This window comes from Collinsella tanakaei (assembly GCF_016900375.1).
In the GTDB taxonomy this organism is placed as follows: Bacteria; Actinomycetota; Coriobacteriia; order Coriobacteriales; family Coriobacteriaceae; genus Collinsella.
This window is the reverse complement of sequence record NZ_JACJKB010000018.1, coordinates 1-40,828: the sequence shown is the minus strand read 5'-3', so window position 1 is coordinate 40,828 and position 40,828 is coordinate 1. Positions and strand designations below refer to the sequence as shown.

Sequence of the window (40,828 nt, the reverse complement as noted above, 5' to 3'; positions counted from 1 at the left end):
CGTCCGCGGCCGGTACCGAGGCGGAATACCGGCGGTATCGAACGGGAATATCGGCGTGGGCGCGAGGCGGTATCGATTCGCGCTGCACCCGGTACCGAGAAGGACGATTACTCAGTGACGTGCAGGAGGATGAGATCCCGGACGATTTTGACGATAGCAAGCCGTCTTCGGGCACCTATGCTGCAGGCGTAGTTGTTGCCAATGGCCTCACGCCTGTGTATGCCTCAAAAGACGGCGATACCATTCGGATAGGCGTCAAGGGCGACGCGAGCGCTCTTCGCGTGGGAGATTCGGTGGGATTCAAGCGCTCCGAGCCGCTTCCGCTCGGCACGATTATCAAGACAACGGATATTAGGCTGGCTGATCCAGACGAGATAGAGGACGCGGACTACATTATTACGGGCGATTTGCTGGCTATTGCCAACGCCTATGATGACCTTTGGATTAACGAGACCTTGACCCAGGAAGATCTCGTAAATGCTGTTAACAAGAAGGTTGAATGGGGCGATTCCGCGGAATTCGGGAGCTTCAAGGCGGAGGTGTCTGACAACGGTGCCGTTAAGCTGCTGTTTTCCCTCCGATTTGAAGATGATGCAACTTTTACCGGAGGCATTCTTGTCTCGGGATTTGACGCGCTTGTCCAATATGACGACGCGTGGGCGGGAACTGGTTTTCTTAGGCGTAAATACGAGTATTACAACCTTGACGCGGACGCTACGGTCACGCCGGTAATGCAGCTCTCGGTAGATGCTCTGCCAGATAAGATGCAGAAAATCAAGATCGCTTCGATTCCCATTCCGTTTACGTCTCTGCCGCTCGGATGCGGATTGTTCTTCAACGTGTACGCGACGATCGATATAACCGGTGAGGTCAGTTACAGCACTTCGTTTTCCGTGGACATCCATGCCGAAAAGAACTATCTCGAAGATAGCCCTCGGATAACGGGAGGTATTGAGCAGCGCAATGAGTTCAATCTCGAAGCGATGATAGAGGGCAAAATCGGCGTGCAAGACGTGGTTGCCCTGCAGATCCTCGGTCAGCCGATCGTGGACGCGGGTCTTGAGGGCGGCTTAGGTTCACGAGTAAAAACAGAAGTGCGTCCCAAGCTCACCTGTTTGTACCTAGACTTTTGGCTGTACTGCGACGTGTTCGCTGAGGTGTTTGGCGAGTGGACGGATTCTCTGAAGATCGAACACGAGTTAATGAACGAAAGGAACAGCCCAATCAAGCTTTCCAATCACTGGGAACGCACCGACCAAGGATCGGCGTGGGTGAAAGACTGCACTTGGGATGAATCTGAGCAAATGCCCGGTATCGAGTGGAGCAAATATGTCGGCAAAACGTTTGGCACGATAAGGCATGGCGATGTGACATATGACATTGAGATTACTCGAGGGGCTGACGGACTGACTTGCTGGCTGGCCAAACACAGGGATACGGTCCTTCCTTCCGTCTTGGACTTCTTCATCGATCTTGAGGACGGTGTTGCGCAGTACTCTGCAGAGGATCAGAGAAGTAAGAACGACTATCAGATTACGTTCTCTGAATTGGAGAACGGGCTTGCCGTTCGAGTTGAGTGTTTGAGTGGGACGGACTATTTCGGTGAGGGAGAGTACGAGTTCAAGATATTGACGGGAGGCGTCGATTTCGGGGATCACGATTTCGTCATCTCGGAAAATGAAGAAATATCCTCACTGTATGGCACCAACCTGTATGATGCGATTGACCATTTTGACGATATGAGCAACAGTCATGCAACCGCCGGCGTAGAGTACGCAAACGAACAAGTGATCATCAGCTCTCTTAAAGACGACCTGGCTGTCGATTTCATTGAGGTGAGGGCCTGGGGTTACTGTCTTTACGGCATTGCGCCTGATATGGGAATATCGGCCGCGAGGAAGCGCGCGCTGGATGCCGGCGGCGTTCTAATCAGTTCGTCTTCGACTCATGAGGCATATCGGCTGCCAAGTTCCATTGTGCTGTTCTTTTACATCAACGATGCCGATCAGGTCGAATCAGTCGGCATGGCGGACTGGAACCTGTAGCGTTGCAAGTTTGGGGGCAGGTCCCAAGCTGTTACACCGGGCTGCCCGTTCCGAGAATATATATTCTCGGAACGGGCAGCGAGCGCATCCTGCGGAAATACCGAACAAGGTGTCGAGAATATACATATTGTCGGATCGGCCCACTCGGTTATGACAGTTGAGACATGCTCCAGTGTCGTAAATCCGCAGGTTGCCCGGTCATCTTCTCGTGGCGTTTGTGGTCATCTTGATCCTGGTGGTCTAATGACACTTTTCGGTGGGTGAGCCCCTAAAACGGGAACAACCGCCCCTGCCAAGGCGGTTGTTCTGTGTGGGTTCACCCACCACTACACCAAATTGCAGGAGGGCTTGAAACCTTCTGCTCGTACTGAGTATACCCAAGCGCAGCCCTGCGTGGCGCGGGTTTTTTTCAGGGCGAAGGGCGCCCGCGCCGGTCTTCGGTCAACGCCATCTGGCGATGACTTGCCGAATTTGCCGGGCGCCCCGAGCTGGGTGAAATCGGCCGGGTCTACCGCTCAGCCCTCCTCAAGTGAAAGTTCGGGGACAGGCCCCAATCTTTCACGCAAGGCCCCGCTGACATCGCCCCGTGCGTGGGACTTTTCTATGACAGCGAGCCCCGTCCCAACTGTCATCATTGAGTCTTGTGGCCGGAGACTGGACAATCTGACCAGATATGTATCTTTTCGAGCCGACTCAGAGGGCGGATTGGGAGTCGGGGCAGGTGGGCGAGGGTTCACGCTCGCAGACCAGTGAAAAGTGCAGCATCTTATATTGCATATCGGCATCCCGTCGAGGTGCGAGTAGTACATATCTGGGGCAATTGTCCACTTGGGCGAAAGTTAGTTCAGATATGCGTTACCCATCTTGCTTGTGGGTAGTGAAAATCGGGGCAAAAGCCGCCCTATAGGCGTCTGCAGCCGCGAAAATGCGTCAAATATGTGACCGTTATGACTGTTTGAGAAGCAAAACGGTCATAACGGCACAACCAAGCAGCTAAGTAGGTAACGCATATCTGAACTTACTTTCCGCCAGTCGCAGAAATGAGCTGTGTCCACGGACAAAGTGCCCTTCCATCATGGCTGAGCGGAAAGAAAGCGGCGCTTGTCCGGCGGAAAGCCAAGCGTGCGCCGCTCGGACGAGCAGAAGCTATAGAGCCGTGGACCTGGGGCTGCCTTCAAACGTGCGGGCGCGCTCTATCGAGCTGCCGAGCCAGCAAAAAGCCCCGTGCAGCTGTGCGCGGGGCTCGGATGAAAGTTTGGGACCTGTCCCCAAACTTGCACTATTTCAACAGGTCGGAGACACGGCCGAGCATCGTTTCGAACGACACGCCGCGGTCCTGGAACTGCGGCTGCTTCGACGAGACAATCATCGCATCGTGCACGAAGTCGCCCGCGAACACGACGGACTCGCGCAGCGTGCGGCCAGCCATGACGGCGGCCAGCAGGCACGAGCAGTACAGGTCGCCGGTGCCGTGCAGCATGTAGGGCAGCAGCTCGTTTTTGACCTCAAAGAACGCGCCGCCATCGGTGCCCACAAAGTTGCGGATCTGGCCGTCCCCGCGCTGGATGCCCTTGAGCACCACGGTATGCGTCCCCTTGGCGAGCAGGGCGTCAACCAGGCGGTGTGCCTCGTCATCCGCGATGTTCTCGCCCGCCCATGCGTCACCGATAGGCTCGCCCAGGATGATGGCGGCCTCGGTCAGGTTGGGGGTCAGGATGTCGGCACCCTCGGCGAGCTCGGCCATAGCCTCGCAGAGCTCGGGCGTGTAGGTGGGGTAGACCTTGCCGTGGTCGGCCATCACCGGGTCGACGACGCGCAGCGCCTTCGGATACATCTCGTATAGATCGCGAATGCGGTCGACCTGCTCGGGCGCGCCCAAGAAGCCGGAGTACACGGCGTCGATATCCACGCCGATGTTCTTCCAAGCAGCCAGGTAGTCGCTGAGCATCTCAGTCGTATCGTGCATGTACCAGCCGGGGAACGCCGTGTGCGAGCTGAACAGCGAGGTGGGCACGGGGCATACGTCGCAGCCTGCAGCGGAGAGCACGGGGATGGCGACGCCGAGTGAGCACTTGCCGTAGCCGCACATATCGTGCACGGCGGCGACACGCGGGATGTAGGCCCCCTCGCGCTGGTAAAGGGGCATTTCTGGGCTGGTGATTCCGTTAGACATGGTTATTCCTCTTTCTTCCGCGGACTTATGGACCAGCGTACGCACCCCACCTTAGCGCTTTGGCACCAAGGCAAGTCCAACAATCTTCTTGTTCACATTTCCGGTGTCGGGGCGGTTTCGCCCGGCGATGCTATCGGGCGGCGGCGCTTCCGTTGCTCGCGTGCTCCCACCAGGCGGCGTCGTGCCAAGCGCCCTCGAGCTGCACGGAGCAGTCGTTCTCGCGGCACCAGGTGGCTACGCGCCCGGCAATGCGCGCGGCGTCGTCGCCTTGCGCGCGAGCGTACGCGCGGGCAAGCCAGTCGCCGGCGTTCAGCCAGCTGCCGTCCACCAGATAGGACGTGTGCCCGCCCAGGCAGAGATCTGCCAGGCGCAGCGCGAGCTCCCGGGCGCTGGCGCTGTCGTCGCAGGCCCGGTAGGCCATAGCGAGCCACGCGCCCTCGTTGAGCCAAGTCTCTCTGAATCAGATGCTCGCCCCGTTGCTGCAGCACCACGCGGCCGCGCGCCGCGCCAGCCGGTAGCGCTCGGCGCGGTCGGACGCCGGCGTGTAGGAGTACGCGGATGCGACCCAGTCGCCCTCGGTCGCGAGCTGTCCAAAGTAGGAGAACGGAGCCTCATGGTCATGGCACCAGGCGGCAAGCTCGAGCGCGGCGTCGCGTCGCGCGGCGTCATCGCGGGCGTGAAAGAACGCGGCGGCAAGTTCCTCGGCAGGCATGGTGCTCCAATCGCAGCAGGTTGCGCTGCCCCTATCGTCGGTCATGCGCCGCACGCCCTGTTGCGCAACAATCGGCGGAGGGCAGCATCCCGCCGCCGGCCTACGCCCCGTTGCGCCCGCTCCCTTCCGTATAAATCCATCGAATATTCCCGCCAAAATGAATAATTGTGTTTCAACTCAATTACGATGCGAGAATAAGCGTACAATGCCACAGGACTTATCCATCCTTTAAAGCGGTCCCGAGAGACCGAAAAGGAGCGTTTATGGAACTCAGAACCACTGTTGGCATCGAAACTCGAAAGGCTGCGCCGAGCGAGCTTGCGCAGCGCATCATCTCGCAGACAAGCAAGGGCTACCGCGGTCCCGCTATCCTCATGCTTGAGGACGGGACCGTTTTTTATGGCCGCGCGTGCGGCGCCCAGGGCACGGCGACCGGCGAGGTCTGCTTCAACACGTCGCTCGAGGGCTACTACGAGGTCTTCACCGACCCGAGCTACGCCGGCCAGATCGTGACCATGACCTACCCCCAGATCGGCAACTACGGCATCGACCCCGCCGACGTCCAGAGCGCCTTCCCAGGCAGCTCCGAACGGGGGGCGAACACCCCGGCGCTGCGCGGCGTCGTCGTGCACGACATGTGCGCCGCCCCGTCCAACTGGCGCAGCCAGGTCTCGGTGCCCGACTATCTGGAGCAGATGGGCATCGTGGGCATCGAGGGCGTCGACACGCGTGCCCTCGTGCGCCATCTGCGCGATCACGGCGCCCAGAAGGGCATCATCTCCACCGAGGTCTTCGGCATCGCCGAGCTCGTCGAGCTGCTCGATGCGGCGCCCTCGCTCGTGGGCCAGAACCTCGTGCGCACGGTGAGCTGCGCCGAGGCGCATCCCTACACCGCCGCCGACCTGCCGGCCGCCCACGACTTCGCCTCCTCCGCGCCCGCCGAGCCGCGCTACCGCGTGACGGTGTACGACTGCGGCATTAAGCGCGGCATCCTCGAGGGTCTCGTGCGCGTGGGCTGCGAGCTCACGGTCGTGCCGTGGGATACCCCGGCCGAGGAGGTCCTGGCGGGCAACCCCGACGGCGTCTTTCTGTCCAACGGCCCGGGCGACCCGGATGCCGTGGAGGAGACCTACTCCCAGGTGCGCGAGCTCATCGGCCGCGTGCCGCTGTTCGGCATCTGCCTGGGGCACCAGATGATCAGCCTCGCCTGCGGCGCCCAGATGGAAAAGCTCAAGTTCGGCCATCGCGGCGGCAATCAGCCCGTCATGAACCTCATTAGCCGCCGCGTGGAGATCACCGCGCAAAACCACGGCTTCGGGCTTGTGTTCCCGAGCCTGGGCGCGCTCGTGCCCGAGCTCTCCGGCGGCTTGGCCGAGCATCCCGCCAACGGCGACCTGCGCTTCTGGGTTGAGCGCGGCGTGGCGCCCGTGGTGGAAAACGAGCGCTTCGGCCGCATCCGCCTGACGCATGTGAACCTCAACGACGGCACGGCCGAGGGCATCCAGCTGCTTGACCGCCCCGCTTTCTGCGTGCAGTACCATCCCGAGGCCGCGCCCGGTCCGACCGACGCCCACTACCTGTTCACGGCGTTCGCGCGCCTCATGGACGGCGACCCCGACTACCTGAACATCGATATCGCGAAAGACCGCCTGGCCGGCTGGACCTTCGCTGCCGAATAACGACCACGGAGACGGGCTTCCGTAGTGCCCGAGATTGCCTTGAACGAGGAGGGAGCACGCCTGGTGCGCGGCGACCGACGAGTGAAGGGCAAGGTCGGACACTACGGGAGGCCGCAGGGATAGAGAAGAGTTTCCATGCCTAAACGTACTGATATCAAACGCATCCTCGTCATCGGCTCCGGCCCGATCGTGATAGGCCAGGCCTGCGAGTTCGACTACTCCGGCGCCCAGGCCTGCAAGGTGCTCAAGGAGGAGGGCTACGAGGTCGTCCTCGTCAACTCCAACCCCGCCACCATCATGACCGACCCGGGGCTTGCTGACCGCACCTACGTCGAGCCCATCACGGCCGAGTTCGTCGAGAAGGTCATCGCCCGCGAGCACCCCGACGCGCTGCTGCCCACGCTGGGCGGCCAGACCGGCCTGAACGCCGCCGTCGAGCTCGCCAAGAACGGCGCCCTCGACAAGTACGGCGTCGAGATGATCGGCTGCGACCTCGCCGCCATCGAGCGCGGCGAGGACCGCAAGCTGTTCAACGAGGCCATGGCCGAGATCGGCCTCGAGGTCGCCCGCTCCGGCTACGCCTACTCCGTCCAGGACGCGCTCGACATCGTCGCGCGCGTGGGCTACCCCTGCGTGCTGCGCCCGAGCTTCACGCTCGGCGGCGCGGGCGGCGGCATCGCCCACACCGAGGAGGAGCTCATCGAGATCGTCTCCCAGGGCCTCGAGCTCTCGCCCGCCCACGAGGTCCTCGTCGAGGAGTCCATCGAGGGCTGGAAGGAATACGAGATGGAGGTCATGCGCGACCGCGCCGGCAACGGCATCATCGTGTGCTCCATCGAGAACCTCGACCCCATGGGCGTGCACACCGGCGACTCCATCACCGTCGCGCCGGCGCAGACGCTCTCCGACCTCGAGTACCAGCGCATGCGCACCGCGTCGCTCGCCATCCTGGAGAAGGTCGGCGTCGAGACCGGCGGCTCCAACGTGCAGTTCGCCGTCAACCCCAAGAACGGCCGCCTCATCGTCATCGAGATGAACCCGCGCGTGTCCCGCTCCTCGGCCCTCGCGTCCAAGGCCACGGGCTTCCCCATCGCCAAGGCCGCCGCGCGCCTGGCCGTGGGTTACACGCTCGACGAGATCGTGAACGACATCACGCGCGCTACGCCGGCGTGCTTCGAGCCCTCCATCGACTACTGCGTGGTCAAGGTGCCGCGCTTCGCGTTCGAGAAGTTCAAGGGCACCGACACCACGCTGTCCACGCGCATGAAGGCCGTGGGCGAGATCATGGCCATCGGCCGCACCTTCGAGGAGAGCTTCGGCAAGGCGATGCGCTCGCTCGAGGACGGTCGCGTGGGCCTGTTTTCCGCCAAGGACGGCCTGGACGCCATCGATGACGACGAGCTGCTCGAGGGCGTCCGCACGCCCACCGAGAGCCGCATCCACTACGTGGTCGAGGCGCTGCGCCGCGGCTGGAGCGTGGAGCGCCTGCACGAGGCATGCGGCATCGACCCGTGGTTCCTCACCCGCCTGGCCGACATGGCCGCCGTGCGCGAGGCGGCGCGCGGCATGCGCGTGGAGGACATCGACGCCGACGCGATGCGCCTGCTCAAGCAGTACGGCGCGAGCGACGCCGAGATCGCCCTGCTCACGAACAGCGACGAGCGCTTCGTACGCGCCTACCGCAAGGGCCTGGGCGTCGTGCCGTCCATGAAGACGGTCGACACCTGCGCCGCCGAGTTCCAGAGCGCCACGGAGTACCACTACAAGACCTACGAGGCGCCGCTGCGCGCGGGTCTGGACGCCCGCCGCTCCGTGGCCGCCGACGAGGTCACGCCGACCACAAAGCCCAAGGCGATGATTCTGGGAGCCGGCCCCAACCGCATCGGCCAGGGCATCGAGTTCGACTACTGCTGCGTGCACGCGAGCTACGCGCTCGCCGGCCGCGGGTTCGAGACCATCATGGTCAACTGCAACCCCGAGACCGTGTCGACCGACTACGACACGAGCGACCGCCTGTATTTCGAGCCGCTCACCTACGAGGACGTCATGGACATCGTGGATGTCGAGCGCCCCGACGGCGTCGTGGTGACCCTCGGCGGCCAGACGCCGCTCAAGCTGGCCCGCATGCTGGCCGATTCCGGCGTGCACATCATGGGCACCCAGCCCGACGCCATCGACTGGGCCGAGGACCGCGAGCGCTTCAGCGCCCTGCTCGACAACCTGGGCATCATGTACCCGCCGGCGGGCATGGCGACCTCCTTCGAGGAGGCTGAGGCCGTGGCGGCGCGCATCGGCTACCCGCTGCTGGTGCGCCCCTCCTACGTGCTGGGCGGCCGCGGCATGATGATCGCCTACGATGCCGATCACCTGCGCGAGTACATGGCCGAGGCGGCGCGCGTGAGCCCCGACTATCCCGTGTACCTCGACCGCTTCCTGGAGGGCGCTATCGAGTCCGACGTCGACGCCCTGTGCGACGGCGAGGAGGTCTACATCGGCGGCATCCTCGAGCACATCGAGGAGGCGGGCATCCACTCCGGTGACTCCGCCACCTGCATCCCGCCGTTCAGCTTCTCCGAGAGCCTGGTCGAGAAGCTGCGCGACACCACGCGCCGCATCGCGCTGGCGCTCGGCGTGCAGGGCCTCGTCAACGTGCAGTACGCCATCCGCGGCGAGACCGTCTACGTGATCGAGGCCAACCCGCGCGCGAGCCGCACGGTGCCGTTCATCTCCAAGGCCACCGGCGTGCCGCTGGCAAAGGCCGCTGCCTGCATCATGGCGGGCGAGAAGATCTCCGAGCTGGGGCTTCCCGCCGACGACCGCCATCTCGACTGGTTCTGCATGAAGGAAGCCGTCATGCCGTGGGGCCGCTTCCCCGGCGCCGATGTGGTGCTCGGCCCCGAGATGAAGTCGACCGGCGAGGTCATGGGCATCGCCAAGAGCTACCCGGAGGCCTATGCCAAGTCGCAGCTCGCCATCAGCTACGAGCTGCCGCGCCCCGGCAGCGGCAAGGTGTTCATCTCGGTGAACGACCGCGACAAGCGCCACATCCTGTCGCTGGCGCGTATCCTGCGCCACCTGGGCTTCACCGTGTGCTCCACCGAGGGCACGGCGCGCGTGCTCGCGGGCGGCAACGTGCCCTGCGAGGTCGTGGAGAAGATCAGCGGGCCGCATCCCAACGTGGGCGACATGATCGCCAACGGCGAGATCGCCTTCATCATCAACACGCCCTACGGCCCGGGTTCGCGCGGCGACGGCTACATCGTGCGCACTGAGGCCGTGCGCCGTGGTGTCACCTGCCTGACCGCGCTTTCGGCCGCGAACGCCTTCATCGCCGCCGTCGAGGCCCTGCAGCAGGCAAACGCCGCCGGCGAGGGCTCCGGCATGGAGGTCATCGCCCTGCAGGATCTCCCCCAGTACGAGGTCTAGCCCTCTCTCGCCGCCTTTCTTGGCCTCATTGGGGACGTAGCCGGCGGAGGCCAAATGTGGCCTCCGCCGGCTACGTCCCCAATGAGGCCAGGGCGGCGTTCGTGGGTACACTGGGGTTGTGTGTCCGGCTCGGAAAGGTCTTGCCCATGCATATGGTGATGCTTGCCGCCACCGCGGCGACGCAGGAAGCGTCGGGAAGCAACCCCCTCATGTTCATGCTGATCATCGCCTTGGCCACGCTGCTCGGCGGCGGCATCTACGCCATGCGCGCACGTCGCGAGGGCCGAGGCGGCGGTGGCCGCAGCGCAAGCGCGTCCGCACAGGCCCAGCGTCCCGCCCGCAAAAAACGCCCACACAAGAAGCGCTAGTCCCCCGATGTCCGCATTCAGGACGGAGATGTTTGTGGACATCGATGTCCACAAACATCTCCGTCCTGAAAAGGGACATACTGAAACCGTTCATCGTCGTCCAAGAAGGCTAGGAGGCCGCATATGGCAGATACCGAGAAGACCCCGCTCGTGGGCATCATCATGGGTTCCAAGTCCGACCTGCCCACCATGGAGGGCTGCACCGCCGAGCTCGAGCGCCTGGGCGTTCCCTACGAGCTCGTCATCGCCAGCGCGCACCGCACGCCCGACAAGGTGCATGAGTGGGCCGGCAGCGCTGCCGAGCGCGGCATCAAGGTCATCATCGCCGCCGCCGGCAAGGCTGCGCACCTCGGTGGCGTCGTCGCGGCCTTCACTCCGCTGCCCGTGATCGGCGTCCCCATGAAGACGAGCGACCTGGGCGGCCTCGACTCCCTGCTGTCCATGGTGCAGATGCCCTCCGGCGTGCCCGTGGCCTGCGTCGCCATCAACGGCGCCAAGAACGCCGCCATCTACGCCACGCAGATCCTCGGCGCCACCATGCCGGAGTACCGCACCGTGGTCGAGGATCTCAAGCGCGAGATGGCCGAGGCGTAACGGTAGGATTCAACGTCGGAAGACCCGCTTTGGCGGCGTTTTCCACAGCATGGTCGGGACCGCTGGCGATGCCGGGCACACGCGCCCGGGCCGGCGGTCCCGCTGCATACAGGGCGCGGGGCCGCCCCGCGCACCTGTTCCGCTTGCGACGAAAGGCGAAAAACGCATGGCAGCAAACGGCAAACACACCTCTGAGGGCAAGCAGCCCGCCTCCGCGTTCTCCGGCGAGCTCGGCTCGATTCCCGCGGAGCGCATGCGGATGGTCCCGAGCGGATCTCATTTCTCGGCCCAAAAGCATGCGGATGATCCCGTTTCGTCTCGCCCGGCGGGAAAGCGGTTCGCCGCTCCTGCCGCCAGCGGCCAGGCGAGGGCGGGTCACTTTCGGCCGGCCGATACGCTCAGTGCGCCCGACACGACCGAGGTGGGGGAGCGCCCCGCCGGCAAGCGCTTCGCGACGACACCGAAGCCCCAGACAGTGCCCGGCATCTCGGCGGACTCTGCCGATGCGACGGAACGCACCCCGGCGCCCGCGCCTGTAACGCCTGCCGCTCCGTCCGTGCCCACCGCTGCCAGCGTGCCCACGCCCGCCGTGCCGGCCCCGGCCGCGCAGCGAATCGCCGCCGACCGGATTCCCGCCATCGGTGCGGCCTCGGCTCCCGCTTCCGCGCAGTCGGCCGTTCCTTCCATCAATGCCGTTCCGTCGCCAGCCGCCTCGACATCCACGCTGGCGCCATCCGGCCCGGCGGTGCCCGCCCCGGTCCCGACCCCCGCGCAGCCGATCGTCGTCGCTTCGGCCGCAGTGCCCTCGCGCCAGCAGCCGACCGTCGCCGCCCCGGCCGCAGCACCCGTGCCCCAGCAGCCGATCGCCCCCGCCCCAAGCTCCTACGGCACCATCCCCCGCGGCACGCCGGCCCCCAGCCAGGGTGCCGCCCCGCGCATCCCGCGCGCCGGCGAGGCTCCCGTAGAGCCCTCGCCCTACGACGCGAAGCCGCGCCGCCGCGGCTCGGTGCTCTCCACCGTCCTCATCGTGATCGGCGTCATCCTGCTGATCGTCGCCGCGGTCCTGCTTGGCCGCGCGCTGCTCGGCTACCAACAGGCGCAGGGCACCTACACGGAGCTGCAGGAGGAGTACGCGGTCTCGTCTGATGAGGGCGACGGCGTGCCCAACGTCGACTTCGACGCGCTTGCCGCCATCAACCCCGACATCGTCGGCTGGATCTACATTCCCGGCACGGTGGTCAACTATCCGGTCGTCCACACCGACGACAACACGACCTACCTGGACCGCCTTTTCGATCTGTCGGGCAACGGCTCGGGCACGATCTTCATGGACATGGACAACACCGCACCCGGCATGCTCGACCAGCAGACGACGCTGTACGGCCACCACATGTACGACGGCTCGATGCTCAAGATCATCGACAACACGACCAACCAGGCCGAGTTCGACAAGATCGAGACGGTGTACTACATCACGCGCACCACGACCTACGTGCTGAAACCCATCTTCACCGCGCGGGTCGAAGACACGTACACGGATGCACGCAAGCCCAACTTCACCGGCGCGGACGAATCGCTGCCGGCCTACCTCGCCGACCTGTACACCTACGCGAAGGCCGAGGCGCCCGATGCCGAGGAGCGCCTGTCATCGGCGACGCGGGTCATGAGCCTCGTCACCTGCGCGGGCGAGATCATCCCGCGCACGACGCGCGCCGTCATGGTGCTCGACATGGCCGAGGCGGTCGCCCGCTAACCGCGACGGGCTCCCCGCCCGCCGCATCGCGCCCGCCGCGCATGCCCAGCGCCCGACGCGGGTACAATGCCGCAGACCGAACGCATTCACCATACGATGGGAGATTTCCATGGCAGAGCAGATGCCCTCTATCGACGCATGGCTGGCAGAGGCCAAGGCCGACCCGAGCTTCCGCGCATGCGGCATGTACCTCGTGCACAACGGCACGGTGCGCGAGACGCCCAAGGCCGAGGTCCGCGGCATCGAGACCGACGGCGTGCAGCCCGGCAGCAAGGTTGGCGGCATGACGTTCTCCTATGACCGCGCGAAGGTCGACGCGGCCGTCGATGTCACCCGCCAGCTGCCCGGCATCGGCTACGTGCGCGTGTGGCTGAATGAGGGCGAGCTCGAGGTGGGCGACGACATCATGCTCGTGCTCATCGGCGGCGATATCCGCCCGCGCGTGATCGACGCCCTCCAGACGCTCGTCGGCACCATCAAGAACGAGTGCGTCTCCGAGGTCGAGCACCGGGCGTAAGGCGCAGCGCGTCATGTCGCGCTGGTAGAATAGACACGTAGCGAGGAAGGAGAGAACATGTGCTGCTCGATTGAGGAGATCCGTCGCGCTGTCCTCTCTGCGGTCGATGACTACCAGCAAGGACAGGCCGACAGCGGTCCGCATATCAAACGCGTTGCTCTTTTCGGCAGTTATGCGGAAGGGCGGGCGCACGACGATTCGGATGTCGATCTGTTAATCACGTTTTCAGACCCTGTGGTCAGCTTCTTCACCCTTGCCCGAGCGCTTGAAGCAATGGAGGGCCATTTCAACGTGCCGGTCGATATCGTTCAGGACCCACTTCCCGATGACTCGCTGTTGATGATCTCAAAAGAGGTGCCGTTGTATGAGGCAGCCTGACAAACATGTTCTCGAGCGCATCGTCGACGAGATTACATTTCTCTAGGGCCTGCTCAGTGACCGTTCGATGGAAGAGTTCCTTAAGGATGAGACGGTGAAGCGCGCCGCCGCGATGGCATCGATCAATATCGGCGAGCTCGCCAAGCATTTGTCTCAAGAGTTCTACGCGGCGTTCCCTGGCAGCGAGCTCAGGTATGCAGCCAAGACCCGGGATGTTTATGCCCACGGTTATTTCACCTTGCACTTCGAGACGGTGTACAAGACCGCTGTCGAGGATTATCCACGCGTGAAGGCGTGGATAATCGAACATCTGCAAGATTAGAGCGCTGTACGAGAGTGAATGGGCGCGCGGCGGGTCGATGGAACATCCGGCCCGCCGCGCCTCATGTATACGGGCGTGCAGCTACGACGTCGCCCCGCCGCCCATCGCCGTCTCCGTCGCGCTGCCCGAGTTCACGCGGCTCGTGTTCTCGGGATGGATAGTCATGCTCTGGAAGCGGTTGGCCATGAAGCTGTTGTCGAAGTGCGCGGCATAGAACTCCTCGACCGGTGAGCTCGGCGCGATGTTGCTCTCGCGCTCGAACCAGCAGTCCAGCGCCTGCAGCGTCATGACGCAGTTCACGAGCATCAGCACGGCGCACAGCGAGGTGAACGAGTAGCGTGCCTTCCAGGGAATCAGGTTGATAAGGCCGAGCAGGCGCGGCAGCAGCAGCTTGATCCAGATGAGACCCAGAAAGCCCCAGATACCCGCGAACATGGTGCAGGTGCGCCCGTGCGCGATGGCGGCGATAGGGTCGGGCACCAGACCGAACAGCGTGGCGCCGGAATAATCCCAGGCCACCGCGCCGAACGAGGTCTGCATGAACCAACTCACCGCGACCTCGAACACGCCGCCGATGACGGCGCTCACCACGAAGATGATGAGGGGGTTCTTGCGGTAGAACCGGTTGAGTGCCACGGTCATGAGCACGGCGCCCACACCGTAGATGGGCGAGAACGGGCCGAACAGCAGGCCCGCGCGGTCCTGGTACACGCCCGGGTCCACGACGACCATGTGCCAGATGACCTCGAGCACCAGGCCGATGACGCTGCACACCACGAAGACCCAGAACAGGTTGAAGAAGTTGAGCTTGATGTAGCCCTCGCCGGTTTCGTCGCGGCCGAGCATGCCCTCCTCGGCGGCCTCGCGCTCCTGCATGCTGCGCAGCCGCGCCTGCAGGTCGCGCTCCTGGCGCAGCGTCGGGTCGACGGTGACCGAGATGACGATCAGGATGACCATCTGGATCGCCGGCTGGATGAGGTTGGGTCCTATGCCGTCGAGCATGATGTTGACGATGGCCTGCGCAAGCGTGATGACGATCAGCGCCTCGGACCACAGCGCGGCATTGCGGCGCTGGTTTTTGAGCAGTGAGCGCCCGAAGCGGATGAGCAGCACCGACGCCACGAGCGACAGCACGACGCTGAAGCAGGTCACGACGACCGTGAGGGTGGGGTCGGCCGCGACGCTCAGGCTCTCCGGCGACCGCACGAGGACGATCGCCACGAGCGCGATGAGCACCACGATGAGCGGCAGGGTGATGATGCCGTCGATGAGGCAGAGGATGCCGTAGACCTTGAGTAGGCGCGGGATGTGCCGCTGCTCCTGCGGGGTAGGGGTTTTGGGGTCGAGGCCGTTGCCGCGCGGCTCGGTTGCAGCGCGGCGCGGGGCCGCGGTCATTGCATTCACGGGTGCTCCTCCCGGGTTGTTGCTTGAGGCCCTTCTCCCCACTTGCTGCTGTTCTAATCCGGCATGCGGCAAAAAGCGCCGAGTTCCCCGTAGGCGGCTCATGGGCGCAACGCGGGTGCGAAAGATAAAAACCTGTCGACAACGTGTGCCGTGCTCGCCGTCGCTCCCGAGCCGTGCAATAATGTGCGGGTTTCGCGCCGTGCGGGCGCGCGAGCGAGCGGAGGAAAGGACCAGGACGCTCATGTTGCGAGAGAACACGATGGCGGCTGCAGATCAGACCCGGGACGATACGCTGCACGAGGAGTGCGGCGTCTTCGGCGTGTGGGCACCCGAGCGCGATGTTGCGCGCCTTACGTACTTCGGCCTGAAGGCCCTGCAGCATCGCGGGCAGGAGTCGGCAGGCATCGCGGTGGGCGACGGCGGCACCGTCATGGTGCGCAAGGACCTCGGCCTCATCGACCAGGTGTTTTCCGATGCCGACCTCTCCACGCTCACCGGCCAGCTCGCCGTGGGCCACGTGCGCTACGGCACCGCGGGTGCCAAGAGCTGGGAGGCCGCCCAGCCGCACCTCTCCACCATCAACGACGTCATCATCGCGCTCGCGCACAACGGCACGCTCGTCAACACCGATGAGCTGCGCCGCCAGCTGATCGAGCTCGGCGTGCCCTTCCTGTCCAACTCCGATTCCGAGGTCGCGGCCAAGCTCATCGGCTACTTCACCCAGCGCACGCACCATCTGCGCGAGGGCATCCGCAAGACCATGGAGCTCGTGCGCGGCGGCTACGCTATGACCCTCATCAACGAGGAGGCGCTCTACGCCTTCCGCGATCCGTACGGCATCCGCCCGCTCGTGCTGGGGCGCCTGGTGGCAGAGGGCGAGACCGCCGATGAGGGCACTACCGCCGACGGCTGGGTCGTGGCGTCCGAGACCTGCGCGCTCGACATCGTGGGCGCCGCCTACGTGCGCGATATCCGCCCCGGCGAGATCCTGCGCATCTCGGCCGATGGCCTCGTGTCCGAGCAGGGCGTGCCCGCCGTCGCGGAGAGCGCCGAGTGCATCTTCGAGCAGGTCTACTTCGCGCGTCCCGACTCCATCATGGGCGGCAAGTCCGTCTACGCCTGCCGCTACGACATGGGACGTCAGCTTGCGCGCGAGAACCCGGTCGATGCCGACATGGTCATCGGTGTGCCCGATTCCGGTCTGCCGCCGGCGGAGGGCTACGCGCGCGAGAGCGGCATCCCCTTCGGCGAGGGCCTCATCAAGAACCGCTACGTTGCCCGCACGTTCATCCAGCCCACGCAGGAGCTGCGCGCCATGGGCGTGCGCATGAAGCTCAACCCGCTGCGCGACAACATCGCCGGCAAGCGCCTCGTGGTCATCGACGACTCCATCGTGCGCGGCACCACCATGGTGCAGCTCGTTAAGATGCTGCGCCAGGCGGGCGCCGCCGAGGTGCACGTGCGCATCAATTCGCCCGAGGTCGTGTGGCCCTGCTTCTACGGCATCGATACCGACGTGCAGGCCCAGCTCATCAGCGCCAACAAGACCGTGGACGAGATCTGCTCCTATATCGGCGCCGACTCGCTCGGCTTCCTGTCTGTCGAGGGCCTGCTTGCCTGCGTGCCGGCGATCGGCGAGCGCGCGGGCGAGGGCTGTCCCGCTCGCGGCTACTGCACAGCGTGCTTCACCGGCGTGTACCCGGTCGCCATCCCCGAGAGCTTCGGGCGCGACAAGTTCATGCCCGGCTACGACCCTTGCAACCTCACCGAGAGTCCCAAGCTGCCGCGCGATGTCGTGCGCGCCAAGGACCACGACCACAGCTGGGAGGCCGCGCACCCGGGCGCATAGGTACGGCGGCGGCTTTCCGGGTCTTTTATGCGGCCCGGCAGGGTCCCGAACAAGATATGAAGCCGGTTTTCGGTGCATCTTTTGAGGCCGCTCGAGTAGGGCGGCCTCTTCATGTTTCGTGCAGGTCTCTGAGCTGGGATTTTGTCGAGGCAGATCGCGGCATTTCGCTGTCCTACTCAGCCCTGCCCGAAAGATACACCGAAAACCGGCTTTATATCTTGTCGGCCCCGCGTTATGGGCGCTTCGGGCGGCCTGCGGGGCCCGGAGCGCCGCCCCCAGGACCGCCCTTTGTACGCCGAGCCTTGCATTTTCGGCAAGTTGGCAATTATGAAGCCCGTTTTCAGCGTTTCTTGCGCCTCCAGCTGAGTAGAGCCGTCCTTCAAGCCATTGGGCAAGCCTCTGAGCTGCGGTTTTGCAAAGACCAACTGTAGCGCTTCCCCACCTACTCAGGCTTCCTGAAAAGATTCGCTGAAAACGGCCTTCATATCTTGCCGGCTCGTTTCCATGCGGCTTTCTGGCGGGCATGTCGCCCGCTCCCGCTTGGCGCGCGGCCGCGCCGAGCGGGAGTCTTGGGTCCCCGGGCCACGTCGACGGGGTGCTCGCGATAAGTTAACCACCCTGAACAGCCGGTTTTCAGCATTTCTTACGCGGTCGGTCGAGTAGCCCGGCTTATTGCATGCCGTGCGAGTAATAAAAGCCCAGCTCAGAGACTTGCGCGTTTTCAGGAATCTCGTTGCTACTCGACGATACCCGCAGGAAATACTGAAAACCGGCTGTTCATATCGTCTAACTCCACTTCATACCGCTTTCGGGTGGGGTGCGGCCCCGTTGGTGTATTCCTTTCACTGTTCGCTGTTATGCCGGCAGGCCTGCCCTCATCGGCGCGGTCGACTGTTATCATCTTGGGCAGGTTGGACCTCCTTTCGAAAGGATGCGCATGAGCGAGAACACCAAGCACGTCACGTATGAGGACGCCGGCGTCGACACCGCCGAGGGCGGCCGCGCGGTCGACGCGATCAAGCAGATGGTGGCCGAGACGAACCGTCCCGAGGTCATCGGCGGTATCGGCGGCTTCGGCGGCCTGTTCTCCGCTGCAGCCCTCAAGGACATGGAGGATCCCATCCTCATCTCCGGCACCGACGGCGTGGGCACCAAGCTCGTGCTCGCCCAGATTCTCGACCGCCACGAGACCGTGGGCCAGGACCTCGTCGCCATGTGCGTGAACGACATCCTCGCCTCGGGCGCCGAGCCCCTGTTCTTCCTCGACTACATCGCCATCGGTCACATCGAGGCCGAGCACATGGCCAAGATCGTCAAGGGCGTCGCGGACGGCTGCAAGCTTTCCGGCTGCGCGCTCGTCGGCGGCGAGATGGCCGAGCACCCCGGCGTCATGCGCCCGGACGACTACGACCTGGCCGGCTTCGCCGTGGGCGTCGTCGATCGCCCGAAGATGCTCGACCCGGCAAACGTCCGCCCCGGCGACGTCATCCTGGGCCTGCCCTCGACCGGCGTGCACTCCAACGGCTACTCGCTCGTGCGTAAGGTCATCGGCGTCGACGGTATCATCCCCGGCACGCCTGAGGCCGCAGCTAAGAAGGCCGAGCTCGAGGGCATCGAGGTCGTCGACGGCCTGAACCTCGCCGATGCCCTGCTCGCACCCACGCGCATCTACGTGAAGCCCGTTCTCGACCTGCTGCGCTCCGGTGCCCCCGTGCACGCGCTCGCCCACATCACCGGCGGCGGCATCACCGAGAACCTCAACCGCGCGCTGGCCTCCGATGTCGACGCCGTGGTGACTCGCAACGGCTCCGAGATGGGTTGGGACGTTCCGCCCGTCATCACCTATATCGCCGAGCACGCCGAGCTTGCCCCCAACGAGGCCTGCAAGACCTTCAACATGGGCGTGGGCCTGTGCATCATCTGCGCCCCGGAGGACGAGGCCGCCATCACCGAGAAGCTCGTCGAGCTCGGCGAGAAGCCGTTCCGCGTGGGCACCTGCGTCGAGGGTTCCGGCAAGGTGGTGTACTCCGATGAGCAGTAGCGACGAGTACCGCAAGCTGGTTGAGGAGGCCGGGCTTCCGCCCGAGGCCCTGCCGAGCGATGCGTTTTTCAACGCCAACGTCGACGGCGAACTCGCCCGCGCTGCCGCTCAGGCCGCCGAGCGCGCCGAGGTCGCAGCCGAGCTGAATATCCCCAACAGCAACGAGATCCAGGCAGCTCGCGCCACTGCGCGCACTGCGGGAGAGAGCCTCGAGCCGCTGAAGATCGGCGTGCTCATCTCCGGCTCCGGCACCAACCTGCAGGCGCTCATCGACCGCATCGCCGACGGCTCGCTCAACGCCTCGATCGAGCTCGTCGTGTCGAGCCGCCCGTCTGCCAAGGGTTTGCAGCGTGCCGAGAAGGCGGGCATCCAGACGCTCACCCTCTCCAAGGAGATCTACGCCGACCCCATCGCGGCCGACGAGGTCATCGCGCACGAGCTCATGTCCCATGGCGTCGAGTACGTCATCATGGCCGGCTATATGCGCATGGTCCGCGACCCGCTGCTGGCGACGTTCCCCGACCGCATCGTGAACCTGCACCCGGCGCTGCTGCCGAGCTTCCCCGGCGCACATGCCATCGACGACGCCTACGAGCGCGGCGTCAAGGTCACGGGCGTGACGGTCCACTTTGCCAACGCCGCCTACGACGCGGGCCCCATCATCGCCCAGCGCGCGCTGCCGGTGGAGGAGGGCTGGGACGTCGACACGCTCGAGGCTCATATCCACGAGATCGAGCACGAGCTGTACCCGCAGGTAGTTCAGCTACTCGCCGACGGCCGCATCCAGGTGCGCGACAACCTCACCGTTGCCGTGGGCGACTAGCGCCGGCAAACAGCCCGGTAAAACCGAAGCATGCCCAACGGGCCCGGCCTCAAAGCCGGGTCCGTTTTCGTACCGTGTCGGATTCCGTGCAGAAACGATGCAATCCGTGCCAAGGTTTTCGCAGGGCCCCTGTGAAAAACGGGGCCTACACCCGCATCTCGACGGCGAGCACGCGAGCCGGCAGCCGTGTGCTATAGAATTCCTTGGGAATTGCCGAAGCGGAAGGGATGGAGCACGCCATGGCGGAAACCTGGACGGTCATACGGTGCCTGAATTGGACGATCGAGTATCTGGCGAGCAAGGGCGACGAAACGCCCCGCGTGTCGGCCGAGTGGCTGCTCTCGTCTGTGCTCGACGTGCCGCGCATCAACCTCTACACCGATCCCAACCGTCCGCTTGCGCCTGACGAGCTCGCGCGCATGCACGAGTCCGTCGTGCGCCGCGCCAAGGGCGAGCCGATTCAATACATCACGGGCGATACCGCGTTCAGATCGCTCACCATCCAGTGCGAACCCGGCGTGCTCATCCCCCGCCCCGAAACCGAGATGCTCGTCGAGGAGGTGCTTTCCTTCCTGGATGCGCGCGTGTTCGAGTGGACCTGCGAGGATCGCCGCCGCCATCGCATCGAGCTGCCGTGGAACGACGAGGTCGAGGCCAAGCGCCGTGCCGAGCAGGAGGCCGCGGCAGCTCGCGCCGCAGAGCAGCGCGAGACCGCCGGGGAAGACGACGGCGCTTCGAGCGAAACCGACGAAGAGTCCACGGCGGCTGCGCCCGAGGTCGTGGCTCAACCCGCCAACCAGCAGCCTGAAGCCGCCGCCCCGCGCCACGCGCGCGTACTCGAGGTCGGCTGCGGCACCGGATGCATCTCGCTGTCGCTGGCCTTCGAGCGCGCCGGCCTCGTGTCCTGCGTCGCTACCGACATCGAGCCGCGCGCGGTCGCCCTTGCCTGCAGGAACCGCGAGGCGCTCGGCATCGCGCCGGAGACGGTCGACATCCGCGAGGGCAACCTCGTGTCGCCGCTCGACCGCGCGACGGAGTGGGGGACCTTCGACGTGCTCGTCTCGAACCCGCCCTACATCCCAACCGCGGTGCTGCAGGTGATTCCGCGCGAGGTCACGGATTTCGAGCCTGCGCTCGCGCTCGACGGCGGGGCCGACGGCCTCGACATCTTCCGCAGGCTCGTCAACGCCGCGCCCTGCATGCTGCGTCCCGGCGGTCTGCTCGCCTGCGAGCTGCACGAGACGACGCTCGACGACGCCGCCCGCATCTGCTTGGACGCGGGCTTCGAGGAGGTTCGCATCGCGCGCGACCTGGCGGGAAGGACACGCTTCATCCTGGCGACCGTCCCGCAGCAGGTCTGTGAGGAGGCCCGAGCGCGCTTCGACGCGCGGGCGCGCCCGGCGGGGGAGCAGGATGCGCCTGCCCCGGCCACGGCAGAGAGCGAGCGCGTCGAATAATCTGCACGCCAAAACCCCGTCTCAAGAGGCGGGGTTTTCATGTACGGCCACCGCGTCGAAAAAGCTGAACGACGGCATCGCGCCGTGCGGCCCGACGTCTCAGGCCATACAACCAACACATAGGTCTCCCTTTGCCGAAAGAGCCAACCCGTTTATCCGCTAGGTTGAGATATGCATGCACGCCGCGTGCGACAATCACAAGGTAAAACGTTTCGCCGTGTTTCATCGTGGAAAGGATGATTCCTCTATGCAGCGCATCTATCGGGTTGCGGGCGGCACCGCGCAACCGCATCCCTTGGCCGTGTGCGACGCGGCCGCCGTTTTGCGTGCAGGGGGACTCGCCCTTGTTCCCACCGAGACGGTATACGGCGTCGGTGTCTGCGTGGCCGCGTATGCCGAGGTCGCAGGCAGAAACGCGCCTTCTGATCAGAGCGGCTACGGCCGCATTTTCACGCTCAAGCGGCGCGATGTGCGCCAGACGGTGCCCTGGCTCGTCGCCGGCGAGGAGGACCTCGACACCTACGGCGTGGATGTCCCGCCCGAGGCGCATGCCCTGGCGCGTGCGTGCTGGCCGGGCGCCCTTACCATCATCGTGAAGGCGTCTGATGCCGTGCCCGCCTTCATGCAGGCGGACGACGGCACCGTCGCGCTGCGCGCATCGGCGTCTCCGGTGATCCAAGCTCTCGTGCGGGCGTGCGGCTCGCCGCTCGCCGTGACGAGCGCGAACACGCACGGAGCCCCCGCTCCCGCCTCGTTCGACGAGGTCGAGCCGCGCATCCTGGCGGGTGTGGATGCCGCCATCGACGCGGGTCCGACCGCATGCAGCGGCGCCTCGACGATCGTCGATGCCGCCGACGGCACCTTCCGCATCGTCCGCGAGGGGCCGCTTTCCGCAGAGCGCATCGCACAGGTGCTCGCAAACGCTTCAACATTCGACCAAAAGGGGCTGTGACATGGCCTATTCACTGAACGATATCGGACTTGTCGACCGCGTCAGGAACCTTCCCGGCAGCAGCTACATCATGGCGCTCGATTCGGGCACCACGTCGGTGCGCGCCATTATCGTCGACGAGTACGACTGCATCGTCGCCCAGGCGTCCAAGCCCATCCACACGATGTACCCCCAGTCGGGTTGGGTCGAGCAGGATCCCATGGAGATCCTCGCCTCGCAGATAGCCGTGATGGCAGAGGTCCAGTTCAAAAGCGGTATCCACTCCGACCGCATCGCGGCCATCGGCATCTCCAACCAGCGCGAGACCTGCATCGTGTGGGATCGCGATAGCGGCCAGCCCATCTACAACGCCATCGGCTGGCAGTGCCGCCGCACCGCGCCCATCGTCGACGAGCTTATCGCCGAGGGCTACGAGGACATGGTCCGCGAGAAGACGGGTCTCAAGCTCGACCCGTATTTCTCCGGCACGAAGATCAAGTGGATCCTCGACAACGTGAGCGGCGCGCGCGAGGCCGCGGAGGCCGGCGAGCTCATGTTCGGCACGGTGGATACCTGGCTCATCTATAACCTGACGGGCGGGCTCGTGTACGCCACCGACATGACCAACGCGAGCCGCACGATGCTCTACAACATCAACACGCTCGAATGGGACGATGAGCTGCTCGAGATGCTCGATATCCCGCGCTCGATGCTTCCCGAGGTGCGCTGGAGCTCGGACGATTTCGGCTTCGTCTCAAGCGAGGTCATGACGCACACGCCGCCCATTGCGGGCGTGGCGGGCGATCAGCAGGCGTCGTTCTTCGGCCACTGCTGCTTCGAGCGCGGCGACACCAAGAACACGTACGGAACCGGCTGCTTCATGCTGATGAACACGGGCGACGAGATCGTCCGCTCGGACAACGGGCTCATCTCGACCATCGGCATCGCCGAGGGCGGGAAGGTCTCCTACGCGCTCGAGGGCTCCATCTTCCACGCCGGCTCGGTCATCCAGTGGCTGCGTGACAAGCTGGGAATCATCTCCGATGCCCGCGATACGGCCGCGATCGCCCGTGCGGCGGCGGCCGACGACGAGTGCTACCTCGTTCCGGCGTTCAGCGGCCTTGGCGCCCCGTGGTGGGACCCGAGCGCCCGCGGCATCATCACCGGCCTCACGGCGGCCTCCGACCGAGCGACGCTCGTGCGCGCGGCCTGCGAGTCGATGGCCTACCAGAGCTTCGACGTGCTGCGCTCCATGGAGGCCGACGCCGGCATGAAGCTCTCGGAGCTCTCGGTCGACGGCGCCGCCTCGCGCAACGACTTCATCATGCAATTCCAGGCAGATCTGCTGGGCATTCCCGTCGTGCAGACCGAGGCGGTCGAGACGACGGCGCTCGGTGCCGCCTACCTGGCGGGTCTGGCGGTCGGCTTCTGGGAGGATCGCAGCGAGCTTGCGGCCGATCACGCCCTGGGCGAGCGCTTCTGGCCGAAGGGCGACCCCGAGGATATCGCGCATCGCCTGTCGGGCTGGCACGACGCCGTGGCGCGCTCGCGAACCGTGATACAGTGAGACCGGGGGCACGGCCCCGATTCAGTTTGCGATAGAGAGGAACATGCCATGCGCGTCGCCATTGCGTCCGATCATGCGGGATTCGAGCAGAAGCAGCAGCTTGTCGATTATCTGGCCAGCGAGCTCAAGGTCGATACCATCGACTGCGGGCCGGACACCGACGACCGCGTGGATTATCCCGACTACGCCAAGAAGGTTGCCGATATGGTGGTCTCCGGCACCGCCGATTGCGGTGTGCTCGTGTGCGGCACGGGCATCGGCATGGCGCTTGCTGCCGACAAGGTCGCCGGCATCCGCGCGTCCTCGATCACCACGCCCGAGTTCGCCGACCTGTTCCGTCGCCACAACGACGGCAACGTCGTCTGCCTGTCCGGCCGCTTCGTCGACCTGCAGGTCAACAAGGACATCATCAAGGTCTTCCTGACCGCCGAGTTCGAGGGCGGCCGCCACGCCGAGCGCGTCGCGAAGGTCATGAAGCTCGACTAGACGTCGACCTGAAAACGCAAAGTCCGGTTGGGGCAGGCTCCTTTGCAGGAACCTGCCCCCTTTGCTTGGCGTGACAGTTAGGCTGGGCCCCGTCCTAACTGTCACGCACCCGTCCTAACGGTCATTTTTCCGGCCGGTGGGTACACTAGGGCAAGAAAGAATGCCAAACGCTGAAAGGTGGCGCTATGTCCGTTACGTACGATGCAAGCAGGGTCACGGTCGTCGACCATCCGCTGGTGCAGCACAAGCTGTCCATCCTGCGCGACAAGCAGACGGGGACCAAGCAGTTCCGCGACCTGGTGCGCGAGCTCGCGCGCCTCGAGACCTACGAGGCCACGCGCGACCTGCCGCTCGAGACCGTGCGCATCTCCACGCCCATCGGCGACACGGACGCGAAGCGCCTTGCCGGGCCCAAGCTCGCTGTCATCCCCATCCTGCGCGCGGGCCTGGGTATGGTGGAGGGCGCGCTCGACCTCGTGCCCGACGCGCGCATCGGCCATTTGGGCATGTATCGCGACGAGACGACCCACGAGCCCCACGAGTACTACGCGAAGCTCCCGTCCGACATCGCGGAGCGCATCTGCCTTGTGGTCGATCCTATGCTCGCGACGGGCGGATCGGCTGCCGCAGCCCTTCAGTACCTGCGTGCCCAGGGTGCGCGCGATGTGCGCTACCTGTCCATCGTCGCTGCCCCCGAGGGCCTGGCCTGCGTGCTCGCGGCCGATCCCGCCGTGCATATCTACACCTGCTCGGTCGACGAGGGCCTGAACGAGGACGCCTACATCGTTCCGGGCCTGGGCGACGCGGGCGACCGCATCTTCGGCACGTTGTAACTTGTGTGCGTTCTATAGAGTGACGCTTTCCGGTGCGGCCCTTTCGCGACGGGAAGCGACTACAATCGGAACTCCATCTGACCGTATCCGGCCGCCAGCGAGCCGGTCGATAAGGGACGCCGCATGCTGCAGCTGCCGTTCGACATAGCGCCGTTCGTCGGCGGAATCGCGCTCGCCGTGGTCGGCTTCGCGCCGCTCGTCGCCGTGATGCTTCTGGTGCGCCGCGGCCGCGTGCAGCCGGGCCTGCGGTGGGGCGCGCTCGCGGTCGCCGCATCATTCGGCCTGCTCACCGTTGCAGAAGGCATTGCCTGGCTGTTAATCTCGCAGTCTTTCCTTGCCCTCAGTATCGGTTTGGCGCTAGGATACGTGGTTATGCTGACCCTTATGGCGTTCACAGCGCTGAAGTGGCGCTGACCCGCAGCATTCAAGGAGGGCTAAGTCTTGGACGCTTTCGCACTGCTTCCCGACGAGATCAACCACCTCGTCTCGGAGTTCCATTCCATCCCCGTCATGGGCGACCTCATGATGGGCCTCACGCAGTATACGTTCTGGCTGATCGCCTCGGCGCTGCTGCTGCTCGTCCTCATGTTCGTGTTCGTGAAGCGTCTGTCGCTCGTTCCGCACGGCGTGTTCATGAACATGGTCGAGTGGGGCGTCTCGTTCGTGCAGGATGACGTGTGCAAGCAGATCATCGGCAAGAACTGGAAGAAGCACTTCCCGTTCCTCGCCACGCTGTTCTTCTTCATCCTTGCGAACAACGTCGTCGGCGTCATCCCGGGCATGAAGCCGGGCTCCGGCACCATCTCCACCACCGCCGCGCTCGCCGTCGTCGTCTTCATCTACTTCATCGCCTGCGGCGTCCGTACGCACGGTCCCATCGGCTACCTCAAGAGCCTGGCCCCCGAGGGCGTCATGTTCCCGCTGAACGTGCTCATCTGGATCATCGAGGTCATCTCGACTATCCTGCGCCCCATCACGCTGGCCATCCGTCTGTTCTGCAACATGTTCGCCGGCCACATCGTCATGGGCTCGTTCGCCATCATGGTCACGCTGTTCGCGCAGCCGCTGCTCGAGCAGGTCACCGCGTCCAATGTGCTTGCGGCCCTGCCCGGCGTGCTGTTCGCCTTCATCCTGCTGGTCATCTACGCCATCGAGATCTTCGTGGCGTTCGTCCAGGCCTACGTCTTCACCATCCTCACCGCGGTCTACATCCAGGAGGCCGAGGAGACGGAGGAGGAGTAGCGCCCGCGCACGCCGCGCGCATCTCAGTTCGGTACCGAGCGCACACGCGCTTGATATAAACGGTTGTTTTCAAATGCACGAAGGGTGCATGCAACTAAAGGAGGAATTGTGGGAGTTATCGGTTACGGCCTCGGTGTTATCGGTGCTGGTCTTGCAATCGGCCTTGCTGCCTACGGCTGCGCCACCGCCATGGCGCGCCAGCCCGAGATCCAGGGCCGCGCGTTTACCGTCTTCATCATGGGCGCCGCTTTCGCAGAGGCTCTGGCCCTGATCGGCTTCGTCGTTGCCCTGGTTGTCCAGTAAGACCGCCGTACAGGGAATGCAGCCAGTCCCAAGGGAGTAGAAGCCATGAAACTTGATCACATCCGTGTGTCTGCAGCCCTCGCTGCGGCCGCGTGCATGGTGCCCTCCGTGGCGTTTGCGGAAGAGGGCGGCGCCGGTGGCGCTGACATCCTCATCCCCAAGCCTGCAGAGTTCATCCCGGCGCTCGTGATCTTCCTCATCATTCTGGCGCTGCTGTGCAAGTTCGCGTGGCCGAGCGTTATGGCCATGTTCGAGCAGCGCGAGAAGACGATCGAGGACAGCATCAAGGAAGCCGAGGCCACGCGTGAGCATGCCGCCGAGACCCGCCGCCAGGCCGACTCGGTGATCGCCGACGCGCGCCGTCAGGCCTCCGACATCGTGCTTGCCGCCCGCTCCGACGCCGAGAAGGAGCGCGCCCGCATCGTCGCCGACGCCCACGCCGAGGCGGAGGACATCATCTCCAAGGCGCACGACCGCGCCGACGACGAGCTCCAGCGCGCCTACGCCGGTGCCACGGAGTCCATCGCCAAGGTGTCCGTCGCCGTGGCCTCCAAGATCGTGGGCGAGACCCTCGCCGACGATCCTGAGAAGCAGCGCGAGATCATCAAGAAGTACCTAGCGGAAGTGGGTAGCCTCCATGCCTAGTAGCGACCGCATCGAGAGCCGCAAGCTCGAGACGTACGCGCGCACGCTGCTCGAGGCATCCAAGGCCGAAGACCACGTCTACGAGAACATCGCGCCCCTCATCGCGCAGGCCGAGGCGTCGCCCGAGGTGGTCGCCGTCCTCGCCAAGATGTCCGAAGAGGGCGATCTCGACAAGCTTCCCGAGGTCCTCGATCTGTATCGCGGCATGGTCGACGAGCAGCAGGAGGTCGTGGGCGTCCACGTGACGACCGCCATCCCGCTCGACGACGAGCTGCGCGACATGATCAAACAGAAATGCGAGTCCGATCTGGAGTCGCCCGTGTTCCTTATCGAGCACGTCGACCCCACGATCATCGGCGGCATCATCCTGTCCGCCCGCGGCCAGCGCCGCGACGCCTCCGTGCGTACGCAGCTCGAGACCGCGCGCAAGGTGATGACGCAGAATACGAAGAAGAGGGAGGTATAGCGTCTATGTCCGAGGCAATCAACGCCCAGAACATCGAGCGCATCCTGGAACAGCGCCTCCTTGACCTCAACGCTACGGTCGACACCCAGGAGGTGTCCTTCGTGGCAGAGGTCGGCGACGGCATCGCGCATGTCGCCGGTCTCCAGCGCGCCATGGCGGGCGAGCTGCTCGAGTTCACGAGCAGCTCGACGGGCAAGACCGTCTACGGTCTGGCGCAGAACCTCGACCGCGACGAGGTCGGCGCCGTTCTGTTCGGCGACGTCGAGCTCATCAAGGAGGGCGACACCTGCCGTACGACCGGCCGCGTCATGGACATCCCCGTGGGCCGCGGCATGCTCGGTCGCGTGGTGAACCCGCTCGGCCAGCCCATCGACGGCAAGGGCCCCATCAACGCGACGCATCGCCGTCCCATCGAGTTCAAGGCCCCCGGCGTTATCGCGCGCAAGCCCGTGTGTGAGCCCGTCCAGACCGGCCTGCTCGCCATCGACGCGATGGTGCCCATCGGCCGCGGCCAGCGTGAGCTCATCATCGGCGACCGCAAGACCGGCAAGACCGCCATCGCCATCGACGCGATCATCAACCAGCGCGGTAAGGGCATGGTCTGCATCTACGTCGCCATCGGCCAGAAGGCCTCCACGGTTGCCGCGATCCGCGAGACCCTGGCGAGCCACGGTGCGCTCGACTATACGATCATCGTCTCCGCCACCGCGGCCGATTCCGCGCCCATGCAGTACATCGCCCCGATGGCCGGTGCCGCGATCGGCGAGTTCTTCATGTACAACGGCGAGGACGGCGAGCCCGCGTCGGCCACCAACCCCGGCGGTCACGTGCTCGTGGTCTACGACGACCTCTCCAAGCAGGCCGTCGCCTACCGTCAGATGTCGCTGACGCTGCGTCGTCCGCCCGGACGCGAGGCCTACCCTGGCGACATCTTCTACCTGCATTCGCGCCTGCTCGAGCGCGCCTGCAAGCTCTCCGACGAGAACGGCGGCGGCTCGCTGACCGCCCTGCCGCTCATCGAGACGCAGGATGGCGACGTGTCGGCCTACATCCCCACGAACGTGATCTCCATCACGGACGGCCAGATCTACCTGCAGGGCGATCTCTTCTTCCAGGGCCAGCGCCCCGCCGTCGACGTCGGCATCTCGGTGTCGCGCGTCGGTGGTGACGCCCAGACCAAGGCCATGAAGCAGGTCGCGGGCAACCTGCGCCTCGACCTCGCCGGCTACCAGGAGCTTCAGGGCTTCACCCAGTTCGGCAGCGACCTGGACGCCTCCACGCAAAAGCAGCTCACCCATGGTTCGCGCATGACCGAGCTGCTCAAGCAGCAGCGCTTCCATCCCATGACCGTGGCCGATCAGGTTACCGTCCTGTATGCCGGCAACAAGGGCTACCTCGACGATCTCGAGATTTCCGAGGTGCTCCCGTTCCGCAACGGCCTCATCACGTTCATGAACGGTGCCTACTCCAAGGTCTTGGAGCAGATCGGCGACGCCAAGATCGACGACGCTCTGGGCGCCAAGCTCGAGCAGGGCATCGTCGAGTACAAGAACCAGTTCGTGTCCGCACGCGCGCAGCAGGCCACCCCTGCTGCCGGCGAGACGGCGTAAAGGAGCGACCAGCCCTATGGCCAACCTCCGCGAAATCAAGAAGCGCATCGACTCGGTGTCCAGCACCGAGCAGATCACGCGCACCATGGAGATGGTCTCGACGGCTAAGATCGGCCGCGCCCTTGCGCGCGAGAAGCAGTCCGAGCAGTACTGCGAGGCCATCACGGACATGATGCTCACGGTTGCGCAGGACGCCTCCCAGGAGACGAATCCCCTGCTCAGCAACCCCGAGCATTACGACTGCGCCCTGCTGATCGTGATCAATTCCGATCGCGGCCTTGCGGGCGGGTTCAACGTGATGGTCGAGCGCGCTGCCGAGAAGCGCATAGATCACTTCCGTCGCCATGGGGCCCAGCGCGTGGAGCTCATCACCTGCGGCCGCAAGGCCTGCGACTACTTCCGCCACCACGATGACGTCGTCATGGCGGTCGAGGGCGAGTCGGACAACCCTACGCTCGAGCGCGCCCGCGTCATCGCGAGCTACGTGTGCGAGGGTTTCGCGAGCAGGAAGTTCGGCCGCGTGGACATCGTCTACTACCACGCGCGCAACCGCGTCGACCAGGACCTGCGCGAGGAGCGCATCCTGCCGCTGGACGAGCTCGTCTTGAGCACCGCCCGCGGCCCGCGCGCCAACGAGGCCGAGGCCCCCAAGCGCCTCACTTCGCCGTTCGAGTACGCGCCCAGCGCCGATCACGTCCTGTCGAAGCTGATTCCCAGCTACGTGCTGACCGTCATCCATCAGGCTCTGATCGATTCCGCCGCGGCCGAGCAGGGTGCGCGCCGCAAGGCCATGCACTCCGCGACCGAGAACGCCGGCGCGATCATCTCTGAGCTCACCCGCACGTACAACCGCGTGCGCCAGGCGTCCATTACGACCGAGATCAACGAGATCGTCGGTGGAGCCGCTGCATTGGAGGATTACTAATGGCAGATACCATCGTTGCTCCGTCTGCGACGACGGCCGGCGTCGGACGCATCGTCCGCATCATCGGCCCGGTCGTGGACGTCAAGTTCAAGCAGGGCGTTCCGGGCATCTACAACGCCCTGACCGTCGATGCCGAGACTCCCGTGGGCCGCATCAAGACCGTGCTTGAGGTCGAAAGCCAGCTCCCGGGCGGCGTCGTCCGCTGCGTGGCCATGTCCTCCACGGACGGCCTGCAGCGCGGCATCGAGGCTGTCGACACCGGCGCTCCCATGAAGATGCCCGTGGGCAACCAGACCCTCGGCCGCATCTGGAACGTCATGGGCGAGCCCGTCGACGGCAAGCCCATGCCCGAGGTGGACGATTACTATCCCATCCACCATCCGGCGCCGAGCTTCGACGAGCTCACGACCAAGACCGAGATCTTCGAGACGGGCATCAAGGCCGTCGACCTGCTCGAGCCCTACATCCGCGGCGGCAAGACCGGCCTGTTCGGCGGCGCCGGCGTGGGCAAGACGGTGCTCATCCAGGAGCTCATCAACAACCTCGCTCAGGAGCATGGCGGCACCTCGGTGTTCACCGGCGTCGGCGAGCGTACCCGCGAGGGCACCGACCTTTACCTCGAGATGAGCGAGTCGGGCGTTATCGACAAGACCTGCCTGGTCTACGGCCAGATGAACGAGCCGCCCGGAGCGCGTCTGCGCATCGGCCTGGCCGGTCTCACCGAGGCGGAGTACTTCCGCGATCGCGGCCAGGACGTGCTGCTGTTCATCGACAACATCTTCCGCTTCTCCCAGGCCGGTTCCGAGGTTTCGGCCCTGCTGGGCCGCATGCCCTCGGCGGTCGGCTACCAGCCCACGCTCGCGACCGAGATGGGCGACCTGCAGGAGCGCATCACCTCGACCAAGACCGGCTCCATCACCTCGGTCCAGGCCGTCTACGTCCCCGCCGACGACCTGACCGACCCGGCGCCTGCGACCACGTTCACCCACCTCGATGCCACGACGGTTCTTTCGCGCAGCATCTCCAGCCTGGGCCTGTTCCCGGCGATCGATCCTCTGGCGAGCACCTCGGACGCGCTCGACCCGAGCGTCGTGGGCGAGGAGCACTACCGCGTGGCGGTCAAGGTGCAGGAGATCCTCCAGCAGTACTCCGACCTGCAGGACATCATCGCGATCCTGGGCATGGACGAGCTTTCCGACGAGCAGAAGCTTACGGTGAGCCGCGCCCGCAAGATCCAGCAGTTCCTGTCGCAGTCGTTCCACGTGGCCGAGAAGTTCACGGGCAACCCGGGCGTGTACGTCCGCGTGAGCGACACCGTGCGCTCGTTTGCCGCCATCGTCGACGGCGAGTGCGACGACCTGCCCGAGCAGGCGTTCCGCTACGCCGGCACCATCGACGACGTGCGCCAGCGCGCCAAGAAGATGGAGGCGTAATCGCCATGGCCATGAAACTGCGCATCGTCTGCCCCGATTCGTGCCCCTTCGACGGCGAGGCGGCCTTCGTGACCGTCCCCACCACCGACGGCCAGGTGGGCATCGCGCCGCTGCATGCGAGCGAGATCAGCACCATCGCGCCGGGCTACGTGCGCGTGTGCGACGAGCGCATGGGCCAGGTTGACCGCACCTTCGCGGTGACCGGCGGCTACGTGCAGATCACCGGCGACAAGATCATCGTCCTGGCGACCCGTGCCCGCGATGTCTCCGGCATCGACCGCGAGGAGCTTCAAGCCAAGATTCAAGGTTTTGAAGACCAGTTGAGCGTTTTGTCGGAGAACGATGCACACCGTGCCTACCTCTATAATGAAATCGCATGGTGTAAACTGCTGCTCGACGCATAGCCCGACGGGCTGCATGCGGGCGGTACCGATAGAACCGACATCATGCCCGGGAGCCCTTTCGCTTCCGGGCATGTTCATATGTCGGCGTTGTGGCGAAGGGAACGCGCTTGGATATCATTCGCGTTGAAGGCGGACACGCCCTGAACGGACGGGTCCACGTGTCGGGAGCCAAGAACTCGGCCCTCAAGCTGATGGCGGCAACGCTGCTGGCCCCTGGCAAGACCATTCTCGAGAACGTGCCGAACATCTCGGATGTTCACGTCATGGGCAAGGTTCTCAAGCGGCTGGGCGCCACGATCGACGTCGTGGACGAGCACAGCCTGGCAATCGATACCTCCGAGGTGCATTCGTGGGAGGCTCCCTACGAGCTCGTCGCCAAGATGCGCGCCTCGACCGCCGTCATGGGCCCGCTGCTGGGTCGCTGCGGTCGCGCCAAGATCGCCATGCCGGGCGGCTGCAACCTCGGCGCGCGCAAGATCGACATGCACATCCTCGGCCTCGAGGCCCTCGGGGTGAAGTTCGATACCGACCACGGCTACATCTACGCCGATGCGTCCGACGGCCTTGTCGGCTCCACGGTGACGCTCGAGTTCGCCAGCGTCGGCGCCACCGAGAACCTCATCATGGCTGCCGTCCGCGCCCGCGGCACGACCGTCATCGACAACGCTGCCCGCGAGCCCGAGATTGTCGACCTCGCGAACATGCTGAACGAGATGGGCGCCAAGATCACCGGCGCCGGTTCCCCGGTCGTGCAGATCGAGGGCGTCGAGGAGCTCCATCCCGTCACGCACCGCGTGATCGGCGACCGCATCGAGGCGGGTACCTTCATCGTCGCCGGCGCGCTCATGGCCGACGAGGGCGGCATCGAGATCACCGGCTTCAATGCGAGCCATCTCGGTATGGTGCTCAAGAAGTTCGAGCTCATGGGCGTCCAGATCGACCGCGGTTCCGGCGGTGTGCGCGTGCATCGCGTCGACCGCATCCGCCCGGTGGACATCCAGACGCTTCCGTTCCCCGGTTTCCCGACCGACATGCAGGCGCAGGCCATGGTGCTTTCCGCGCTTGCCGACGGCAGTTCCGTCATCACCGAGAACATCTTCGAGAACCGCTTCATGTTCGCCTCCGAGCTCGTGCGCATGGGCGCGGACATCCGCATCGAGAGCCATCACGCCATGATCCACGGCGTGGAGGGCTTCTCCGGCGCCCAGGTGGTCTCTCCCGACCTGCGCGGCGGCGCCGCCCTGGTGGTTGCCGGTCTGGTTGCCGACGGGCGTACCGAGGTTTCCGCCATCCACCACATCGACCGCGGCTATGAGCACTTCGTCGAGAAGCTCATCCATCTCGGCGCCTCCGTCGAGCGCGTGTCGCTTCCCGATCCCATTGACGATTAAGCAGGTAGCCGCATGAAGAAGAAACCCGTACAGGACGCACGGCGCCTCAGTACCGGCGCGGCGAGCCGCATCTACAGCCGCGAGAACGTCGGTCGCTATTCCGAGCGCGCCCGCCAGCGCCGTACCGGCAAGCGAATTCGCCGCGTGATCGTGGTGACGCTTGTCGCCCTGCTCGCCTGCGTGGGCACGGCTGCCGGCGTATGGTTCTCCAGCATCGCGGGTCGTCTTAACAACGGTGCTATCATCACTCCCGACCTGCTCCTCACGCTGGTCGATTCCAACGTGACCAGAGAGCCGTTCTACATGCTCCTGCTGGGTACCGACGGACGTCCGGGCGAGGATTCCTACCGTGCCGACTCCATCGTGCTCGCGCGCATCGACGCACCCGAGAAGGAGGTCACGCTGATCTCCATCCCGCGCGATACCAAGATCGAGTACGACGGCTCCACGATGAAGATCAACGCGGCGCACGTGTACGATGGCGCCGAGGGTATGGTCGAGGCGGTCAACGACCTGTGCGACATCAAGATCTCGCATTACGCCGAGATCAACTTCGAGGGTATGCAGCAGCTCGTCGACGCCTTGGGCGGCGTCGAGGTGAACGTGCCCGATCGCATCGACGACCCGAAGGCGGCCGACTTCGTGATCGAGCCCGGCCTGCAGACGCTCAACGGCGAGCAGGCGCTTGCGTTCTGCCGCTCGCGCGCCTATACCGACGGCGACTACACCCGCATGCGCCATCAGCGCATCTTCCTGGCGGCGCTCGCCAACACCATTCTGAACAAGATGGATGTGGGCAACCTCATGGGCATCGTCGACTCGCTGTCCAGCATGGTCGTGACCGACATGAGCGTTCAGGACATCATCAGCCTCGTGAACGCAATGCGCGGCATGAACACCGACAACATCTGGACGGCGAATCTCCCGTCCTGGGCGGGCGAAGACACCTGGATCGACGGCCAGAGCTACGTGTTCGTCCACGAGGACGAGCTCGAGGAGATGATGGAGCGCGTCAACGCCGGCGAGGACCCGCAGGGTCCCCAGACCATGGGCACGGGCGGCGAGTCCGCGACGACAGGCGACCTCTCCAACAACGAGGCGGATGACTGGGCGTACGGAACGGCGACAACCAGCAGCTCCTCCTCCGAGGAGGATAGCGAGTACACCGAAGAGGAATACTCCGAAGACGAGTACTGAGAAGAGTAGAAAAGGGCGCGTGCCAAAACCGGCACGCGCCCTCTTTCAACTCCGGGGACGGCGGAAGCGGGGGGACGCGGTGAAATTTAGGGGACAGGCCCCAAGCATTCATTAGGTGCCTTTTCTTCAGGTTCACCTTTACTGCAATGAACGTTTGGGGCCTGTCCCCTAAATTTCACCGCGTCCCCCCGCTTCCGCCGTCCCCGGAGTTGCATGCACCCAAAAACTCACCTTTGCAGGCGGACCAGGCGCAGCAGGGGCATTCGCGTGAGGGCATCGACAGCAATCAGGATCGCAACGACCGCCAGGCTACCGGCGATACCCGCTGCAACGAGGTCGATGGCACCGATCGTTGTACTGAAGCTGGAACCGCCAGCAAACGCGAGGGACATGAGCGCATCGACCGCCCGACGCCAAAGCGCATAGAACATAGACTGGGCGATGTAGAAGCCCAGGATGGAGCCGGCGGCACGGGTGATGAGCGGCGCCGCCATCGGATGGTCTTTGCGCGGCGCCTCCGGATGCGCGGCAACGGCGAGCGACAGCCATGCCAGGACAAACGAGATGGCAGATGTCGATTTGAACGAGGTCGCAACCATCAGGTCGCCTCGTCCGTTCGCGGCAAGCCAGATTTCTCCGACGAGCGAAAGGCTCGCGGCTCCTGCGAGCGCAGCGGTCGCAGCGCGATAGCTCAAGGCTTTCTTGCTGAGCACATCGCTCAGGGCGCCTCCGGCAATGAAAGCCGCGCCATAGCTCGCCGCGCTCATGAGCTTGCGCCATTCGAGCAATCCGCGCACCTCGTTTCCCGGTGAAACGAACGCGATGTATGCGTTGATGAGGTAGATGGCCGCCACGATGAGGGCGGTGAGGCCGACGCGCGCGCGGCAGCGCTCCCAGAGCCAGCCGATAAGGGGCGTGATCACCAGCATGGCGAGGTAGACCCAGATGAACTCGAGCCCGCCGATCAGCCACCCGGTCTCGTGGAGCGAAACGCCAGGCAGCGGTACGACCCGAGCGCTCACGATGAGGGCGACCGCTGCGTAGAGGGCAACGGACAGCAGAATCACGGCGGCGCGTCGAGCCGTGCGCGCCAGCTGGTCGCGCAGATAGCCGGCTTCGCGCGATGCACGCGCAGCGCTCGGTATGAGGAACAATCCGGAGATCGCGAAGAAGACGCAGTTGCCGTAGGCGCCGAACAGGTTGATGAACCCCAGCAGGCCGGCGGCGGCCGGCGTCGCCGCGACAAGCGAGGCGGCGTCGCCGGCGCCGGGAACGAGACCGGGGCCCATCAGCTCCGTCATGTGCGCGAAGAGCGGCTGGAAGCTGTGGAAAATCGCGATAGAGCAGATCGCCACCAGGCGCAGCGCCTCGATGCGGATGTTGCGCGGGGCCTTGGTGCCCATGGCGCGCTAGTGTGCGAAGCGGGCGACAAGCTCGGCAAGCACGTCGACCATCTTCTCGAGGGAGCTGACGGGGATGAACTCGTTCACGCCGTGGCAGCAGTAGACGCCGGTGGACAGGTTGGGGCACGGCAGGCCGCGGAACGAGAGCTGGGCGCCATCGGTGCCGCCGCGGATGGGCAGGACGTTCGGCGTCACGCCCACCGTCTCGAACGCCATCTTCGCGGTGTCGATGAGCTCGGGGTAATCGGCCACGATCTCGGCCATGTTGCGATACTGCTGCTTGATGTCCATGTGGACGCGCTGCTCGCCCAGACGGGCGTTCATGAAGTCACAGGCGCGCTGCATGAGGTCGATTTTGGCCTGGAAGCGCGCAGCGTCATGGTCGCGCACGATATAGCGTGCGGTGGCGTGGGTGACCGTGGACGATACGCCCTCGATATGGATGAAGCCCTCGTAGCCCTCCGTGTGCTCGGGGCGCTCGGGAACGGGGAGCAGGTTGTGGAACTCGCAGAACAGGTTCGTGGCGTTGACCATGCGGTTCTTGGCATCGCCCGGGTGGATGGAATAGCCGTCGAAGGTCACTGTGACCTCGCAGGCGTTGAAGCACTCCCATTCGATCTCACCGATGGGGCCGCCGTCGACGGTGTAGGCGTAGGTGCAGCCGAACGCGGGGATGTCGAGCAGCTCGGCGCCGTGGCCGATCTCCTCGTCGGGGCAGAAGCAGACGGCAAGCGGCGGATGCGGCAGCTCGGGGTTCTCGGCGATGCGGGCGACAAGCGCCATGATCTCGGCGATACCCGCCTTGTCGTCGCCGCCGAGCAGCGTGCGGCCGTCCGTGCACACCAGGTCCTCGCCGACGAGCGCATCGAGCGCGGGGAGCTTGTCGGGACCGATCTTGATGTCGGTGCCGTCGACCGTGCCGCACACGAGGTCGCCACCCTTATAGTGAACGATATGCGGCGCCACGCCCGCGCCGGGCGCCACCTCGGTGGTGTCGAGATGCGCGATCAGTCCAAGCGCCGGCTTGTCCTCCGACCCGCTGCTCGCAGGGATGTGCGCGGTGACGTACGCGTGCTCGCTGACCTCCACGTCGAGTGCGCCGAGGGCGCGAAGCTCGTCGGCGAGCAGGTTCGCAAGGTCGAACTGGCAGTCGGACGAGGGCACACGGTCGCAATCCGCATCGCTGGACTGGGTATTGACCTTGACGTAGCGCAAGAAGCGCTCGAGAACGTCGGACTGCTCGGTATGGGACATGGCTTACTCCTTCGGGATGGCGCGCGTTCGCATGCGCACGCGCGTGGTGACTTCACGGTTACTCTAGCACGCGGACAGGACGCGAAGGTCATGATGAATGCGCTACACTTGTCCGTGGATACGACGGGAGGATACGCATATGGAAACCACCGACATCTCGCGTGAGCTTCACCTGACGGTCGCGAACGAGGACTACCTCGAGTGCATGGTCCGCCTTGAGCAGGAGGGCGCGCAGGGCGAGGGCATCCGTTCGGTCGATATCGCCCAGCAGCTCGAGGTCTCTAAGGCGTCGGTCAACAAGGCCGTCACGGTGCTCAAGGAGCAGGGCCTGGTTGAGCAGTCCCATTACGGCAAGGTCGTGCTCACCGATGCGGGCAGAGATCTGGGCCGCGCGGTATGGTATCGCCATCGCCTGATCCGCACGTTCCTCATCCAAGAGCTCGGCGTTCCCTTCGAGCGCGCCGATGCGGAGGCGTGCATGATGGAGCACGCCTTGTCTGAAGACACCATGCAGCGTTGGCTCGGCTATCTCGAGCAGCAGGGCATCGTCGTCGGCGAGGAGTAGCGTTGGGCGAAATCGAGCATAGCGTTGCGCAGGACCGATTCGATCCGGCGCGGTTCGACCGCGCGGGAACGGCGTGGCTCGAGGAGCATCTTGGCAAAGACACCCTGCTCATGCAGGGGCCTATGGGCTCGGAACTCATAGGCCAGGTGGGTTCCGCGCAGGTGCCTCCGGCCTTTTGGAACGTTGCCGACCCGCATGAGGTCGAGCGCATCCACTGGATGTACCGGACGGTCGGCGCCGACATCATGCTCACCAATACCTTTCAGGCATCCGGACCCGCGCTGGAGCGCGACGAGGTCCGGGCCGGCATGGAGCGCGTGAACCGCGCTGCCGTGGCATGCGCTCTGCATGCGGGCGCCCCCTGTACGCTTGGCTCCATGGGTCCTTGCGGCATCTCGTGGCTTGCGGATGATACCCCTGAATACCGCGCGGTGATAGCTGCCTATCGCGAGCAGGCGTATGCGCTGCTCGACGCCGGATGCCACGGCATCGTGCTCGAAACCTTCACCGCCCTGCGCGAGCTCGAGGCGGCACTCGGGGCCGTGCAGTCCGTGGCGGACGGCATGCCCGTGCTCGTGAGCTATGCCATCGACGATGAGGGAAACCTGCTGGGAGACGGCCTCAACATCGAGGCGGCGTGCATGTTTGCCGAGAGCCACGGCGCACGTGCCGTCGGCGTCAACTGCTGCTCGCTCGAAGCAGCGACGGCGGCTGTGCCTCGCATGGTCCGCGCGGTCTCGGTTCCCGTCATGGTGAGGCCCAACGCGGGAGACCCCCAGGTCGATGACGAGGGACAGCTTCACTGGTATGAGCTTCCCGACGATTTCGCGGCCGCCTGCGAGCGTTGGTGCGCCGATGGCGCGCTCATCGTCGGCGGGTGCTGCGGCACGGGGCCGCGCACCACATGCGCTCTGTCCGGCTGCCTTGAGGCGCGAGCCCGCAGGTAGGTCACGACATCGTGAATGACGCGAGCCGCGCTGCCACTGCGCGCTGTTGTTGAGCGCGTGAACGGTGACTGGCATCTGCCTCATGGGGTATAGACATAAAGCATATGAAATACAACCCACTCTGCGCAGATGCGCACGGGAGCGCTGAGGTAATGGGCGGATTGATTCGCTTCGGCACAGATGGCTGGAGGGCGCGCTGCGACGGCGCGTTCACCGAGGACAACGTGATTCGCGTCGCGGATGCGGTGGCGTCGCTGTGGGCGCGTTCGAATCCCGGGGCCATCGTATATATAGGTTTCGATACGCGTCCGGAAGCGGGTCGGTTCGCCGGGCTCGCTGCGCGCGTCATCGCCGGCCACGGACTGGTTGCCATGCTGAGCGATCGGTTCGTTCCCACCCCGGCCCTTTCGTGGTCGATCGCGCACGACCCGCGCGCTTGCGGCGGCATCATCGTGACCGGCTCCCATCATCCGAGCGACTATCTCGGTATGAAGTTCCGCGTGGCGGACGGCGGGGCGGCTTCTTCCGATTTCATGGACGAGATCGAGGACGCCATCGACCCGGATCCGACCGAGGTGCGCGGCCCCGTCAAACTGATCGATTTCGCGACCCCGTATTTCGACGCGCTTGTCTCGCTTGTCGACGGAGATGCGATCGCCCGCGCGCACATGCATGTGGTTTACGACTCCATGTACGGCTCCGGCCGTGGCTCGATGACCGCGGTGCTGGGCGCGCTCGGCGTGACGGTGACCGAGATCCATGGGACCGACGACGAGGGCGTGGCGGATATGCGCCCCGAGCCTATCGAGCCGTGGGTGGACGAGTGCGAGCAGGCGGTCGTCGAATGCGGCGCCTGCTGCGGCCTAATCAGCGATGGCGATGCCGACCGCCTGGGTGCGGTCGACGAGCACGGCACCTATGTGAACTCCCATAAGCTGCTCAGTCTCATTCTGTGGCATCTCGTGGAGAATCGGGGGCTTTCGGGCCGTGTCGTGCTGGGGGCGGCGTCGTCGCTGCTCACTCGCAGGCTCGCCCGCTCGCTGGACTGCAAATATGTGATCAAGCCGGTCGGCTTCAAGCATATATGTGAGGAGATGCGCAAGGGCGGCGTGCTCCTTGGCGGCGAGGAGGCGGGAGGCTTCGGCATGCCCGATCATTTCCCGGAGCGCGACGGCCTGCTGATGATCCTTCTGCTGTGCGAGATGATGGCGGTTTCCGGAAAGACCTTGGGCCAGCTTGTGGAGGAGCTCGAAGCCGAGTTCGGAAAGACCTGGTATGCGCGCCGCGATATCCGCATGCAGAACGAGAACGTCGAGATGCTCAGGACGATGCTTCCCGGCATGAACCCGCGGACCGTCGGGGGCAAGAAGCCGGAGCGCGTGAGCCATGCGGACGGCCTGCGTCTGGAATTTGCCGACGAGTCGTGGCTCCTGCTGCGTCCGAGCGGCACGGAACCGCTGGTACGTATATATGCGGAGGCGTTCACCCTCGAGCAGCGCGACGAGTTGCTCGAAGCGGGCGGGCAGATCGCACGCCTCGAAGAAGAGGCATTTGTGTAGACCACGTGAATGCGTACATTCCCGCCCCCGGCGCCCCCGGGGAGTGGCAATATATCTCCCTGCCGCGCGGGCGAGCACCCGCGGCGGGCACCTTGAGAACCGGATACAGCGGGCAGCGCCGATGAG

The 40,828-nt window shown here is 64.9% G+C and carries 37 protein-coding genes; 31 read left to right on the top strand and 6 right to left on the bottom strand.

The genetic code is table 11. From position 1 onward, the window contains the following. A partial coding sequence (locus tag H6A16_RS09700; RefSeq protein ID WP_204618642.1) for a hypothetical protein occupies positions 1 to 2,045 on the top strand: 2,045 nt, incomplete at its 5' end. 1,279 nt (positions 2,046 to 3,324) lie between these two features. On the opposite strand, the gene H6A16_RS09695 is transcribed toward H6A16_RS09700, so the two are convergent. The 3 genes from H6A16_RS09695 to H6A16_RS09685 all read right to left on the bottom strand — a co-directional run bounded on the left by H6A16_RS09695 (position 3,325) and on the right by H6A16_RS09685 (position 4,975). Next, a complete protein-coding gene (locus tag H6A16_RS09695) occupies positions 3,325 to 4,218 on the bottom strand; it encodes a PfkB family carbohydrate kinase (protein WP_204618641.1) in 894 nt (297 codons plus the stop codon). Between the two features lie 130 nt (positions 4,219 to 4,348). Further along, positions 4,349 to 4,639 (bottom strand): hypothetical protein, encoded by a 291-nt coding sequence (locus tag H6A16_RS09690; RefSeq protein WP_204618640.1) that lies wholly within the window; start codon positions 4,637 to 4,639, stop codon positions 4,349 to 4,351. 39 nt (positions 4,640 to 4,678) lie between these two features. Continuing rightward, positions 4,679 to 4,975: a hypothetical protein gene (locus H6A16_RS09685; protein WP_204618639.1), complete on the bottom strand. Its 297-nt coding sequence runs from the start codon at positions 4,973 to 4,975 to the stop codon at positions 4,679 to 4,681. Positions 4,976 to 5,193: 218 nt separating this feature from the next. Between H6A16_RS09685 and carA the strand changes: the two genes are divergently transcribed. The 8 genes from carA (at position 5,194) to H6A16_RS09645 (ending at position 13,967) form a co-directional block, all read left to right on the top strand. Further along, the gene (gene carA / locus H6A16_RS09680) at positions 5,194 to 6,609 is read left to right on the top strand and encodes a glutamine-hydrolyzing carbamoyl-phosphate synthase small subunit (RefSeq protein ID WP_204618638.1); all 1,416 of its coding nucleotides are present in this window, start codon (positions 5,194 to 5,196) and stop codon (positions 6,607 to 6,609) included. A 135-nt stretch (positions 6,610 to 6,744) separates the two neighbouring features. Beyond that, positions 6,745 to 10,035 carry a carbamoyl-phosphate synthase large subunit gene (gene carB / locus H6A16_RS09675; RefSeq protein WP_204618637.1) on the top strand — a complete coding sequence of 1,097 codons (3,291 nt, stop codon included), beginning with the start codon at positions 6,745 to 6,747 and terminating at the stop codon, positions 10,033 to 10,035. Positions 10,036 to 10,181: 146 nt separating this feature from the next. Beyond that, complete coding sequence (locus tag H6A16_RS09670; protein WP_204618636.1) at positions 10,182 to 10,403, top strand: hypothetical protein; 222 nt, start codon at positions 10,182 to 10,184, stop codon at positions 10,401 to 10,403. A 123-nt stretch (positions 10,404 to 10,526) separates the two neighbouring features. Beyond that, positions 10,527 to 10,997 (top strand): 5-(carboxyamino)imidazole ribonucleotide mutase, encoded by a 471-nt coding sequence (gene purE, locus H6A16_RS09665; protein WP_204618635.1) that lies wholly within the window; start codon positions 10,527 to 10,529, stop codon positions 10,995 to 10,997. 166 nt (positions 10,998 to 11,163) lie between these two features. After that, positions 11,164 to 12,750, top strand: a complete 1,587-nt coding sequence (locus H6A16_RS10835) for a class B sortase (RefSeq protein WP_239458326.1) — start codon at positions 11,164 to 11,166, stop codon at positions 12,748 to 12,750. A 109-nt stretch (positions 12,751 to 12,859) separates the two neighbouring features. Next, on the top strand, positions 12,860 to 13,267 hold the full coding sequence (locus tag H6A16_RS09655; protein ID WP_204618634.1) for a molybdenum cofactor biosynthesis protein MoaE: 408 nt from the start codon (positions 12,860 to 12,862) through the stop codon (positions 13,265 to 13,267). A gap of 57 nt (positions 13,268 to 13,324) precedes the next feature. Next, a complete protein-coding gene (locus H6A16_RS09650; RefSeq protein ID WP_204618633.1) occupies positions 13,325 to 13,645 on the top strand; it encodes a nucleotidyltransferase family protein in 321 nt (106 codons plus the stop codon). 67 nt (positions 13,646 to 13,712) lie between these two features. Continuing rightward, entirely contained in the window at positions 13,713 to 13,967 is a 255-nt protein-coding gene (locus H6A16_RS09645) for a HepT-like ribonuclease domain-containing protein (protein WP_204618631.1), read from the top strand. Positions 13,968 to 14,048: 81 nt separating this feature from the next. On the opposite strand, the gene H6A16_RS09640 is transcribed toward H6A16_RS09645, so the two are convergent. Continuing rightward, positions 14,049 to 15,362: a putative ABC transporter permease gene (locus H6A16_RS09640; protein ID WP_204618646.1), complete on the bottom strand. Its 1,314-nt coding sequence runs from the start codon at positions 15,360 to 15,362 to the stop codon at positions 14,049 to 14,051. A 250-nt stretch (positions 15,363 to 15,612) separates the two neighbouring features. Between H6A16_RS09640 and purF the strand changes: the two genes are divergently transcribed. The 19 genes from purF (at position 15,613) to H6A16_RS09545 (ending at position 34,974) form a co-directional block, all read left to right on the top strand. Next, positions 15,613 to 17,220, top strand: coding sequence for an amidophosphoribosyltransferase (gene purF, locus H6A16_RS09635; protein WP_204618629.1), 1,608 nt, complete (start codon positions 15,613 to 15,615; stop codon positions 17,218 to 17,220). Between the two features lie 937 nt (positions 17,221 to 18,157). Further along, positions 18,158 to 19,261, top strand: coding sequence for a phosphoribosylformylglycinamidine cyclo-ligase (purM, locus tag H6A16_RS09630; RefSeq protein WP_204618627.1), 1,104 nt, complete (start codon positions 18,158 to 18,160; stop codon positions 19,259 to 19,261). Between the two features lie 166 nt (positions 19,262 to 19,427). After that, positions 19,428 to 20,084, top strand: a complete 657-nt coding sequence (gene purN, locus H6A16_RS09625) for a phosphoribosylglycinamide formyltransferase (RefSeq protein WP_342589752.1) — start codon at positions 19,428 to 19,430, stop codon at positions 20,082 to 20,084. Positions 20,085 to 20,323: 239 nt separating this feature from the next. Next, positions 20,324 to 21,541, top strand: coding sequence for a N5-glutamine methyltransferase family protein (locus H6A16_RS09620; protein ID WP_204618625.1), 1,218 nt, complete (start codon positions 20,324 to 20,326; stop codon positions 21,539 to 21,541). A 247-nt stretch (positions 21,542 to 21,788) separates the two neighbouring features. Further along, the gene (locus H6A16_RS09615; protein ID WP_204618623.1) at positions 21,789 to 22,493 is read left to right on the top strand and encodes an L-threonylcarbamoyladenylate synthase; all 705 of its coding nucleotides are present in this window, start codon (positions 21,789 to 21,791) and stop codon (positions 22,491 to 22,493) included. A gap of 1 nt (position 22,494) precedes the next feature. Continuing rightward, entirely contained in the window at positions 22,495 to 24,039 is a 1,545-nt protein-coding gene (gene glpK / locus H6A16_RS09610; RefSeq protein WP_204618621.1) for a glycerol kinase GlpK, read from the top strand. A 48-nt stretch (positions 24,040 to 24,087) separates the two neighbouring features. Beyond that, a complete protein-coding gene (rpiB, locus tag H6A16_RS09605) occupies positions 24,088 to 24,525 on the top strand; it encodes a ribose 5-phosphate isomerase B (RefSeq protein ID WP_204618618.1) in 438 nt (145 codons plus the stop codon). Positions 24,526 to 24,710: 185 nt separating this feature from the next. Further along, positions 24,711 to 25,358 (top strand): uracil phosphoribosyltransferase, encoded by a 648-nt coding sequence (upp, locus tag H6A16_RS09600; protein WP_204618616.1) that lies wholly within the window; start codon positions 24,711 to 24,713, stop codon positions 25,356 to 25,358. A 123-nt stretch (positions 25,359 to 25,481) separates the two neighbouring features. Continuing rightward, on the top strand, positions 25,482 to 25,772 hold the full coding sequence (locus H6A16_RS09595) for a hypothetical protein (RefSeq protein WP_204618614.1): 291 nt from the start codon (positions 25,482 to 25,484) through the stop codon (positions 25,770 to 25,772). Between the two features lie 27 nt (positions 25,773 to 25,799). Further along, on the top strand, positions 25,800 to 26,600 hold the full coding sequence (gene atpB / locus H6A16_RS09590) for a F0F1 ATP synthase subunit A (RefSeq protein ID WP_204618612.1): 801 nt from the start codon (positions 25,800 to 25,802) through the stop codon (positions 26,598 to 26,600). 108 nt (positions 26,601 to 26,708) lie between these two features. Then, positions 26,709 to 26,903: an ATPase gene (locus H6A16_RS09585; RefSeq protein ID WP_204562271.1), complete on the top strand. Its 195-nt coding sequence runs from the start codon at positions 26,709 to 26,711 to the stop codon at positions 26,901 to 26,903. A 45-nt stretch (positions 26,904 to 26,948) separates the two neighbouring features. Beyond that, entirely contained in the window at positions 26,949 to 27,548 is a 600-nt protein-coding gene (gene atpF / locus H6A16_RS09580; protein ID WP_204618610.1) for a F0F1 ATP synthase subunit B, read from the top strand. Next, positions 27,541 to 28,014, top strand: coding sequence for a F0F1 ATP synthase subunit delta (locus tag H6A16_RS09575; protein ID WP_204618608.1), 474 nt, complete (start codon positions 27,541 to 27,543; stop codon positions 28,012 to 28,014). Before atpF ends, H6A16_RS09575 begins: the two co-directional genes overlap by 8 nt. Before the next feature lie 5 nt (positions 28,015 to 28,019). Continuing rightward, the gene (gene atpA / locus H6A16_RS09570) at positions 28,020 to 29,624 is read left to right on the top strand and encodes a F0F1 ATP synthase subunit alpha (RefSeq protein WP_204618606.1); all 1,605 of its coding nucleotides are present in this window, start codon (positions 28,020 to 28,022) and stop codon (positions 29,622 to 29,624) included. A 16-nt stretch (positions 29,625 to 29,640) separates the two neighbouring features. Further along, complete coding sequence (gene atpG, locus H6A16_RS09565) at positions 29,641 to 30,549, top strand: ATP synthase F1 subunit gamma (protein ID WP_204618604.1); 909 nt, start codon at positions 29,641 to 29,643, stop codon at positions 30,547 to 30,549. Continuing rightward, complete coding sequence (gene atpD / locus H6A16_RS09560; RefSeq protein ID WP_204618602.1) at positions 30,549 to 31,982, top strand: F0F1 ATP synthase subunit beta; 1,434 nt, start codon at positions 30,549 to 30,551, stop codon at positions 31,980 to 31,982. Before atpG ends, atpD begins: the two co-directional genes overlap by 1 nt. Positions 31,983 to 31,987: 5 nt before the next feature. Continuing rightward, on the top strand, positions 31,988 to 32,386 hold the full coding sequence (atpC, locus tag H6A16_RS09555; protein WP_342589751.1) for an ATP synthase F1 subunit epsilon: 399 nt from the start codon (positions 31,988 to 31,990) through the stop codon (positions 32,384 to 32,386). Between the two features lie 107 nt (positions 32,387 to 32,493). Then, entirely contained in the window at positions 32,494 to 33,777 is a 1,284-nt protein-coding gene (gene murA, locus H6A16_RS09550) for a UDP-N-acetylglucosamine 1-carboxyvinyltransferase (protein WP_204618600.1), read from the top strand. A gap of 12 nt (positions 33,778 to 33,789) precedes the next feature. After that, entirely contained in the window at positions 33,790 to 34,974 is a 1,185-nt protein-coding gene (locus H6A16_RS09545; RefSeq protein ID WP_204618598.1) for an LCP family protein, read from the top strand. 227 nt (positions 34,975 to 35,201) lie between these two features. On the opposite strand, the gene H6A16_RS09540 is transcribed toward H6A16_RS09545, so the two are convergent. Together H6A16_RS09540 and pepT are read right to left on the bottom strand one after the other, a co-directional pair. Continuing rightward, positions 35,202 to 36,377 (bottom strand): acyltransferase family protein, encoded by a 1,176-nt coding sequence (locus tag H6A16_RS09540; RefSeq protein WP_204618596.1) that lies wholly within the window; start codon positions 36,375 to 36,377, stop codon positions 35,202 to 35,204. Positions 36,378 to 36,383: 6 nt separating this feature from the next. After that, on the bottom strand, positions 36,384 to 37,631 hold the full coding sequence (pepT, locus tag H6A16_RS09535) for a peptidase T (protein ID WP_204618594.1): 1,248 nt from the start codon (positions 37,629 to 37,631) through the stop codon (positions 36,384 to 36,386). Positions 37,632 to 37,770: 139 nt separating this feature from the next. On the opposite strand from pepT, the gene H6A16_RS09530 reads away from it, so the two are divergent. From H6A16_RS09530 to H6A16_RS09520, 3 genes are all read left to right on the top strand, one after another. Continuing rightward, positions 37,771 to 38,196 carry a metal-dependent transcriptional regulator gene (locus H6A16_RS09530; protein ID WP_204618592.1) on the top strand — a complete coding sequence of 142 codons (426 nt, stop codon included), beginning with the start codon at positions 37,771 to 37,773 and terminating at the stop codon, positions 38,194 to 38,196. Between the two features lie 2 nt (positions 38,197 to 38,198). Then, the gene (locus H6A16_RS09525) at positions 38,199 to 39,143 is read left to right on the top strand and encodes a homocysteine S-methyltransferase family protein (protein ID WP_239458325.1); all 945 of its coding nucleotides are present in this window, start codon (positions 38,199 to 38,201) and stop codon (positions 39,141 to 39,143) included. A gap of 152 nt (positions 39,144 to 39,295) precedes the next feature. After that, positions 39,296 to 40,702, top strand: a complete 1,407-nt coding sequence (locus tag H6A16_RS09520; protein WP_204618590.1) for a phosphoglucomutase/phosphomannomutase family protein — start codon at positions 39,296 to 39,298, stop codon at positions 40,700 to 40,702. The last annotated feature ends 126 nt before the right edge of the window (positions 40,703 to 40,828 follow it).

What these genes read in the sequence shown, in the direction of transcription:
- H6A16_RS09695 (WP_204618641.1), bottom strand. Translation starts at nt 4,218, where the DNA reads ATGTCTAACGGAATCACCAGCCCAGAAATGCCCCTTTACCAGCGCGAG.
- H6A16_RS09690 (WP_204618640.1), bottom strand. Translation starts at nt 4,639, where the DNA reads ATGGCCTACCGGGCCTGCGACGACAGCGCCAGCGCCCGGGAGCTCGCG.
- H6A16_RS09685 (WP_204618639.1), bottom strand. Translation starts at nt 4,975, where the DNA reads ATGACCGACGATAGGGGCAGCGCAACCTGCTGCGATTGGAGCACCATG.
- carA (WP_204618638.1), top strand. Translation starts at nt 5,194, where the DNA reads ATGGAACTCAGAACCACTGTTGGCATCGAAACTCGAAAGGCTGCGCCG.
- carB (WP_204618637.1), top strand. Translation starts at nt 6,745, where the DNA reads ATGCCTAAACGTACTGATATCAAACGCATCCTCGTCATCGGCTCCGGC.
- H6A16_RS09670 (WP_204618636.1), top strand. Translation starts at nt 10,182, where the DNA reads ATGCATATGGTGATGCTTGCCGCCACCGCGGCGACGCAGGAAGCGTCG.
- purE (WP_204618635.1), top strand. Translation starts at nt 10,527, where the DNA reads ATGGCAGATACCGAGAAGACCCCGCTCGTGGGCATCATCATGGGTTCC.
- H6A16_RS10835 (WP_239458326.1), top strand. Translation starts at nt 11,164, where the DNA reads ATGGCAGCAAACGGCAAACACACCTCTGAGGGCAAGCAGCCCGCCTCC.
- H6A16_RS09655 (WP_204618634.1), top strand. Translation starts at nt 12,860, where the DNA reads ATGGCAGAGCAGATGCCCTCTATCGACGCATGGCTGGCAGAGGCCAAG.
- H6A16_RS09650 (WP_204618633.1), top strand. Translation starts at nt 13,325, where the DNA reads ATGTGCTGCTCGATTGAGGAGATCCGTCGCGCTGTCCTCTCTGCGGTC.
- H6A16_RS09645 (WP_204618631.1), top strand. Translation starts at nt 13,713, where the DNA reads ATGGAAGAGTTCCTTAAGGATGAGACGGTGAAGCGCGCCGCCGCGATG.
- H6A16_RS09640 (WP_204618646.1), bottom strand. Translation starts at nt 15,362, where the DNA reads ATGACCGCGGCCCCGCGCCGCGCTGCAACCGAGCCGCGCGGCAACGGC.
- purF (WP_204618629.1), top strand. Translation starts at nt 15,613, where the DNA reads ATGTTGCGAGAGAACACGATGGCGGCTGCAGATCAGACCCGGGACGAT.
- purM (WP_204618627.1), top strand. Translation starts at nt 18,158, where the DNA reads ATGAGCGAGAACACCAAGCACGTCACGTATGAGGACGCCGGCGTCGAC.
- H6A16_RS09620 (WP_204618625.1), top strand. Translation starts at nt 20,324, where the DNA reads ATGGCGGAAACCTGGACGGTCATACGGTGCCTGAATTGGACGATCGAG.
- H6A16_RS09615 (WP_204618623.1), top strand. Translation starts at nt 21,789, where the DNA reads ATGCAGCGCATCTATCGGGTTGCGGGCGGCACCGCGCAACCGCATCCC.
- glpK (WP_204618621.1), top strand. Translation starts at nt 22,495, where the DNA reads ATGGCCTATTCACTGAACGATATCGGACTTGTCGACCGCGTCAGGAAC.
- rpiB (WP_204618618.1), top strand. Translation starts at nt 24,088, where the DNA reads ATGCGCGTCGCCATTGCGTCCGATCATGCGGGATTCGAGCAGAAGCAG.
- upp (WP_204618616.1), top strand. Translation starts at nt 24,711, where the DNA reads ATGTCCGTTACGTACGATGCAAGCAGGGTCACGGTCGTCGACCATCCG.
- H6A16_RS09595 (WP_204618614.1), top strand. Translation starts at nt 25,482, where the DNA reads ATGCTGCAGCTGCCGTTCGACATAGCGCCGTTCGTCGGCGGAATCGCG.
- atpF (WP_204618610.1), top strand. Translation starts at nt 26,949, where the DNA reads ATGAAACTTGATCACATCCGTGTGTCTGCAGCCCTCGCTGCGGCCGCG.
- H6A16_RS09575 (WP_204618608.1), top strand. Translation starts at nt 27,541, where the DNA reads ATGCCTAGTAGCGACCGCATCGAGAGCCGCAAGCTCGAGACGTACGCG.
- atpA (WP_204618606.1), top strand. Translation starts at nt 28,020, where the DNA reads ATGTCCGAGGCAATCAACGCCCAGAACATCGAGCGCATCCTGGAACAG.
- atpG (WP_204618604.1), top strand. Translation starts at nt 29,641, where the DNA reads ATGGCCAACCTCCGCGAAATCAAGAAGCGCATCGACTCGGTGTCCAGC.
- atpD (WP_204618602.1), top strand. Translation starts at nt 30,549, where the DNA reads ATGGCAGATACCATCGTTGCTCCGTCTGCGACGACGGCCGGCGTCGGA.
- atpC (WP_342589751.1), top strand. Translation starts at nt 31,988, where the DNA reads ATGGCCATGAAACTGCGCATCGTCTGCCCCGATTCGTGCCCCTTCGAC.
- H6A16_RS09545 (WP_204618598.1), top strand. Translation starts at nt 33,790, where the DNA reads ATGAAGAAGAAACCCGTACAGGACGCACGGCGCCTCAGTACCGGCGCG.
- H6A16_RS09540 (WP_204618596.1), bottom strand. Translation starts at nt 36,377, where the DNA reads ATGGGCACCAAGGCCCCGCGCAACATCCGCATCGAGGCGCTGCGCCTG.
- pepT (WP_204618594.1), bottom strand. Translation starts at nt 37,631, where the DNA reads ATGTCCCATACCGAGCAGTCCGACGTTCTCGAGCGCTTCTTGCGCTAC.
- H6A16_RS09530 (WP_204618592.1), top strand. Translation starts at nt 37,771, where the DNA reads ATGGAAACCACCGACATCTCGCGTGAGCTTCACCTGACGGTCGCGAAC.
- H6A16_RS09520 (WP_204618590.1), top strand. Translation starts at nt 39,296, where the DNA reads ATGGGCGGATTGATTCGCTTCGGCACAGATGGCTGGAGGGCGCGCTGC.